41 protein-coding genes and 1 pseudogene (2 of these 42 only partly in view) are annotated in these 57,671 nt (G+C 72.3%); 20 read left to right on the top strand and 22 right to left on the bottom strand.

The genetic code is table 11. From position 1 onward, the window contains the following. Positions 1 to 107, top strand: partial view of an STAS domain-containing protein gene (locus NAEX_RS24805; protein ID WP_170135986.1) — the end only. The gene continues 811 nt to the left of window position 1, outside the view; 107 of the gene's 918 nt are visible here — the last part of the coding sequence; its start codon lies beyond the left edge, outside the window; it ends in the stop codon at positions 105 to 107. Positions 108 to 317: 210 nt separating this feature from the next. Here NAEX_RS24805 and NAEX_RS54620 read toward each other — a convergent pair. Then, positions 318 to 650 (bottom strand): annotated as a pseudogene (locus tag NAEX_RS54620) (serine hydrolase); the annotation flags it as partial. Between NAEX_RS54620 and NAEX_RS24800 the strand changes: the two are divergent. Continuing rightward, entirely contained in the window at positions 574 to 843 is a 270-nt protein-coding gene (locus NAEX_RS24800) for a hypothetical protein (protein ID WP_096329960.1), read from the top strand. The pseudogene NAEX_RS54620 and the gene NAEX_RS24800 sit on opposite strands and share 77 nt — an antisense overlap. A gap of 710 nt (positions 844 to 1,553) precedes the next feature. After that, complete coding sequence (locus tag NAEX_RS24795; RefSeq protein WP_143141348.1) at positions 1,554 to 2,420, top strand: hypothetical protein; 867 nt, start codon at positions 1,554 to 1,556, stop codon at positions 2,418 to 2,420. A 230-nt stretch (positions 2,421 to 2,650) separates the two neighbouring features. Here NAEX_RS24795 and NAEX_RS24790 read toward each other — a convergent pair whose 3' ends face one another. Further along, complete coding sequence (locus tag NAEX_RS24790; RefSeq protein ID WP_211302469.1) at positions 2,651 to 3,667, bottom strand: polysaccharide lyase family 7 protein; 1,017 nt, start codon at positions 3,665 to 3,667, stop codon at positions 2,651 to 2,653. A gap of 364 nt (positions 3,668 to 4,031) precedes the next feature. On the opposite strand from NAEX_RS24790, the gene NAEX_RS24780 reads away from it, so the two are divergent. After that, a complete protein-coding gene (locus NAEX_RS24780; RefSeq protein ID WP_096329957.1) occupies positions 4,032 to 4,859 on the top strand; it encodes a PfkB family carbohydrate kinase in 828 nt (275 codons plus the stop codon). Positions 4,860 to 5,480: 621 nt separating this feature from the next. Further along, positions 5,481 to 6,758: a tetratricopeptide repeat protein gene (locus tag NAEX_RS24770; protein WP_143141349.1), complete on the top strand. Its 1,278-nt coding sequence runs from the start codon at positions 5,481 to 5,483 to the stop codon at positions 6,756 to 6,758. A 111-nt stretch (positions 6,759 to 6,869) separates the two neighbouring features. On the opposite strand, the gene NAEX_RS24765 is transcribed toward NAEX_RS24770, so the two are convergent. From NAEX_RS24765 to NAEX_RS24730, 9 genes are all read right to left on the bottom strand, one after another. Further along, a complete protein-coding gene (locus NAEX_RS24765) occupies positions 6,870 to 8,075 on the bottom strand; it encodes a TlpA family protein disulfide reductase (protein ID WP_096329954.1) in 1,206 nt (401 codons plus the stop codon). Continuing rightward, on the bottom strand, positions 8,072 to 8,230 hold the full coding sequence (locus tag NAEX_RS50645; protein WP_170135985.1) for a hypothetical protein: 159 nt from the start codon (positions 8,228 to 8,230) through the stop codon (positions 8,072 to 8,074). Before NAEX_RS50645 ends, NAEX_RS24765 begins: the two co-directional genes overlap by 4 nt. After that, a complete protein-coding gene (locus NAEX_RS24760; protein ID WP_100793478.1) occupies positions 8,227 to 9,330 on the bottom strand; it encodes a hypothetical protein in 1,104 nt (367 codons plus the stop codon). The genes NAEX_RS50645 and NAEX_RS24760 overlap by 4 nt, the downstream gene beginning before the upstream one ends. Positions 9,331 to 9,337: 7 nt before the next feature. Continuing rightward, positions 9,338 to 10,651, bottom strand: coding sequence for a vitamin K epoxide reductase family protein (locus NAEX_RS24755; protein WP_096329952.1), 1,314 nt, complete (start codon positions 10,649 to 10,651; stop codon positions 9,338 to 9,340). Continuing rightward, positions 10,648 to 12,639 (bottom strand): serine/threonine-protein kinase, encoded by a 1,992-nt coding sequence (locus NAEX_RS24750; protein WP_096329951.1) that lies wholly within the window; start codon positions 12,637 to 12,639, stop codon positions 10,648 to 10,650. Before NAEX_RS24750 ends, NAEX_RS24755 begins: the two co-directional genes overlap by 4 nt. A 172-nt stretch (positions 12,640 to 12,811) precedes the next feature. Continuing rightward, a complete protein-coding gene (locus NAEX_RS24745) occupies positions 12,812 to 14,188 on the bottom strand; it encodes a DUF4215 domain-containing protein (RefSeq protein WP_096329950.1) in 1,377 nt (458 codons plus the stop codon). A gap of 16 nt (positions 14,189 to 14,204) precedes the next feature. Continuing rightward, entirely contained in the window at positions 14,205 to 15,563 is a 1,359-nt protein-coding gene (locus NAEX_RS24740; RefSeq protein WP_096329949.1) for a DUF4215 domain-containing protein, read from the bottom strand. A gap of 21 nt (positions 15,564 to 15,584) precedes the next feature. Then, the gene (locus NAEX_RS24735) at positions 15,585 to 16,946 is read right to left on the bottom strand and encodes a DUF4215 domain-containing protein (RefSeq protein WP_143825616.1); all 1,362 of its coding nucleotides are present in this window, start codon (positions 16,944 to 16,946) and stop codon (positions 15,585 to 15,587) included. A 936-nt stretch (positions 16,947 to 17,882) separates the two neighbouring features. Continuing rightward, positions 17,883 to 20,234 (bottom strand): DUF4215 domain-containing protein, encoded by a 2,352-nt coding sequence (locus tag NAEX_RS24730; RefSeq protein ID WP_170135984.1) that lies wholly within the window; start codon positions 20,232 to 20,234, stop codon positions 17,883 to 17,885. Between the two features lie 335 nt (positions 20,235 to 20,569). Between NAEX_RS24730 and NAEX_RS24725 the strand changes: the two genes are divergently transcribed. Further along, positions 20,570 to 21,832, top strand: a complete 1,263-nt coding sequence (locus tag NAEX_RS24725; RefSeq protein ID WP_096329946.1) for an alpha/beta hydrolase — start codon at positions 20,570 to 20,572, stop codon at positions 21,830 to 21,832. A gap of 280 nt (positions 21,833 to 22,112) precedes the next feature. On the opposite strand, the gene NAEX_RS24720 is transcribed toward NAEX_RS24725, so the two are convergent. The 4 genes from NAEX_RS24720 to NAEX_RS24705 form a co-directional block, all read right to left on the bottom strand. Next, on the bottom strand, positions 22,113 to 22,622 hold the full coding sequence (locus NAEX_RS24720) for a nucleotidyltransferase (protein ID WP_096329945.1): 510 nt from the start codon (positions 22,620 to 22,622) through the stop codon (positions 22,113 to 22,115). Further along, positions 22,612 to 22,818: a hypothetical protein gene (locus NAEX_RS24715; RefSeq protein WP_096329944.1), complete on the bottom strand. Its 207-nt coding sequence runs from the start codon at positions 22,816 to 22,818 to the stop codon at positions 22,612 to 22,614. Before NAEX_RS24715 ends, NAEX_RS24720 begins: the two co-directional genes overlap by 11 nt. A 21-nt stretch (positions 22,819 to 22,839) precedes the next feature. After that, entirely contained in the window at positions 22,840 to 23,439 is a 600-nt protein-coding gene (pdxH, locus tag NAEX_RS24710; RefSeq protein ID WP_096329943.1) for a pyridoxamine 5'-phosphate oxidase, read from the bottom strand. 63 nt (positions 23,440 to 23,502) lie between these two features. After that, entirely contained in the window at positions 23,503 to 24,780 is a 1,278-nt protein-coding gene (locus NAEX_RS24705; protein WP_170135983.1) for a trypsin-like serine protease, read from the bottom strand. 171 nt (positions 24,781 to 24,951) lie between these two features. On the opposite strand from NAEX_RS24705, the gene NAEX_RS24695 reads away from it, so the two are divergent. From NAEX_RS24695 to NAEX_RS24685, 3 genes are all read left to right on the top strand, one after another. Beyond that, entirely contained in the window at positions 24,952 to 26,562 is a 1,611-nt protein-coding gene (locus NAEX_RS24695) for a peptidase associated/transthyretin-like domain-containing protein (protein ID WP_170135982.1), read from the top strand. A 133-nt stretch (positions 26,563 to 26,695) separates the two neighbouring features. After that, a complete protein-coding gene (locus NAEX_RS24690; RefSeq protein ID WP_143140586.1) occupies positions 26,696 to 27,952 on the top strand; it encodes a pectin acetylesterase-family hydrolase in 1,257 nt (418 codons plus the stop codon). Between the two features lie 127 nt (positions 27,953 to 28,079). Further along, positions 28,080 to 28,322 carry a hypothetical protein gene (locus NAEX_RS24685; RefSeq protein WP_096329939.1) on the top strand — a complete coding sequence of 81 codons (243 nt, stop codon included), beginning with the start codon at positions 28,080 to 28,082 and terminating at the stop codon, positions 28,320 to 28,322. 7 nt (positions 28,323 to 28,329) lie between these two features. On the opposite strand, the gene NAEX_RS24680 is transcribed toward NAEX_RS24685, so the two are convergent. Beyond that, positions 28,330 to 28,794, bottom strand: a complete 465-nt coding sequence (locus tag NAEX_RS24680; protein WP_143140585.1) for a hypothetical protein — start codon at positions 28,792 to 28,794, stop codon at positions 28,330 to 28,332. 76 nt (positions 28,795 to 28,870) lie between these two features. Here NAEX_RS24680 and NAEX_RS24675 point away from each other — a divergent pair, with 76 nt between their 5' ends. Continuing rightward, positions 28,871 to 29,797, top strand: a complete 927-nt coding sequence (locus NAEX_RS24675; protein ID WP_170135981.1) for an alpha/beta fold hydrolase — start codon at positions 28,871 to 28,873, stop codon at positions 29,795 to 29,797. A 429-nt stretch (positions 29,798 to 30,226) separates the two neighbouring features. On the opposite strand, the gene NAEX_RS24670 is transcribed toward NAEX_RS24675, so the two are convergent. After that, positions 30,227 to 33,043 carry a serine/threonine-protein kinase gene (locus NAEX_RS24670; RefSeq protein ID WP_096329936.1) on the bottom strand — a complete coding sequence of 939 codons (2,817 nt, stop codon included), beginning with the start codon at positions 33,041 to 33,043 and terminating at the stop codon, positions 30,227 to 30,229. A 53-nt stretch (positions 33,044 to 33,096) separates the two neighbouring features. Between NAEX_RS24670 and NAEX_RS24665 the strand changes: the two genes are divergently transcribed. Together NAEX_RS24665 and NAEX_RS24660 are read left to right on the top strand one after the other, a co-directional pair. After that, entirely contained in the window at positions 33,097 to 33,981 is an 885-nt protein-coding gene (locus NAEX_RS24665; RefSeq protein WP_096329935.1) for a sigma-70 family RNA polymerase sigma factor, read from the top strand. A gap of 275 nt (positions 33,982 to 34,256) precedes the next feature. After that, positions 34,257 to 34,967, top strand: a complete 711-nt coding sequence (locus tag NAEX_RS24660; protein WP_096329934.1) for a hypothetical protein — start codon at positions 34,257 to 34,259, stop codon at positions 34,965 to 34,967. Positions 34,968 to 35,102: 135 nt separating this feature from the next. On the opposite strand, the gene NAEX_RS24655 is transcribed toward NAEX_RS24660, so the two are convergent. Further along, on the bottom strand, positions 35,103 to 36,251 hold the full coding sequence (locus NAEX_RS24655; protein WP_170135980.1) for a dienelactone hydrolase family protein: 1,149 nt from the start codon (positions 36,249 to 36,251) through the stop codon (positions 35,103 to 35,105). Positions 36,252 to 37,277: 1,026 nt separating this feature from the next. Here NAEX_RS24655 and NAEX_RS24650 point away from each other — a divergent pair. Beyond that, positions 37,278 to 38,930: an FG-GAP repeat domain-containing protein gene (locus NAEX_RS24650; protein ID WP_096329932.1), complete on the top strand. Its 1,653-nt coding sequence runs from the start codon at positions 37,278 to 37,280 to the stop codon at positions 38,928 to 38,930. A gap of 332 nt (positions 38,931 to 39,262) precedes the next feature. Here the strand turns inward: NAEX_RS24650 and NAEX_RS24645 are convergent, their stop codons facing one another. From NAEX_RS24645 to NAEX_RS24635, 3 genes are all read right to left on the bottom strand, one after another. Then, positions 39,263 to 40,600, bottom strand: coding sequence for a DUF1501 domain-containing protein (locus tag NAEX_RS24645; RefSeq protein WP_096329931.1), 1,338 nt, complete (start codon positions 40,598 to 40,600; stop codon positions 39,263 to 39,265). 31 nt (positions 40,601 to 40,631) lie between these two features. Further along, on the bottom strand, positions 40,632 to 43,019 hold the full coding sequence (locus NAEX_RS24640) for a DUF1588 domain-containing protein (RefSeq protein ID WP_096329930.1): 2,388 nt from the start codon (positions 43,017 to 43,019) through the stop codon (positions 40,632 to 40,634). Between the two features lie 723 nt (positions 43,020 to 43,742). Further along, on the bottom strand, positions 43,743 to 44,741 hold the full coding sequence (locus tag NAEX_RS24635) for an AraC family transcriptional regulator (RefSeq protein WP_096329929.1): 999 nt from the start codon (positions 44,739 to 44,741) through the stop codon (positions 43,743 to 43,745). A 48-nt stretch (positions 44,742 to 44,789) separates the two neighbouring features. Between NAEX_RS24635 and NAEX_RS24630 the strand changes: the two genes are divergently transcribed. The 3 genes from NAEX_RS24630 to NAEX_RS24620 all read left to right on the top strand — a co-directional run bounded on the left by NAEX_RS24630 (position 44,790) and on the right by NAEX_RS24620 (position 48,717). Continuing rightward, the gene (locus NAEX_RS24630) at positions 44,790 to 45,674 is read left to right on the top strand and encodes an NmrA/HSCARG family protein (RefSeq protein WP_096329928.1); all 885 of its coding nucleotides are present in this window, start codon (positions 44,790 to 44,792) and stop codon (positions 45,672 to 45,674) included. A gap of 288 nt (positions 45,675 to 45,962) precedes the next feature. Then, entirely contained in the window at positions 45,963 to 47,225 is a 1,263-nt protein-coding gene (locus NAEX_RS24625) for a hypothetical protein (RefSeq protein WP_177325919.1), read from the top strand. 382 nt (positions 47,226 to 47,607) lie between these two features. Then, positions 47,608 to 48,717, top strand: a complete 1,110-nt coding sequence (locus tag NAEX_RS24620; protein WP_170135979.1) for an outer membrane protein assembly factor BamB family protein — start codon at positions 47,608 to 47,610, stop codon at positions 48,715 to 48,717. Between the two features lie 99 nt (positions 48,718 to 48,816). On the opposite strand, the gene NAEX_RS24615 is transcribed toward NAEX_RS24620, so the two are convergent. After that, positions 48,817 to 49,659, bottom strand: a complete 843-nt coding sequence (locus tag NAEX_RS24615; protein WP_143140583.1) for a DNA alkylation repair protein — start codon at positions 49,657 to 49,659, stop codon at positions 48,817 to 48,819. Between the two features lie 56 nt (positions 49,660 to 49,715). Between NAEX_RS24615 and NAEX_RS48230 the strand changes: the two genes are divergently transcribed. The 4 genes from NAEX_RS48230 to NAEX_RS24600 all read left to right on the top strand — a co-directional run. Beyond that, positions 49,716 to 51,092: a hypothetical protein gene (locus tag NAEX_RS48230; protein ID WP_100792975.1), complete on the top strand. Its 1,377-nt coding sequence runs from the start codon at positions 49,716 to 49,718 to the stop codon at positions 51,090 to 51,092. 457 nt (positions 51,093 to 51,549) lie between these two features. Next, positions 51,550 to 52,767 (top strand): sigma-70 family RNA polymerase sigma factor, encoded by a 1,218-nt coding sequence (locus tag NAEX_RS24610; RefSeq protein ID WP_170135978.1) that lies wholly within the window; start codon positions 51,550 to 51,552, stop codon positions 52,765 to 52,767. Between the two features lie 245 nt (positions 52,768 to 53,012). Then, complete coding sequence (locus NAEX_RS24605; RefSeq protein WP_096329924.1) at positions 53,013 to 55,043, top strand: HAD-IC family P-type ATPase; 2,031 nt, start codon at positions 53,013 to 53,015, stop codon at positions 55,041 to 55,043. After that, positions 55,040 to 57,671, top strand: partial view of a sensor histidine kinase gene (locus NAEX_RS24600; protein WP_170135977.1) — the 5' portion only. The gene runs 113 nt beyond the window's last position; the window shows 2,632 of its 2,745 coding nt (coding positions 1-2,632); its start codon is at positions 55,040 to 55,042; its stop codon lies beyond the right edge, outside the window. Before NAEX_RS24605 ends, NAEX_RS24600 begins: the two co-directional genes overlap by 4 nt.

Below are 57,671 nucleotides of genomic sequence, written 5' to 3'. Positions count from 1 at the left end.
TCTCGCCGGTGGTGGCGACGCTGATCGTCAAGCTCGGCCTCGAGGCGCAGTCGCTGACGACGGTGGCGACGCTGCAGGACGCGCTCGAGCTGGCGCTCGGGTCCTGACGCCGATCGCCGGCCGTCCCGCGAGCGACCGCCGTCACCGGAGGTCGCTCCCCTGAAACTACGCGAGCGACCTCCGCTCCGCCCATCTCTCGCGCGCGCTCCAGCGCCGCCTCGACCGCGCGCCGCCTGCACCAGCGCCCACAGCCCTGCCTCCGCCGGCCGCTCGTCGTTCATCATCACCGCCACGAACGCCGGCTCGGCCGGCAGATACGCCACGATCGCCCGCGCTCCCGTCGCCCCGCCGCTGTGGCCGATCATCCGCCCCGGCCCGCCCGGCACGTCATAGAACATCATGCCTCGCCCGTAGCGCAGCGACGGCTCTTCGAACATCGGCGCCATGTCGCCGAGCATCCCCGCGGCCGTCCTCGCCGTCACCAACCGCCCCGACAGCACCGCGTGCAGCACTCGCACCAGATCGTCGGCCCCCGCGGCGATCGAGCCGGCCCCGTGCGGCGCCTCGTAGTGAGTGTCTGCGGGCACCGGCACCCGCTCTCGATGCCCGCGCACCAGCCCCGCGACCGTCCCCCCGGGCCGCTGCCCCACCAGCCCGCGCAGCCCGAGCGGCCCGGCGATCTCCGCCGCGATCACCTCCGCCAGCGCGCCCGACCTCGGGCGCCACGCCTCGCACCGCAAGTTCGGCCGCGGCCGGGTGCTCCTCCGCCGCGACGGCAAGACCGAGATCGAGTTCGCCGACGGCGTGCGCACCCTCGCCGACTCGTTCCTGACCTTCGAGTGAGCCCGGACGCCGGTGCTCCCAGCCGCGATGACGAGCACCGGGGTCGCGCGAGCTCCAGGCCGCACCTATGGCGGCGAATCACCGCACCGAGCATTCGAGCGAGCGTATCCACCCATGCGAGCACCGCGGTCGCGTGAACCGAGGCCGCACCTCCGGCGGCGAATCACCGCACCGAGCATTCGAGCGAGCGTATCCACCCATGCGAGCACCGCGGTCGCGTGAACCGAGGCCGCATTCGACGGCGCATCACCGCACCGAGCATTCGAGCCGCCTCTCGGGCCCGTACGACCTTCGCCGGCGGCGATTCACCGCGCCGCCCGCCCCGAGCGAGGCCCGTGCCTCCGAAGGCTCCGGCGCGCGAGCAGCCGCCCTCGTCTGCGGTTCGATCGAGCGCCACGCCCTCGGCATCGCGCGCCCCCGCATTCCCTGGCGCGCTCGCGCAGCCCCGTCTCCAGCGCCGTCCGACCCTCGACTCCGGTGAATTCACCACACCCTTTGCGACCCCCCGTGCGCGCCGCACGGAGTTTTCCTGTCTCTCGGAACATGTCACCGCCGACCCCCGCAGCCGCCGCCAGGCCACCACCTGCAGGCCGCCGGCCAGCGCGCTCGCCGCGACCTCACCTCGTTCCTGCCGCGCTCGCTGGGGCTGCGAATCGATCGCGCCGCCGCTGGACTCTCCCCGGACTCCGCGGCATGGTGCCCGTACTCACATGAAAACCACTCGCACTATTCATCGCCCCGGCGCCGCCCTCGCTCTCGGTTTCTCGCTCGTGATGTCCGCCTGCGGCGGCAACACCGGCGACACCACCGGCTCGACCTCGGACACCAGCGCCGCCACGACCGACGGCACCACCGCGCCCTCGACCGACGGCACCAGCACCACGGCGCCCGCCACCGGCACCTCGACCGACGCCACCACGGCCACGTCGACGCCCACCACCGGCACCGACGCCACCACGGCCGACGCCACCGGCACCTCGACCACTGGAGGACAGGTCGAGCCCTCGCTCAGCTTCTTCGTCTCGAGCACGGGCAGCCCCACCGGCAACCTCGGAGGTCTCGAGGGCGCCGACCAGCGCTGCCAGGACCTGGCCGACGCCGTCGGCGCGGGCGACAAGACGTGGCACGCCTACCTCAGCGTCGAGAACGGCCCCGACGACCAGCCCATCCACGCCAGGGACCGGATCGGTCAAGGCCCGTGGTACAACGCCGAGCTCGTCATGGTCGCCGCCGACCTGGCCGAGCTGCACACCAAGGACGGCGACCCCGCGCTGTTCCTCGACGAGAACGGCGAGATGGTCCCCGGCCAGTGGGACGGCTCCCCCGATCCCAACGAGCACGACATCCTCACCGGCTCGAACAAGGACGGCACCGTCACTCCCGGCCGGACCTGCGCCGACTGGACCTCGGAAGACCCGACCCTGTTCGCCCAGGTCGGCCACTCCGACGGCCTCGGGCCCATGGGCAGCGACGCCGAGGAGTACCGCTCGTGGAACTCGGTCCACGAGAGCGGCGGCTGCAACGACACCGCCCCGAAGGGCGGCGCCGGCCGCGTGTACTGCTTCGCCATCGATTGAGCGGCTCGCTCGGCGCTCGCACGCATCGAGCCCGCTGTCGGCGGCGGCTCCTCCGCCGCGACTCGCCCCTCGCCCCGAGTGAGCCCGGCAGGCTCACAGGCCCGGCCCCGACCGCGCCGCGGGGCGAGCGACCGCAGGGGACCGGCGCATCGTCACCGACGGGGCTCAGGCTCGTGAGGACATGTCTCGAAGGACATGTCTCGCGTACCAGGAGCGACGACGCCCACCGATCAGGTGTGCTCGACGCTCACGTCGTAGATCACGACCTCGCCGTAGGCGTCGCAGGACTCGCCGGGGACCTCCTTCTCGCCCTGGCAGGACGACTGCACGTAGGCGCCGGCCTTGAAGTACGCGCCGCTGAACGCCTGCGGGTGGCTGTAGATGAACGTGTCGTTATAATAGCAGTCGACGTGATCGTCGCTGACCTCGAAGGCGACCGTGAAGCGGTCGCCGAGCTGGTAGTCCTCGGTCAGCACCGGGCCGTCGTCGCCGTTGAGGTCGATGAACAGCTTGCTGCCCTCGAGGCGGAACACGATCACGTCGTCCTCGTCGTCGTGGATCTGGCCGACCACGATGTGCGGCTTCTCGACCGGCAGGTGCGTGATCGCCTGGTCGATGAACATCCGGTGCGTGCCCCGCGACGACGACCACGCCGCCTCCTCGGCGCCCTGGTCGGTCATCTCGCGCAGCTCCGAGCGCGGATAGCCGGAGTTGTCGGTCGTGTCCCCGCCCGCGTGCGCGCGGAACACCACGCCGTCGAGCGTGTCGTTCAGGTGGTAGTAGAGCGGGTCGACGAACGTCGCCAGCTCGGGTTGCTCGATCTCGTCGGGGCTGCCGGGATGATCGGTGTCGACCGGGAGCGTCAGCTTCCAGTTCGTCAGGTCGAGGAGGTCCCCCGGCAACATCGCCGGGTCGCCGGTGCTCGGGTCCGTGTCGGTCCCGTCGGTGCTCGCCGTGCCGGTGGTGTCGGTGGTGCCCGTGGTGCTGGTGCTGTCGGTGGTGGTGCCCGTGGTGGTGTCGAGCGGGCCGGTCGTCGGCGCGCTCGTGGTCCCCGGAGCGTCGGTCGTCTCGCCGGTGTCGGTCGCCGCGTCGGTCGTCCCCGTGGGCTCGCTCGTCCCGTCGGTCGCCGGCTCGGTCGTGGCCCCGCTGCTCGTCGTCGTGGGCGCGCCGTCCGTCTCGCCGTCGTCGCCGCCGGGGCAGGCGGCCAGCAGGAGGAGCGCGAACGAATGCACGTGGAAGGTACGCATCGGCGCCAGGGTAGCCCGGCGCCGCGGCCGAGAGCCACCCACGCGACCCCCGCACCTCGCGGCGTGCGCATGTGCAGTCGTGCGCCTCCCGGCGGGGGCGTCTCACCCCAAGCCCGATCGGACATGTCCTGAGAGACAGCATGGCTCGGACGAGCCGCGCGGGCGCCGAGGGTCAGTGGATCCGCGCGCCGTCGCTTCATGAAGATCCAGCGACGGTGACTCGCTGGACCGCTCGCGCGACGCGCTCCTTCCAGCCGGCCGCGTCCGGCGCGCAGACCTCGCCCGTCGCGCCCGTCCGCGCCTGCACCAAGGGACATGTCCGGGGCCGCTCGACGCCGCCGCGGCTCTGGTCCACGATCGCGCCATGCGCGTCGCCGTCGTCGGACACATCGAGTGGATCGAGTTCGTGCGAGTCGCCCGGGTGCCGGCCGCGGGGGACATCGTCCACGCCCTCGATTCGTGGGAGGGCCCGGGAGGCGGCGGCGCCGTCGCGGCCGTGCAGCTCGCCCGGCTCGCCAGCGAATGCATCTTCTTCACCGCGCTCGGCCACGACCTGCCGGGCACCCGCGCCCGCGCCGAGCTGACCGCCCTGGGCCTGCAGATCGAGGCGGCCGTCCGCCCGACCCGCCAGCGCCGCGGGTTCACCTACGTCGACGACGCCGGCGAGCGCACGATCACCGTCATCGGCGAGCGACTCGCGCCCGTCGCCGCCGATCCGCTGGCGTGGGACCTGCTGGCCGACGTCGACGCGGTCTACGTGACCGCCGGCGACGCCGACGCCCTGCGACTCGCCCGGCGCGCGCGCAAGCTGGTGGCGACCTCGCGGATCTTGCCGACCCTGCGAGCCGCCGGAATCGTGGTGGACGCGCTCGTCGGCAGCTCGCGCGACCCCGCGGAGCGCTACGAGGCGGGCGACCTCGACCCGCCGCCGCGCCTCGTCGTGCGCACCGCCGGCAGCACCGGCGGCAGCTACGAGGTCGACGGCGCCCGGCGAGCATACGCCGCCGCGCCGCTGCCGGGGCCGATCGTCGACGCCTACGGCTGCGGCGACTCCTTCGCCGCCGGCCTGACCTACGCCCTCGGGGCCGGCGCGGGCCCGGACGAAGCGGTGCGCCTCGCAGCCCGCTGCGGCGCCGCGGCCCTGACCGGCCGCGGCCCCCACGACGGTCAGCTGACCCGCGCGCAACTATAGCCATTCGCCCTGCCACCATTTCACCTGACCTCGGGCCTCACCGGCAGATCCACGATTTCCGCGGCCCCGTGGGGCGCCCGCGGGGCTGCCCCATGAGTCCGAGCGACGGCGCATCGCACCGGCTCGCGGAATTCCACGCCAGATTCGAGGCACGTCGCTTGCTGATGCCTACTCGTCGACTCGCGCATCGACGAGCGGCGACCGGGCTGAAGCTGCCCGAAGTTCAAGATCACGGTGACGATCCCCGGGCGCCCGAAGGGCGGCTGATCCACGACCGCCCGGGCCTCACGGGTCGACGACGCGCGCGCGCCGTGCCCTCGTGACATCCCCGGCTCGCACACGCCATCGCCCGGGCGTCGAAGCCACGCGCTCGTCGCAGGTGTATGGCCGGCGCCGGATCGCGTGAGCAGGTGCGTCGTCGAGGCGCGCACGCTGTCGACGAGCGATCGATCTGCGAGCACGAGGGGCACGCGGGCGGTGCGCGGAGACAGGATGTCGCCACCGGGCGCCCGATGCCATGCACGGCTTTTGTCCGCGTTGACCAATGTTTTTACGCATCCCTCGCGCCCTTCGACGGGCTGGCGTCGGGCGGTCCTTTCGGTTACGGTCGCGCTCGCCGGCATGTCGTCTCTCTGCGTCTCCCTGATGATGTTGCTGCTCGTGGCGCCAGCGAGCCCCACGACGGCGAACGCGGGCGCGCCCGCCGAGACGACCCGGCCGACCACGTCGAGCGACAAGGCCGAGCGGACCGCGCGGGCGGCCAAGTTCTTCGAGGGCGGGCGCTACGTCGAGGCCGCGCTCGAGTTCGAGGCGCTGCGACGCGACTACCCCGACGATCCGTCGATCCTGTTCAACGCCGCCGCGAGCCGCGACGCGGCCGGCCACTTCGCGCACGCGGTCGCCTACGTGCGCGAGTACCTGGCGCGCACGAACATCGGCCCCGAAGATCGCAAGCAGGGCGAGGAGCAGCTCGCGGAGTCGGTCCCCAAGGTGACGCCGGTGACGGTGACGGTCTCGTTGCCGCTCGAGGGCCCGCAGACCGCCACCGTGTTCGCGCGGCACGTCGCCGACAGCCCGGCGGACTTGCGCCCCGAGCTCGCGTTCCCGTTGACGAGCCCGCGCCAGCCGCTGAAGCTCGAGCTCGACCCGGGGGCGTGGATCGTGCGGGTGGAGGGTCCCAGCTATGAACCCGTGGAGCAGCAAATCGCGGTCGGCCCGGCGCCGCTGGCGATCTCGCTGCGACCGACGCTGACGCCCATCGTTCGAACCCCGCTGCCCGAGGTGCCGCCCGAGGTGCCGCCCGAGGTCGTCAAGACCACGGCGCGCGGGCTGTACATCGGCGGCGCCGCCGCGGCGGCGGTCGGGCTCGGGCTCATCGGCGGCGGGGCGGGGATGATCCACGGTCCACGGGTCAAGGCGTGCGAAGACCCGACGCTCGCGGATTGTCGGCGCCGATTCGCCAGCGCGTTCGTGGTCCGCAACATCGGCACGACGCTCCTCGGCGCGGGCGCAGGCCTGGCCGCGAGCGCGCTGGTGTGGCGCGCGAACGACCCGCGCCAGCGGATGATCGCGTGGAGCGCCCTCGCAGCGGTCGGCGGCGTCGGCCTCATCCTCGGCGAGGTGCTGGTCGTGCGCGGCACGATCCCGTTCAGCCGCGACAACTCGGACCCGAACGGCAGCCTCCCCGGCTGGTCCGATCATTGGGGCGAGCACCGCCACTCGGCCTTGCCGGCCCTCGCGGCGACCTTGCGCGGCCTCGGCGTCGGCCTGCTGGCGGGCGCGGCGACCGGCCTGATCGTCCAGCGCAAGCACCTCGGCCCCGGCGGCGCCCGGGCGCTCCGCGTCGACCCGAGCTTCGGTCCGGCGCAGACCGGCGTCGTGCTGTCGGGCAGGTTTTGATCGCCGGCGCCCCGACGGCGACGACCATGCGTTCGAATCACCGGTCGCCGTCGACGGGTGATTCGTCGCCCGGGTCCATGGATTGCAGGCGCGCCGCCCCTCGACGAAAGCTCAGGGTTGCAGGACCGCGCGGCACCGCGGCGGTTCGCCCGGGTGCAGGCTCTTGCATACGAAACGATCGGCGCACGGGCAATCCTGACAGCAGGTGCTCCGGCTCTCCTCGGGGTCGCAGACGCCGTTGCCGCAGGTCGACGACGACGCGGGCAGGGTCACCGTCAACTCGGGGATCTTCTGCAGCCGCGAGCACTTGCCGTGGAGCAGCCGGGTCTTCGGCGGGCACGTGAGCGGCACGACCTCGGGCGGCGGCGCGACGGCGACGGGCTCGGCGGCCTCGGTCAGGGCGGCTTCCGCGGCGCCCGGGAGGTCGCCGGTGCGCTTGCGCAGCGGCCCGCAGTCCTCGAAGCTGTGATGGGCGGCGGTGCGCTCGATCGCCTCGCAGCGGCCGTTGCCGGGCCACTCCTGGCTGCACCACGCCCCCGGGCGCGTGTCGGTCAGCTCGGCGCGGAGCTGGTCGAGCAGCGGCTCCAGCGCCGCGAAGTCGGCCTCGCCGAGCTGCTCGAACTTGGCCCAGCGGACCCGGCGGTTGCAGTCGAGCACCAGCGTGACCGGCAGGTTGCCGCGGTAGAGGCCGCCGCTGTCGCCCTCGGCCAGCGTCGACGCGAGGGCGTCGCTCATCGTGCGATCGGCGAGGCGGATCGGCGCCGGCGGCATGATGCCCGCGTAATCATGATAGGACCGCAGCGGGTCGGTGTGGTCCTTGATCTGGATCGGCACGAAGCGGACATTGTCCCATTCGCGGTGGCGGGCGAACATCGCCTTGAACTCGGGCAGCTCGGCGAGGCACGGGTCGCACCAGGTCGCCCACAGGTTGACGACGTGGATCGTCCGCGGGGGCAGCACCTGCGCCGAGCCGAGGCGGAGCGTCTCGAGCGGGAGCTTGCCCGCCTCGCCCGGCGGCAGCGCCTCGAGGTTGAGGCGCATCGCCGGCGAGATGTCCATGCCGGAGGCGCCGAGGTAACCGGACTTCGCTGGATCCTGGCGCGGCGGCGGCGCCTGCACGACTTCAGGGGCCGGCGACCGGGCGGCGGGGGCGACGGGAGCGCAAGCGTTCTGCCGCTCGGCCAGGAGTCGCACGAATTGCTGGTGCTGGTCGGCCCGTCGGCCCATCAGCCACACGGTGATGATGAGACCCAGCCCCGTGAAGACGAGGTTGATCGCGCTCCATCCGAGGAACAACCGGGTGCGATCGGCGCTCACCGAACAGGCTCCTGCTCGCACGCGCCCTCGAGCCTGCGCACGAAGGTGTCGCGTTCGTGACGCCAGCGCATGCCCACGACCGCGGCGGCGAGGATGCTGGCCAGGGCGAGCAGGCAGGTGATCTGGGCCAGCAGCCGCGCGCTTCGTTCGGTCACGGGGCGGCCTCCGCGAGGTCGACGGAGATCGGCGGCTTGTACTCGTCGCCGAGGCAGGGGATCGGGATCACGAAGACCACGCGGTTGACGGCCGAGAACAGCGCCTGCCAGGCCGGCGTGGTGCGATCGTGGAGGTCGATCGCACCGTCGAGCGCGGCGCGCAGCTCGCGGGCGCTGGCCGGATCGGCGGTGACGAGCGGATCGACGGCCGGCGGCCGTCCGCTCGGATCGGTCAAGTAAGTCTGGCGGTAGCGGGCCGGCTCGATGGTCCGCGTGGTGGGCAGACCGAACGAACGGATCCGCACCCGCCGCCGGTCGCGCTCCGTCTCGGGGATGCCCTCGTAGAGCACGAGGTCGAGCAGGTTCTCGACGAACTTGATCCGCGCCAGCGCGAGCCAGTGGTTGGCCTCGACGTCGCCGTCGGGGCTGGCGCGACCGATGACGAAGATCTGCTTGGCCGCGCGCAGCGGGCCGGCGAATCGTCGCACCTGATCGCGGTAGTGCTCGAGGACCTCGGGCGGCGGCCAGTCCTTGCGCTTCACCTGCGGCTGGCCGCTCGGGAAGTGGACGGCGAAGCGGTCCGGGAAGGCCGACAGGAGCAGGTCGAACTTCTCGTCCTCGAGCGCGAGCTGCTCCCACTCTGCGGTCGTGCAGGCGCCGGCGGAGACGATGTCGTCGACCGAGGTCTTGCGGGTGGCACACTTGAACGCGAGCGCCTTGACGGCGTCCGCGAGGGCCTCGTTCTCCTCGCAGACGAGCGGCGTGCGGTCGACGCTGGCCGGCGAGACGCAGCGCAGGTGGTGACAGACGAGGCCGTCCGCGCACTCGCAGTCGCGGCAGCTGTCGCCCTCGCCGCACAGGGCCTCGGGCGGCACGGGGACGCAGGTGTTCAGGCGACAGTACTGTTTCGGAGGACAGGTGGCGGTCGCGGGGCGCGAGAGGTCGCAGGTCGGAGCGACGGCCCGGACCTGCGGCTGGGCCTGCTCGAGCGAGAGGTCGGTGTCGTAGGTGACGAGGTAGACGACCGAGGCGACCGCGACCGCCATGGCGACGGTCAGCACGAGCATCATGAGGGTCGCGGGGTCGCGGGGCGCGGACATGGTCGGACTACCTGGCTGGAGCGGGCGGAGCGGCCTGCAGCTCGATGTACATGCCGAGGTCGTCGAACGGGGTGTTGCCGAAGATCCAGTAGGGCGGACGATTCGGGTCGACCTCGCCATCGCGGGCGGCATGCACGGCGATCGCGGGGACCGCGAGCGCCAGCGCCTCGGCGTGCCGCTGGTGGGCGGTGATCGTCGCCAGCACCCCGCGATCGTCGTCGATGCAACGAAACAGCGGGTTGTCGCGATCGTCGGGGTCGATCTCCATCCCGAGGTCGACCGCACGGTTGCCGACGCGCTCGGCGGTGAACAGCGGCTGACCGGGCTGGCGATCGTCTTGCAGCGCGAACAGGCCGCCGATCAGGCGGAAGCCGGCGCCGGCCTGGAGCTTCTCCATGCACTCGGCCGCGCGCGCGGCCAGGCAGGCGTTGTCGTCGCGGGCGCGATCGTCGGAGCGGGCGAACCCGGCCGGGAACGCCGCGGGATCGCAGGCGTGGCGCGGCGCGTGGTAGATCCACAGCTGGACCGGCCTGGAAAATTCATTGTTGCGCAGGGCGCCCGCGAGCTGCTTGAACTTGCGCTTGCACGCGCTGCACGACATGTCGAGATAGGCCGCGAGGATCACCGGCGCGTCCGCGTCGCCGACCCGGATCGGCGCGGGCGGCGAGGGCTCGGCCTGCTCGGGGCACCCGTCGCGCACGGTCACGGTGTGGCGCATGCCGTGATACGCGAGCGATTGCAGGCCGGCGGCGATCGTCAGCAGCATGCCGAGGCGGAAGGCGGCGTCGATGAACGAGGCCCGGCGATGGCGGAGCGCGGCGCGCAGGCCGAACTGTTCGCGCGGGTCGGCCGCGCGTCGCACGATCGCGGCGGACACCAGGAGCAGCGCCGCGACGACGTAGAGCGACAGGCAATACGGGCAGGGCGATCGCAGGATCGCAAACGCATAGACGGCGTAGGCCAGGCTCACGAGCGCCACCGCGAGCGAGAGGACCCCGAGCAGCGCGGCCGCGCAGCCGGCGAGGAAGCCGCGACGGACGAGCTGGCCGATCGCCAGCACCGCGACCGCGAGGTACGCGGCGGAGCCCCAGGCGCTGATCGGCAGGCCGCCGACGATCGACCAGGACGCGCTCAGGGCGTCCTCACAGCGCATCACGCCGACCTGACAGCCGCCGTTCGGGCCGAGGCACGGGGTGTAGACCATGCGGAACTTCAGGGCGGTCAGGGAGGCGCCGAGCGAGGCCCCGCAGAGCCCGAGCAGGGCGCAGGCGATCGATGCGCGCCGGTACAGGCCGGCGGCCGCGAGCTTGCCGGAGCTCATGGTTTGCCCGCCTTTCCGGCGTCGAGCGGCACGGGCACGAAGTCGGCGCTCGATTGCGTCAGCGTGTACACGAAGGCGCCGCCGCGCGGGCTCTTGCCGAACGGGAACGACAGGGCCTTGCGGAAGCACGCGCGGAGGTCCCGGTCGGCCGAGTAGACGCGAACGTCGGGCGTGCCGTTGGGGGCGACGTCGACGCGGAACTTGACCTGCGGGGTGACGAGGCCGCCCGACATCATACAAGTGGTGCGCAGGTACTTGAGCTGCTGGGCGATCTCCGACCTCGCGGCGGTGTACGGGAAGCCGGGCTCCGGCCGCGGCTTCGCCGGCGCGGGCTGGGCTTCGGGCGAGGGCGACGAGGGAGCCGGGGCAGGCGGCGGCGAGGGCGTCGAGGGAGGCGGGGCGGGCTGCTTCGTCTCGGTGGGTCTCGCGGCGGGCGGCGCGGCCTGCTTCGCGTCGGTCGACTCCGCGGTGACGGGCGGCGCGGCCTGCTTCGCGGCGGTGGACTCGGGGGCGACGGGTGGCTCGGACGGCGGGGCCGGCTTCGGTTCGGACGGCTCCGCGGCGACGGGCGGCTCGAGCCCCGCGGGTGCACCTCGGGCCTCGGTGCCGGACGGGGATGTCTCGAGGGGCATGTTCTTCAAGACATCCACCGGCGGGGCCACGGCGTGCGACGAGGATGTCTCGGGGGGCATGTTCTTCGGTACATCCCCCATCGGCGCCGCGGCCGGGCCTTTGCGCGGCTGCTCCGGCCGCGGCGATTCGGCAGCGAGCGACGCGGGAGTGGGCCCTGTGACGGGAGCCTCGCGCGATATCGGCGAGGCTGTGTTTGGCGAGGCGTCGTCCGGAATCACGAGTCGCGTGGCGACCACGAAGAATCCGATTGTCGATAATAACGTGACGACGCGACTGGCGACCGCGCGCGGCGCGACGGTCTCGGCGGTGGAGCCCAGGCCCGCGCCGGCGATCGGCCGGGGATCGGAGGTCGGCACGCCCGCTCGAGGCAGTACCGCGGTCACGGGCGTATTGAACGCGGCGCCGGAGACCCCGCTGCGACGGATCCCCAGAGTCGCGCAGATCGCCTGCGCCAGCTCGTCCGTGCTCGCGTAGCGGTCGCCGGGGTTCGGCGCGAGGGTGCGGAGGATGAGCGCGTCGACGGCCGCCGGAATCGCCATATGCGGCGCGGCGCGGCTCGGCGGGACCCGCTCGCCGTGGACGTGCTTGCCCATCACCTCGAAGGCGCTGTCGCCACGAAACGGCGAGACCCCGGTCGATAGCTTATACAGGGTGGCGCCGAGCGCGTAGATATCGGTGCGGACCCCGGCCCTGGCGTCGCCGGTGACGAGCTCCGGCGCGAGATACTCGGGGGTGCCTATCACGGTGCCCTTCTGCGTCGGCCCGGTGGGGGCGTCCATGTCGCGGGCGATGCCGAAGTCGATAATCTTGATATGATCGGGGTTGTCGTCGACCGTGAGCCGGACGCAATTGCTCGGCTTGATGTCGCGGTGGATGATGCCCTGGCGGTGAGCGCTGCCGAGGCCGCTGCACAGCTGCAGGGCGATCGGGCCCAGGCGCGACCACGGCAGCGGGCCCTCGCGCCGCAGGAGCGCCTCGAGATCCTCGCCGCGGAGGTACTCCATCACGAGGTAGAGCTCGCCGCGCGGCAGGACCCCCACGTCGATCGCGTGCGCGACGTGACTGCTGCGGACCTCCATCATCGCGCGCGCCTCGTTGAAGCACCGCGTCTGCAGCTCGGCGCTGCTGGCAGGATGCGACTCGACGACCTTGATCGCCAGCGCAGCGCCGGTCCGCAGGTGTTTGCCGAGATACACCCGCCCCATGCCGCCGGCGCCGAGCTTCCGCTCGATGCGGTAGCGACCCTCGATCTCGCGACCGATGTACGGATCGGCCGGCGGCCGCGGCAGGCTCGGCGCGGTGGCGGCGTCCTCGTCGAGGACCGGCGGCGGGTGGGGCTCGGGGGAGGACATCATCCGGGGCCTCTCGAGGTCATTCCGTCGCCGCGGGTGCCCGCGGTTGCCGTGCTCGCCGTGGTGCCGCACGCGGTTGCGCCGGGGCTGTCGGTGCTGCAGCCGGGGAGCCGGGCGGCGAGCAGCGCGAGCCGAAGAAGCGCTGGAGTTTGAGTGGGCATGGACGAGGTTCGGGTCAGGGGGTGTTCTGGAAGCAGTAGAGGTGGAAGCTCGCAATACAACTGAAGGAGCCTTCGTCGTTCAGATCGGTCCAGTCTGCGTTCATCGCCGTGACGTCACCCAGGCGGCCCTCCGGGTCTTTGTTCGCAGTCATCCAGCCGTTGCAGTGCTCGTCCCCGGCCTTCGCGCCGCTCGAGCCCGTGTTCGACCAGACGAGTAACGGCTCCGCCGGTGCCGTTCCGGCCTCTGTAAGGTTGATTGGGGCTGCGAGGGCGCCATCGGTGAGATCGGTCCATCCCTTGGCGATGGGCGTGCCGTCGACCAGACGGTACCAGCCGGTGAAGCTGGTGCCGAAGCGCGTCGACGGGGAGCCAGTGTCGTCGCTCAGCCACGCGCGCCAGGCGGTGGCGGGGAGGTCCGGGTCGGCGATCATGCCGGCCGCGGCGCACTTCATGTCGGCGCCCGCGAGGCCGCCGAGGTTGCCGACGAAGCCCGACGACGTGACGAAGACGAGGCGGGGAAGGATGCACTCGTTGCTGCACCCGTCGTCGTCGACCGTGTTGCCGTCGTCGCACTCCTCGCCCGGCTGCACGGTGCCGTTCCCGCAGGTCGTGCAGTCGTTGCGGCACTCGTCGTCATTCTCGTCGTTGCCGTCGTCACACTTCTCACCGGCGGCGAGGTTGGGATGACCGTCCCCGCACTCGATGGCGGTGCAATCGGCGTCGCACGTCGGCGTGTCCGTCTGCGTGCCGCCCATGCCGTCGTCGCAGGTCTCGGGCGCGCTCGTGATGCCGTCCCCGCACGTGCAGTCGGCGCAGCTCGCGTCCTCGTTCGCCTCTTGACAGACTCCGTCTCCACAATGAGGCGCCTTGCCCATGCACGTCGTGTTGCACGTGACCTCGTCCGGGCTGTCGTCGTACGCGTCCGCGTTCTCGGCCCCGTCGTCGCAGGCCTCACTGGCGGCTGGGTTGAGCAGGCCGTCTCCACACTCGACCGGCGTGCAGTCGGCGTCGCACGCCAGCGTGTTGCCGCCCTCGTCGCACGTCTCCGTCGCCTGCATCGCCTTGTCCCCGCACCAGCCGGGATACAGGCCGCTGCATGCGGCGTTGCAGTGCTTCTCGCCCGTGTACGCGTCCGAGTTGCACACCCCGTCGCTGCACTCCTCGCCGTCGTCGCACGTCTCCCCGGGGTCCACGACCCCGTTGCCGCACTGGTCCGGGCCCGTCGTCGAGACGTCCGTGCTCGGGTCCGTCGTCGGGTCCGTCGCGCTGCAGGCACCGCCGCACGCGGAGACGCCGGGACTGTCGGTGCTGCAGCCGGGGGGCAGCCAGGCGGCGAGCAGCGCCAGCAGCGACGCGTGCTGGAGAAGGCGTGTGGGAGCTTGGGCGAGCATGGGCAGGACTTGAGTGTTAAGGGACGTCCTGGAAACAGTAGAGGTGGAAGCTGTTGCTGCAGTTGGTGGGATTTAGGTGCGTCCAGTCCGAGTTCGTCGCAGTGGTGGCACCCAGACGGCCCTTGACATCCTCGTTGAAAGACGAGGATGTCCACTTCTCGCAGTGCGAGCCGTCCACCGTCGCGCCGGTGGGAGCCGTGTTGGACCAGGCGTTGAGCGGGTCGGCCGGGGCTGTCACGTTTTCGGTGAGGTTGATGGCCGCGAGGAGGTTACTATCCGTAAGGTCGGACCATCCCTTGGCGATGGGCGTGCCGTCGACCAGACGGTACCAGCCGGTGAAGTTGGTGTCGAAGCGCGTCGACGGGGAGCCAGTGTCGTCGCTCAGCCACGCGCGCCAGGCGGTGGCGGGGAGGTCCGGGTTCGCGCTCATGCCGGCCGCGGCGCACTTCATGTCGGCGCCCGCGAGGCCGCCGAGGTTGCCGACGAAGCCCGACGACGTGACGAAGACGAGGCGGGGAAGGATGCACTCGTTGCTGCACCCGTCGTCGTCGACCGTGTTGCCGTCGTCGCACTCCTCGCCCGGCTGCACGGTGCCGTTCCCGCAGGTCGTGCAGTCGTTGCGGCACTCGTCGTCATTCTCGTCGTTGCCGTCGTCACACTTCTCACCGGCGGCGAGGTTGGGATGACCGTCCCCGCACTCGATGGCGGTGCAATCGGCGTCGCACGTCGGCGTGTCCGTCTGCGTGCCGCCCATGCCGTCGTCGCAGGTCTCGGGCGCGCTCGTGATGCCGTCCCCGCACGTGCAGTCGGCGCAGCTCGCGTCCTCGTTCGCCTCTTGACAGACTCCGTCTCCACAATGAGGCGCCTTGCCCATGCACGTCGTGTTGCACGTGACCTCGTCCGGGCTGTCGTCGTACGCGTCCGCGTTCTCGGCCCCGTCGTCGCAGGCCTCACTGGCGGCTGGGTTGAGCAGGCCGTCTCCACACTCGACCGGCGTGCAGTCGGCGTCGCACGCCAGCGTGTTGCCGCCCTCGTCGCACGTCTCCGTCGCCTGCATCGCCTTGTCCCCGCACCAGCCGGGATACAGGCCGCTGCATGCGGCGTTGCAGTGCTTCTCGCCCGTATACGCGTCCGAGTTGCACACCCCGTCGCTGCACTCCTCGCCGTCGTCGCACGTCTCCCCAGGGTCCACGACCCCGTTGCCGCACTGGCCCGGACCCGTCGTCGAGACGTCCGTGCTCGGGTCCGTCGTCGGGTCCGTCGCGCTGCACGCCGCGGTGCCACACGCCGAGGCGCCGGGGCTGTCGGTGCTGCAGCCGGGGAACCAGGCGGCGAGCAACGCGAGCCGAAGAAGCGCTGGAGTTTGAGTGGGCATGGAAAGAAAGAAATTTGAGGGTCAGGGTATGTTCTGAAAGCAGTAGAGGTGGAGTTGAACGCCGCAACTGAAGGGGTTGAGCACGGCGTCGTTCAGGTCGGTCCAATCGGTGTTCGTGGCCGCAGGGTCACCGAGGCGACCTTTTGGCACCAGGTCGGGTATGCTCCAGTTGCTGCAGTGCTCCATGCCCGCCTTCGTGCCGGCAGCAGTCGTGTTGGACCAGACGTTTTTGGGGGACCCGGGCGCCGCATTGTTCTCGGTGAGATTGATGGCCGCGAGGAGGTTACTATCCGTAAGGTCGGACCATCCCTTGGCGATGGGCGTGCCGTCGACCAGACGGTACCAGCCGGTGAAGTTGGTGTCGAAGCGCGTCGACGGCGAGCCGGTGTCGTCGCTCAGCCACGCGCGCCAGGCGGTGGCGGGGAGGTCCGGGTCGGCGATCATGCCGGCCGCGGCGCACTTCATGTCGGCGCCCGCGAGGCCGCCGAGGTTGCCGACGAAGCCCGACGACGTGACGAAGACGAGGCGGGGAAGGATGCACTCGTTGCTGCACCCGTCGTCGTCGACCGTGTTGCCGTCGTCGCACTCCTCGCCCGGCTGCACGGTGCCGTTCCCGCAGGTCGTGCAGTCGTTGCGGCACTCGTCGTCATTCTCGTCGTTGCCGTCGTCACACTTCTCACCGGCGGCGAGGTTGGGATGACCGTCCCCGCACTCGATGGCGGTGCAATCGGCGTCGCACGTCGGCGTGTCCGTCTGCGTGCCGCCCATGCCGTCGTCGCAGGTCTCGGGCGCGCTCGTGATGCCGTCCCCGCACGTGCAGTCGGCGCAGCTCGCGTCCTCGTTCGCCTCTTGACAGACTCCGTCTCCACAATGAGGCGCCTTGCCCGTGCAGGCGCTGTTGCACGTGACCTCGTCCGGGCTGTCGTCGTACGCGTCCGCGTTCTCGGCCCCGTCGTCGCAGGCCTCACTGGCGGCTGGGTTGAGCAGGCCGTCTCCACACTCGACCGGCGTGCAGTCGGCGTCGCACGCCAGCGTGTTGCCGCCCTCGTCGCACATCTCCGTCGCCTGCATCGCCTTGTCCCCGCACCAGCCGGGATACAGGCCGCTGCATGCGGCGTTGCAGTGCTTCTCGCCCGTGTACGCGTCCGAGTTGCACACCCCGTCGCTGCACTCCTCGCCGTCGTCGCACGTCTCCCCGGGGTCCACGACCCCGTTGCCGCACTGGTCCGGGCCCGTCGTCGAGACGTCCGTGCTCGGGTCCGTCGTCGGGTCCGTCGTCGTGCTGGTGGTCGAGTCGACGGCGGCCCAGCACGGGGCGGTAATGCATCGGCCCGGGATGTCGGCGCAACTCAGCGAGCCCGGGAGAACGGCAGAGAGAACCACGACCGGGAGCGCGGCACGTCGGGAGGCGAACACAGCGCCCGACCCTAGCTTGCGCGAGGCTGCGGTGCAAGGACTCGCTCGGCACGGAACATCGTTCCTTGGTGCCTCTCAGGCCCTCGGGTCTCGGACGGACCCGGTCGAGCGGTGTCCTGCGGCAGGTCGGCGCGTCGCCTACCTGGCGCGTTCGTTCCGCGCATGCCCGCGCTCCCGCTGGGTCCGAGACACGGGGCAAGCATGGTGGACACTGTGCCGAGGAAACCATACGCCGCTCTCGAAACTGCTGGTCACGTCGGCCGCCACGAGATGCACCGACGTGGCCGTCGCCGCCGAAATCCACGAGCCCGAGCTCGACCCAGAGGCTCAGGCCCACCTCATTAGCACGTCCCCGCGCGCGTACAACAGGCGATCGACGAATGGACCAACCTCGCGCAGGCGCAGCGCCAGGTCAACGAGGGGCTACAGCACCAGAAAGAAGCCAGGAGCGACCCTCCGTTGCTCCACCAACCCGGTGGCCTCGTGTTCGACAAGCTGCCCGCCAAGTTCAACAAGTTCACCGCGGCCGCAGCCTCCGCGACGTCCGGCACGCGGCCTGCCAGGTCGACGGCTACGGCGTCCCTTTGCGCCTTTACCAGCTTGCGGTGCTGGTTTTGCGGCGGCGCGACGAGGGGCTCCACCAGGGATATCGCGACGATCGAGAAGCGGCTGGTGAGCTCACCAGCCGCCTGCGACGTGCCCGACGGGGCCCGAGTGGCGCACACACTGCCCTCCCGGTGGCCGGGCGGCCGATGCCAGCCACCTCCGCCACAGCGAGCTTCACCCCGAGCGATCACGTCGATCGTCGCCGCGACGGCTCCAGCGCGATCCATGCGCTGGAGCCGTCGAGGAGAGGGACCTCCGAGCACGCGTGCGTGCTCGAAGTTCAGAACGATTCTCGGCTCACTGCTCGAAACAATACAGCCGCTGCATCGTCGAGCAATTCGACGCGAAGACCACCGACCGCGCGCTCCAGTTGAAGTCGATGGCGTTGTTGCGGCCTTCGTAGCCGATCACGCCGAAGCCGCCGCTGGCGGTCCAGCCGCTGCAGTCTTCGAGGAGCGAGGTGCCGTCTTCCGCGGTGCCGGTCCAGATGTCGGCCTGCGGGGACATGTCGCCGAACTCGTTGATGTTGATCGGCACGTCGAGGGTGCCGTCGACGAGGTCGGCCCAGGTCTGGGCGATTTCCTGGCCGTCGAGGCGGGCGTAGCGGGTGGTCGACTTGACGAAGCGGCTGGCCGGGTTGCTGGTGTTGTTGCTGATCCACGCGTCCCAGGTGCCGCCGAGGCCGGCCGCGTTGGCGCGGGCCTGGCACTTGGCCTTGGCGCCGCCGATGCCGCCGAGGTTGCCGTTCCAGCTGACGCTGGTGTTGAACACGCGCTTCGGCTTGGTGCAGTTGGCGTTGCAGAGGTCGCCGTTCTGGGTGTTGCCGTCGTCGCACTGCTCGGCCGGGGCGGAGGTCTTGAGGAAGCCGTCGCCGCAGGCCGCGGTCTTGCAGGTGTTGAGGCAGGCGTCGGCGTTGGAGCCGTTGCCGTCGTCGCACTGCTCGGTGCCCTGCTTGAAGCCGTCGCCGCACTTCGGCAGGAGGCAGGCCAGGGTGCAGGCGCCGGTGTTGCTGTTGTTCGCGCCGAGATCGCACTGCTCGGTGCCCTGCTTGATGCCGTCGCCGCAGGTCGCCAGCTTGCAGGCGTTGGTGCAGGTGTCGTTGTTGATCGCGTTGCCGTCGTCGCAGGCCTCGCCGGGGCCGACGAAGCCGTCGCCGCACACCTGCTTGGTGCAGTTGGCCTTGCACGCCTTGGTGTTGCCGTTGTTGACGCCGTCGTCGCACTGCTCGACGCCGGTGCGGATGAAGCCGTCGCCGCACACCGCGTTCTTGCAGACGAGGGTGCAGGCGCCGGTGTTGCTGTTGTTGTTCCCGAGGTCGCACTGCTCGCCCTTGCTGACCTGGGTGAAGCCGTCGCCGCAGACCGGCAGCAGGCACTGGTCGGTGCAGCCGTCGTCCTGGTTGCCGTTCTTGCCGTCGTCGCACTGCTCGGCGCCGTCCTCGATGCTGTTGCCGCAGATCTCCAGGACGCAGGTGGCGCTGCAGCCGTCGTCGTCGACGTTGTTGCCGTCGTCGCACTGCTCGCCCGGGCCGGGGTCGCCGTCGCCGCACACGTTGGTCTCGCAATTGGCGTTGCACGCCTTGCCGGGGCCGTTGCCCTCGCCGAGGTCGCACTGCTCGGGGGTCATGCCGAGGGTATTGACGAGGCCGTCGCCGCACACGTTCTCCTTGCACGACGAGGTGCAGTCGCTCTGGTCGGAGTTCTGGTCGCCGTCGTCGCAGGCCTCGTTGTTGACCATCTGCGTGAAGCCGTCGCCGCAGGCGGCCGCGGTGCACGAGGCGGTGCAGGCGTCGGTGTCGACCATGTTGCCGTCGTCGCACTGCTCGGTGGCGGCGACGATGCTGTCGCCGCAGGTGGCGAGGGCGCAGGCGTTGGTACACTCATCCATGTCGTCGTCGTTGCCGTCGTCGCAGGCCTCGCCGGGGCCGACCTTGCCGTCGCCGCAGACGTTCGGCTCGCAGTCGCTGGTGCACGGCTTGTCGTCGCCGTTGTTGGCGCCGTCGTCGCAGGTCTCGCCGGGGCCGAGGATGCCGTCGCCGCAGACGTTGGCCTTGCACTCGGCGGTGCAGGTGCTGTCCGGGCTGCCGTTGTCCGCGCCTTCGTCGCACGCCTCGGTCGGGCCCTTGTCGCCGTCGCCGCACACGTTCGGGGTGCAGTCGGCCTTGCACGCCTTGCCCGGGCCGTTGTCCGCGCCGTCGTCGCAGCCCTCGCCGCCCTCGACGACGCCGTCGCCGCAGACCGCGTTGATGCCGGTGGTGTTGGTGTCGGTCTCGGTCTCGGTGCCGCCGTCGGTCTCGGTGCCGGTGTTCGTGTCGGTGCCGGTGTTCGTGTCGGTGCCGGTGTTCGTCGTCGAGTCGGTGCTCGTGTTCGTCGTCGAGTCGGTGCCGGGGTTCGTGGTGCTCGTATTGGTGTCCGTCCCCGGGCCCGCCGTCGTGTCGGTGTCGGTGCCGGGACCGATGCTGGTCGTCGGCACGTTGGTGGTGGTGCCGGTGCCCGACTCGGTGACCGACGGCGAGGTCGTGGTCGGCGAGGTCTCGGTCGACGGCGTCCCGGTCGACCCCAGAGTCCCGCTGCTCTCGGAGTCGCTGTCAGAATCGGTCGACGCGGTGGCCGAGTCGTCGTTGTTGCACGCGAACGTGAACAGATTCACGCACAACAGGGCCGTGGAGGTGGACAGACTATGTTTTTTGAGCCGCATGCGGCGATGGTTACGCGGGGGCCCCCCAACCATCAACCGCAAAGCTGATTCATGCATCAGTTCGATTGTGCGCATGTGCCTGCTGCGCGGCCGATCGACGCGCTCGTACGCGCTGCGACGCGTTCATCACGCGACCACGCGGTCCGCTTGCGGAGACCCTCGCCGCAATTCTCCTGCGATCGAAGCGTGAATCGCAGCTGTCCGCAGAGACAGGTTGTCGCCTGGATGCCACGTTGACAGCGGAGGCGCTCCGTGGTGCCGTGACGCGCAGTTCCAGGAGTCCCCCGATGCGTCGCCTTCTCGCGCTGACCCTCTTCATGGCCGCCTGCAACGGCTCCGGCGGCGCCACCACCGGGACCGAGGCGAGCACCACCACCACCGGCGAGACCGCCGCCACCGCGGACACCGCCGCGACGGCGTCGACCGGCGCGCCCACCACCACGGCGCCGACGACCACCGCACCCGACACGTCGACCGGCGACGACACGACCGGGACCGGCGCGGAGGTGCCCGGGTGCGCCGGCGGCTCGTTCCTACCTGTCCCGAAAGACACATCACTGCCGGGCCCGTGGCCGGTCGGCGCGCGCACGGTGGCGATCGCCGACTTGACGGTCGAGGTGTGGTATCCGGCCGAGCCCGGGAGCGAGGCGGGGCAAGAGAAGATCCGCTACGACATCCGCACCGGCCTGCCGGACGCCGAGCAGGGCAAGGTGTCCGACGCCGACAACCCGTGGCAGGACTGCGAATGCTGGCAGGGCCTCCCGCTCGACGCCGACCACGGGCCCTACCCGGCGGTGATCTTCATCCACGGCACCGCGGGGTTCCGCTCGCAGTCGCTCGAGCACATGGTCCACTGGGCCAGCCGCGGCTTCATTGTCCTCGCCGCCGACCACCCGGGCCTGTGGCTCAAGGACCTGCTCGGGTCGCTGTGCGGGGTGCCGATGGTGCCGCAGAACCTTGCCGACGACATCGGCCAGATGGTCGCGGCGCTCGCCGCTCCGGCCGGCGACCTGGCGTTCATCGCCGGCCACGTCGACGCCGCGCGGATCGCCATGTCCGGCCACAGCGCCGGCGGCGGGGCGATCGCCGGCGCCGGCGACTCGGCGCGCGTGCTGATCCCGATGGCCGCGGGCGGGGTCGAGGCCGGGGCGGCGCTCGAGTCGACGCTGATCCTCGGCGCGCTGTCCGACCAGGTGGTCGAGTACTCGGGCCAGCAGTCGGGCTTCGCCAGCTCACCCGCGCCCAAGCGGCTGGTCGGCATCGACGGCGCCGGCCACCTCGCCTTCTCGAGCCTGTGCTCGCTGAAGAACACGCAGGGCCAGGACTTTTTACAGATCGCCCAGGCCAACGACGTCTGCGGGGCGCAGTTCGCCAGCTTCCTGTTCGACTGCAGCCCCGACTACACGCCCGACGCGACGAGCTGGGAGATCACGCAATACGCGTCGTCGGCGGTGCTCGAGTCGGTGCTCCGCTGCACCGACGCGGCCGACAATTTCGCCGAGTTGCAGGCGAAGTTCCCCGAGGTCGCGGAATTTCAGGAAGCGCTGTGAGGCGAGCGGCAAAGGGTGTTGCTGCAGCTCGTCGGACTTCGCCGAGCCTCCGAGGCCGAGTTCCCCGCCGGTGCCGACCGGCAGCTTTGCAGGCGGTGCAGTCCGCGGGACAGGCGACGAGCACGCTCAGCTTCGCCCGGACCCGACGCACGACGAGCGAGGTGACCGACCCCTGCCCATCAGGGGGAGCTCCGCGGCGAGAGATGCTCGCGGCTCGTCGGCGCGACGGGCGGTCGCGTAAGCGACCAGCACGAAGTGACATGCCTCTTCGGACATATCATCAGTGCTCGCCGCGGGGCGGTCGCGGCTCGTTGCGCAGGCGGTCGCGGATCGCCCTGAGCTCGGCGGCCACGAGCAGGTCCTTGGGGCGACCGACCGACTCCTTGATCGTGATCAGAGGATCGAGCGAGATGACCTTGCAGGTCGCGCCGAGGAACTCGGCGGAGGTGGCTTCGGCTGCGACCTCGGGGTAGCCGCTGAGCGGCGGGATCTCCCCGAGCACGTCGAGCCGGCCGATGTCTGTCCCGAGGTACAGGTTGCGGTAGCGCGCCAGCTCCTCGGGGGGGCTGCGGAGCTCGCCCAGGTCGGGGCGCGCCGAGTCGTACGGATGGAGGTCGCGCAGCGCGGCGAGCAGGCGGGCCATGTTCTCGGGGGTCAACACGGCGAGGATGTCGAGGTCCCGCGTCAGTTGGTCGGAGCCGTGCATCGCCGCTGCGACGCCTCCCACCAGCACGAACTCGACCTCGGCGGCGATCAGGCGCTTCAGCAGTTCGATGATGTCATCGGTCACGCTTCATCCCCGCGCGCAACTGCTGGAGCGCCTGGCGAGCGCTCTGGTGATTGAGCAGCCGCTGCTCGGGCGTCAGCGCCAGGTTGCGCTCGAGCTGGGCCACGTCGATCCCCAGCTCGATCGCGCGGTCCCAGTCCGGCCCGTAGCTGGGCCAGTGCGCGCGGAAGACCGGACGGAGGTCGATCGGGGCGTCCACGGCGCCAGCGTAGCACGGCGCTCAGGGCGCCAGCAGGGTGAAGCTCCAGCCCGCCTCGGTGCGGCGGTAGACGAAGCGCTCGTGCAGGCGGCCGTCGTGACCGATCCAGAACTCCCACGCGTCGGGCTCGACGGCGTAGCCGCCCCAGTGGGCGGGGCGCGGCACGGGGGCGTCGCCGAGCTCGTGGGCCAGGTGCGACACCCCGTCGAGCACCGACTGGAAGTCTTCGATCGGCCGGCTCTGCGGCGAGATGATCGCGCCGAGCTGGCTGAGGCGCGGGCGCGTGGCGAAGTAGGCGTCGGACTCCGCGGCGGACAGGCGGGACACCGCGCCCTCGACCCGGACCTGCACGTAGAGCGTCGGCCACCAGAACAGCAGCGCCGCCCGCGGGTTGCGGTCGAGCTCGCCGGCCTTGCGGCTGTCGTAGTTGGTGAAGAAGCGCAGGCGCCCGGCCGGGTCGAAGCCCTTGAGCAGGACCATGCGGGCCGAGGGCCGGCCGGCTTCGTCGGCGGTCGCCAGCGTCATCGCCTCCGGCATCGTCATGCTCTTGGCCGCCGCGGCGAACCACTCCTGGAACAGGTCGAGGGGCTGGAGCTGGGGCTCGGGCTTGCGCACGGACATCGCGCGAGGTGTAGCGCGAAACGCCGGGCCCGGCGCCCGCCCCGGCGGTGAGTCAGCGCTCGTTCAGCCGCGTGTTCGTCTTGCTCTTCGGACATGGCTCATCCACCATGTCCAGAGGACCAGCCACCAGGGCCCGCCGCCGCCGCCGCCGCTGCGACAGCCGCAGCCCTCGCCGCCGCCCTCGCCCTCGCCCTCGACCTCGAGCACCACCGGCTCGGAGCGGGTGACGTGCCCGGCCGCGTCCTCGGCGATCGCCACCAGCGTGTGGCTGCCCGCCGGGAACTCGGCGGCGCCGAAGCGCCACGGCGGCTCGTCGTCGCGGGCCTGGACCTCGCCGTCGATCTCGAGCGCGACCTCGGCGACGCCCCAGCCGACGTCCTCGGCCTCGGCCACCACCTCGACGACCGCCTGCGGGCCCGGCTGCGGGCCGGCGGCGGGGCTCGTGATCGCCACCGTCGGCGGGGTGTCGTCGGGGCTGGCGTCGAAGGCGGGGCCGCAGCTGGTGCCGGCGGGCCCGGCCGGGGCGGCGGCGCAGAAGTCGGTCCAGGCGCCGGCGCCGGCGCTGCTCGCCGGCGCGAAATCGCTGCAGCGGAAGTCGGGCCGCCAGGCGCCGTCGCTCGCGTGACACGGGGTGAGGTCGAGCTCCGCCTGTTCTTCGAGCCACCCGATCGCCCGCTCGGCGTAGGCGTAGTGGCCGATCCCGCCGCAGCCGGCCGCGTGCACCGAGGCGACGCCGAACACCCGCCAGGTGTCGTCGGCGGCCCGGAGCAGCGCCGGACCGCCGGAGTCGCCGGCGCACACGCCCGCCTCGCCGAGGCCGCCGACCTCGAAGTAATCGGCGAGCACGAGCCGCACCGGCGCGGGGGCCCAGCGCTTGGGGCCGTCGCCGCTGCCCGAGTCGGACTCGCCGTAGCCGACGATCGTCGCCTCGGCCTGGGGCTCCAGCAGCGCGAGCTCGCAGCCGGACGCGATCGGCAGCACCGGCACCGGCGCGGGCTCGGCGAGGCGACAGAAGGCGAAGTCGACGGCCTCGCTGCCGAGCCCGCCGTAGTCGGGGTGGACGCGGCAGAGTTCGGGCTCGACGACCTGCGCCGGGGCCAGGGCCGACTCGCCGAAGCCGACCTTCATGCCGGTCGCGCCGCAGTGCGCGGCGTACAGCACGAGGCGCGGATGCACGAGCGCGCCGGTGCAGCGGGTGCTGCCGTCGCTCAGCGAGACCACCCCGGGGAAGGCGCAGATCTCGGCCTCCGCGCCGCCGAAGATCGGTGTCGGGGGCGTCGGTGCGGCCGTCCGCGCGCCCCCCGCTCGCGCCTCGCCGGCGAGCACCACGGCCACGCTCACCGCCCCCGAGCACACAAGGCCCCGCCACCGTCGCTGCATCGCGCGCGAGGATGACACATGAGCTTACCAGGGGGCAGCGGCGGCGCGACAATTGCTGCCGCTGCGCGACGAGCGAGCGTATCATCGCGCGGCCGGCCGCGGCCGGACGACCCCCGCCGCTCGGAGATGTCGATGCCCGTCAGCCTCTCGTGGCTCCTCCTGACCCTCGCGACCGCCGCGGCCGCCGAGCCCGCGGCCACGCCCCCGACCTCCGAACCCGCGCCCGGGACCCCCTCGGCGCCCGCGTCCACCTCGGCGCCCGCGTCCACGCCCGAGCCCGCGCCCGCACCCGTGAGCGACGCCGACGCGCGCGCCGAGCAGGCCGCCGCGCTGTACGGGCAGAAGAAGTACCTCGAAGCCGCGCAGATCCTCGAGGACCTGTGGGCGACCGTGCACGAGCCGCGCGACCTGTTCAACGCCGGCCTGGCCCGCCTCGCCCTGGGTCACCGCGCGCACGCGATCCGCTACTGGGAGCTCTACCTCCAGCAGCAAGGGATCCCCGAGGACGGCCGCGAGCAGGCCCAAAGCCGCAGCAAGAAGGCCCAGGCGGCGGCGACCGGCGTGATCGTCCGCGTCGCCCCGTCGTCGGTGGCCGAGCTCGGCGCCACGCTGACGCTGACCCGCGTCGACGAGGACAAGGACAAGCGCCCGCCGCTGGTCTTCGAGCTGCCGCCGCGCGCCCCCGAGTTCACCTCCGGCGGCAAGACGATTTACGTCGACCCCGGCAAGTGGCAGCTCAAGATCGGCGCGCCGACCTACGCCGCTTCGACCCGCGACCTGACCATCAAGCCAGGTGCGCCGGGCTTCGTGCTCGACGTGGCGCTGGCCAGCGATCCGGCGTTCCGCTCGGCGACGTTCCAGATCGGGCCGGGCGAGGCGGTGGCGGCCGGGGCGACGGTGACGCTGCAGAAGATGCAGCTGAACGCCGAGCCGGTGCCCTGCCCGCTCGACGGCCACGGCAAGTGTGCGGTCCGCATCGAGCCCGGCGACTGGGAGGTCACGGTGCAGGCGCCGGGCTATCAGCGCCACGTCGAGAAGGTCACCCTCGGCGCCCAGCCGACGGCGACCTTCGCGGTCGCGCTGGCGCCCTCGCTGACGCCCGCGCCGACGCCCCCGCCCGCCGACGCCGCGACGCCGACGTCCCCGCCCGCCGACGCCACGCCTGCGCCGCCGCCGGTGCCCGAGCGCGTGCCGAAGAAGACGCGCATGCGCCTGTCGACCGGCCTCATCGTCTCGGGCGTGCCGGTGTTCATCACCGGCCTCGCGCTCGCGGTCCACGGCAGCAACGTCTACGACGAGAAGAAGCTGACGAAGGTCGCCAACGGCGAGCTGCTGCCGGCGATCCGCCTGCGCTCGGCGGGCTCGGGGCTCATGGGTGTGGCCGTGGGCCTGTGGGCCACCGGCCTGACCGCCGAGTACGACGTGAAGCCGTGGGTGTGGTGGACCGAGCTGGGGGTCGGCGCGGCCGCGCTGCTCACCGGCGGCGTGTGGGGCGGCGTCACGACCAGCCGCTGGAACAACAACAGCACCGCCTCGCTGGTCTGCACCAACAACGAGGGCGTCGACTGCTTCACCGCCCATCGCCTCGCCAGCGGCTTCTTCCTCGGCCTCGGCGCCGGCACGATCGTCGGCGCGACCACGGGTCTGCTCGTGCAGCGATTCCACCTGAAGAAGCGCCGCGTCAGCTTCGCGCCGACGTTCGGCGCCGGGCAGACCGGCTTCCTCGTCCAGGGGCGGTTTTGAGCGCTCGCGGCGTGTGAGTCTAGGCCGGCGCGAGCAGGCGATGGTGAGGGCCCGCCGCTGCGTCGCGCTCGGTTAGCATGGCAACGTGCTGACTCCTGTTCGTCCCCTCGTTGTCGCGCCTCTCTGTGTCTGCGTGCTCCTGCCGGCCTGCGGCGACGACGGCGGGGCCGCCGGGACCGACGGCGAGACCGCGGGCACCAGCGAGGGCACGACCGACGGCAGCGCCGGCACCGACGGCACGGCGACGGGCGACCCGACCACCAGCGCCGGCCCGACCACCGACGACGGGCCGAACCCGACCACCGGCGACCCGACCACCAGCACCGACCCGACCGCCGGCACCACCGACGGCACCACCGACGGCACCACCGGCGACCCGCCGCCGCCCTCGCCGTGGGACGGCGAGCCGCTGCCCGACGCGCCGCCCGGCGAGTGGAACTGGATCGACTTCCCCGAGGCGCTGTGTCGTGACGGCAGCAGCACCGGCATCGGCGTCCGCTACGGCACCGGCGACGGCCTCGTCATCTACTTCATGGGCGGCGGCGCCTGCTTCAACGCCCTCACCTGCGCCCAAAACCCGTCCAGCTTCGACGGCGGCGACTTCGACGGCAGCAGCGACGGCATCTTCGACCCCGGTCCGCAGAACCCGGTCGGCGACTGGACCCACATCTTCGTGCCGTACTGCACCGGCGACGTCCACGCCGGCGACCGCCCCGACCAGGACTCCGAGGCCGGCGTGCAGCAGTTCGTCGGCTACCGCAACGTCGCCGCCTACCTCGAGCGGATCGTCCCGACCTTCGCCGGCGTCGGCCACGTGCTCGTCACCGGCGAGAGCGCCGGCGGCTTCGGGGCCGCCTTCAACTACGACCGGATCGCCGACGCCTTCCCCGACGCGCGCGTCACCCTGCTCGACGACTCCGGCCCGCCGCTCGGCTTCGAGGTCGCGGCGCTGTGCCTGCAGCAGAAGTGGAGCGACCTGTGGGGCTTCGACGACACGATCCCCGCCGCCTGCGAGGGCTGCTTCCCCAGCCAGGGCGGCGGCATCATCAACATCGGCGCCTACATCGCCCAGAAGCACCCCGACCAGCGCCTCGCCCTCATCTCGTCGACCGGCGACTCGGTCATCCGCTTCTTCTTCGGCTTCGGCGGCAACGACTGCACCGCCCTGCTGCCCAACACCCCGCAAGCGGCGTTCGAGGCGGCCCTCATCGACGCCCGCGACAACCACTTCAACGAGCCCGCCGGCGTGTGGGGCAGCTACTTCGTCGACAACAGCGAGCAGCACACCTTCCTCAGCAGCAGCCTGTACACGACCAAGGTCGGCGACACGCCGCTCGTCGACTGGGTCGCCGACCTCATCGCCGGCCAGGCCGTCCACGTCGGGCCGTGAGCGCCTGATGTACGTCAGGACATGCCCTTCAGGACATGTCCTGATGCGCCGGTCGAGGCAGCTCCGCCGTGCGGGGGCGGGCCTGCGCTGCCGATGACTCGAACCCGCGCGACCCGGCGGCTGGCTGGTGCCCTCGTGGGAGGCCGGCGCGGTCTACCACGCCGGCGCCGACCTGCAGGCCGCCGAGGTCGCCGTCGCGGACATCCCCTCGCCGGCCGACATCGGCGTCGACCTCGGCCGCGAGCGCGTGCTGATCCTCGTGTTCACCGAGGACCGCGCCGAGCTCATCACCTCGGGCAGTGACCGGCGAGCGCGGGAGGACGGACATACTGCGAGGGACATGTCCGTCAGGACATGTTGTATCATTTGAAAGAACATCAGCTCGGCAGCCGGCAGACGCCGTAGTCGGCCCACATCGGCGGCACGTCTTCGCCCGCGAACACCGGGGCGCAGACCTCGGACGAGCTGCCGCACTGGGCCCCGGTGTCGCTGACCTCGCACAGCGCGCTGCAGCACGACGAGGCCTCGCAATCGCCGAGCACGACCGCGGACAGGCACACGAGGCCCGGGCCGCACTCGCCGGCGGCCTGGCACGCGTCGCCGGGCGCGCCGTCGACGAACACCTCGATGCACACGAAGTCGTCGCCGGCCAGCGAGCACGCCTGCCCGTCCGGGCAGTCCTGGCTGAGCGGGTCGCAGTCCACGGTCGGCGGCGGCTCATCGTCTTCGCCGGTGGTGGTGCCGGGCTCGCCCGGGCCGTCGGTGGTCGGCCCGTGCTCGAACTGAATGCAGCCGCCGGCGACGAACAACGTGAAAGCGGCGAGGAGGCGCGGTTTGGCCATGGCCGCGAGGGTAACCCGGGGCCGGCCCGCCGCGGGCAGACGGCGATCCGACCTCCGGGCGTGGTACTGTGCGCGCGTGAAGCACGAGACCCTCGGCCTCCCCGGCGACGGCGCGACCACCCACGTCCACGTCTGGACCCCCGACGACGGCCAGCCGGTGCGCGGGCTGGTCCAGGTGCTGCACGGCCTCGCCGAGCACGCCGGCCGCTACGAGGGCCTCGCCGCCGGCCTGTGCGACGCCGGCCTGGCGGTCGTGGCCCACGACCACCGCGGCCACGGCCGCACCGCCAGCGGCCCCGACGACCTCGGGTTCTTCGGCGACGGCGACGGCTGGAGCGCCGTGCTCGCCGACTCCGCGCGCGTGCGCGGCCACGCCCGCGAGCGCTTCGGCGAGCTCCCGTGGGCGCTGCTCGGCCACAGCATGGGCTCGGTGATCGCGCTGCACGACCTCGCCGTCAGCGGCGCACGGCCGGCCGCGGTGGTGCTGTCGGGCGCGACCGGCAAGGTCGGCGCGCTGCTGCGGATCGGCCAGGGCCTCATCCAGGTCGAGCTGCGCCGGATCGGCGTCCGCGGCCGCAGCAAGCTGCTCAACGCCACCGCCTTCGGCACCTACAACCGCGCCTTCCGCCCCAACCGCACCCAGTTCGACTGGCTGTCGGGCGACGCGGCCCAGGTCGACGCCTACGTCCGCGACCCGCTGTGCGGCTTCTTGCCGACCACCTCGCTGTGGCGCGACCTCGTCGGCAACCAGGCCCGGCTGCAGACCGCCGAATTCCTGGCCCGCCTGCCGCGCGTGCCCTACGCGGTGGTCGGCGGCGACCTCGACCCGGTCGGCGGCAAGGGCCGCCAGGTCCAGGCGCTGGTGGCGATGATGCGCAAGCTCGGCCACCAGGTCGACCTGCGCCTGTGGCCGGGCGGCCGCCACGAGATGTTCAACGAGACCAACCGCGCCGACGTGGTCGCCCACACGACGCGGTGGCTGTCCGAGCGGCTCGCGCCCTGACGGCGGGCGCGGCCGGGGCCGGCGGGGAGATGTCCTTCGAGACGGGTTCTCGGCGACGAGGCCGTCGGCGGCGGGCGTCCACGGTCCGGCGGCGCCAGGCAGCGGCGTCGATTCACGCGACCGGTCTCGAGGGACAGGATGTCCATCGACCAGGCGCGACAGGCCCCGGGCGAGCGCCCTCGGCTCGTTCTGCAGAGGGCGGCTGCCGTTCGCGCGGCCTGTCCCGAAGGGCATGTCTTGCCCTCGACCAGGCGCGACAGGGCCCCTCGCGGACACCCGCGACCCTGCGCCGTCGCGCCCGCCGGCCGCATCGATCCGCGCGGCATGGCGCGAGGGACATGTCCGTCACTCGGCCCGGCTCGCGCGCGCCGGAACTCGTCCTTGAAAACCCATCCATAGGACATGTCTGATGGAACATGTCCTCCAGAACTAGCCCCGCGGCGGCAGCGGGTGGGCGGCCAGCCAGGTCTCGACCTCGCGGAGCATGCGTTCGGACTCGGTCGTCTCGCGGAAGGTCGCCGCCGCCTGCTCGGCCAGGCTGCGGGCGCGCGCCTTGTCGCCGCCGCCGTCCCACAGCGCGCGGGCCAGCTCGTTGCGCGCGGCGGCCAGGTAGCGGGCGTCCCGCGGGCGGCGCTCGAACAGCGCCACCGCCTGCTCGAGCGGCGCGACCGCCTCGGCCGGGCGACCGAGCTCGGTGTACGCGATGCCGATGCCGGTGAGGTAGGCGCCGGTGTCGGGGTGGTCGTCGCCGAGGGTCTCGCGCTGGACCTGCAGCGCCCACTGCAGTTGGGTCAGCGCCTCGGCGGCGCGCTGGCTGTTGATCAGCAGCATCGAGAAGTTGTAGGCGACCTTGGCGGCGTCGGGGTGCGGCTGCGGCTGGCGGGTGTAGATCTGCAGGGTCGCGCGGTAGGCCTGCTCGGCCCGCGCGAAGTCGCCGCGGACCAGCTCGAAGTTGGCGAGGTTGGCGAACGCCGCCGCGGTGCTGAGGTGGAGCGGGCCGTGGACGCGCAGATCGATCGCCAGCGCGCGCCGCAGCTCGGCCTCGGCGCCGGCGACGTCGCGCAGGTCGAGCAGCGTGGTGCCGAGGTTGTTGGCGAGGTCGGCCACCGCCGGGTGGTCGGTGCCGAGGTGCTGCTCGGCCAGCGCCAGGGCGCGGCGGTACTCGACGACCGCGGCCTCGTGCTGGCCGAGGTCGAAGAAGCTGCGGCCGTACTGACGCAGCGCGGTGAGCAGGCGCGGGTCGGCGGGCTCGGCGTGGCGCGTCAGGGCGGCCACGGCCTCGCGCAGGCGGGCGTTGGCGCCGTGGAAGTCGCCGGAGCTGCGGTCGGCGAGCGCCGCCGCCAGCTCGAGCTCGGCGCCGAGCAGCGGGTCGTCGCCCGCGCGGGCGGCCGCGGCGCGGGCGTGGGCGACGGCGCGGCGGGCCTCGTCGGGCCGGGCCAGGTCGTCGGCCAGCAGCGCGGCCACGCCGATCCACGCGCGCGTGGCCGCCCGGTCGTCGCGCGCCGCCTCGGCCGCCCACAGCGACTGGTACCAGGCCTCCTCGGCCCGGGCGGCGTCGGCCAGGCCCTGGCGCGCCTCGCCGACCACCCGCTGGGCCGCGGCCGCCAGCCCGGGCCAGCCGCGGACGCGCGCGGTCGCGCCGGCGGCCTCGGCCCCGGCCTCGGCGGCGGCGAACCGGCCGGCCTGCACGAGCGCGGCCGCGCGGTCGACCTCGGCGCGGCCGCGGCGGGCGTCGTCGTCGTCGCCCTCGCCGGCCGGCGCCAGCGCGGTCGGGTCGCGGCAGGCCGCCGGCTCGGGCAGGTCGTGGGCGATGGCGACCGCCGCCTCGACCACGTCGCGCTCGCCCGTCTGCAAGAGGCGCACGCGCTCGCGCAGGGCCGCGCGCCGCTCGTCGAGGCAGGCGGTCCGCCGCGCCAACTCGGCCTCGGTCTGGTGGCCGTAGACGCGGGTCGCCTCGCAGGCCGCCCGCCGCTCGCCGTGCCAGCGCCCGGCCCAGGCGTCGAGGGCGGCCACGGTGGTGGCGGCCACGGTGGCCGCGAACGGCAGGTTGCTGGCGTGGAAGCCCTGCCGCAGCGCCCGCGCGGCCTCGCCGTCCCACACGCCCGCGAGCCGCGAGGGGTCGTCGCGGCACAGCTGCGGCGGCGCCGGGTCGCCGCGGGTCCAAAAGATCGCCAGCACGACCGCCAGCACAGCACCGAGGCCCGCCAGCAGGGTGCCGCGGCGGCGGTGGAGGCCGCGCTCGCAGGCGTCGATCAGCGCCGCCATGGTGGGGAAGCGCGCCGCCGGCTCGTCGGCCAGGCCGCGCAGCAACACCTGCCGCAGCCAGCGCGGAAACGCCCGCCCGCCGCCCGCCGCCGGCGCGGGCTCGGGCGCCGGCGGGCCGCGCCAGGTGGTGTCGGGCAGGCGGTACGGCGCGCCGGCGAGCGCCTCCCACAGCGCGGCGCAGAAGCTGTACTGGTCGGAGCGGGCGTCGACCGCGGCGCCGCGCCACTGCTCCGGGGCCATGTACGCCGGCGTGCCGACCAGCGCCCCGGTGGCGGTCAGCGAGGCCGAGGCGGCCCGCCCCGGCGGCTCGACGGGGCCGGCCTCGCCCGCGACCGCGAGCCCGAAGTCGACCACGCGCACCCGCCCGTCGGGCCCGACCAGCGCGTTGCCGGGCTTGAAGTCGCGGTGCACGACCCCGGCCGCGTGGGCGTGCGCCAGCCCGCGCGCGGCCTGCAGGTACATGTCGACGATCGCCCGCCACGGCCGCGGCTGTTCGGTCTGCCAGCGCGCCAGCGTCGGCCCGGGCACCAGCTCCATGGCGATGAACACCTCGCCGTCGGCCTCGCCGACGTCGTAGATCGGCACGACGTTGGGGTGGGAGATCCGCGCCAGCACCCGCGCCTCGCGGGTCAGCCGCTCGCGCAGGTGCGCGGCCCCGCCGAACGCCTGCGGCCGCACCAGCTTGAGCGCGACCTTGCGATCGAGCTCGGGATCGTACGCGGTGTGCACGACGCCCATGCCGCCGGCGCCGCGGACGTCGAGCACGAGGTAGCGCCCGCAGGTGCTGCCGCGCGCGCGCAGCCGCGGGGCCGCGCTCTCGGGCTCGTCCGGGCCGGGCGGGACGGCCACGCGAGCCAGGGCCGCCAGCGCCTCGCGGCAGGCGTCGCAGCCGTCGAGGTGGGCCTCGAACCCGGCCACCGCGGTTCCGGTCAGCGCGCCCTCGAGGTAGGCGGCGAACGTGCTGTCGTCGGGGCAATCCACGCCGGCGGGCGCTTATACCCCGGCGCCCCGACGGCGTGTAGCATCCGCCTCCCATGTCCCGGGCCCTCGACCTGCTGGTCGCCCGCTGGCGCGAAGTGCCGCCGCCGCTGCGCGAGCGGACCGACGCGGCCGCGTTGGCGAGCGCGTGGCAGGCGGTCGAGGCCGCCTGGCCCGAGTTCGCCGACGACCCGCCCGGCTTCTTCGCCCGCGTGGCCCCCCGCCTGGCGCCCGAGGTCGACGTCGCCGCGGTCGCCTGGGCCGACCTGGCCCTCGCCGACGCCTGCCTGCGCGCGCTGCCGGGCGCCCTCGCGGCCTTCGAGGCGGCCCACGGCGAGGCCCTCGACGCCGCGCTGCAGGCCGTGAACATCGGCGCCGACGAGCGGGCCGAGGCCCGCCAGCGGCTGCGTCTGCGCCTCCTGGTCCGCGAGACCGCCGACCCGCCGCGCCTGGCCGGCTACTCCGGCCGCGGCCCGCTGCGCGCGTGGCTGCGGGTGGCGACCGTGCGCGAGGCGCTGATGCTGGTCCGCTCGGCCCGCCGCCGCGCCGCCCACGAGGTCGAGGACGACGGCGAGCTGCTCGAGCAGGCCGCCGTCGCCGACGACCCGGAGATCGTGCTGCTGCGCGAGCGCTGCCAGGACGAGCTGCGGGCGGCCCTGCGCGCCGCCCTGGCCGCGCTCGACGGCCGCGAGCGCACCCTGCTGCGCCTGTCGCTGCGCGACCGCCTGACCGTCGACCAGCTCGGCGCGCTGTTCCACGTCCACCGCTCGACCGCGGCCCGCTGGCTCAAGGCGCTGCAGACCAAGCTGCACGCGACCACCCGCGCCGAGCTGGCCCGCACCCTCCGCCTCGAAGGCGCCGAGCTCGAGTCGCTGATCCGCGCGATCGGCAGCCGCATCGACATGAGCCTGGCCGGCTCGCTCGAGCCGACCCGGCAGTGAGCTCGTCTTCCGGTCATGTCCATGAAGACATGTCCTGAAAGACCAATCATGGCACCGACGAGACGGCGCTCCGGCGGCTCGGCGCCATGAAGACGTCGTCGAGGGGTCCTGCGCCTTCTGCCCGGACACGGAGGCGAGCTCGCGGACCGCGACGGCGCCCGCTCGGTGACGTCGGCCTCCCGGCCGTACCCCGAGCTCGGCCGAATCTTCTCGTCACCATGTCGACAGGCTCGCGGCTCATCGACAACGCGTCCGCGAGCTCCTAGGCTGCGGGCATGGCCTTCGCTTATTCCGCGCGTACCTCCGTCCTCGCCCTCGCCCTCGCCGCCTGCACCCCCGGCCCCATGGGCGGCGACACCGACACCACCACGACCTCCGGCGCCACCTCCGAGCCGGCGCCGGGCACCGAGGGCATGTCGTCGACCGACACGCCGACCGGCACCACCGCGGTCCCGGGCACCACCGCCACCGACGGCACGACCGGCACCACCGGCGAGCCGATCACCACCACCCTCGATCCCGGCACCACCGACGAGCCCAACACCACCACCCTCGGGCCCGGCACCACCACCGATACGACCACCGGCGTGTTCGTGTGCGACCTGGTCCAGATCACCACCGAGCAGGCCCACGAGCTCGGCGGCGTGGTCGAGGACTGCGGGGTCGTCGACCCGTGGAACAACAGCGCCGCGGAGTGGCAGGCCGCCCGCGACTGCGCCCTCGCGGCCGCCGGCGCCCAGCAGCAATTCCAGCTGGTGACCTGGCGCCAGGGGATCGACAGCAGCATCGGCCGCGGTTACACGGGGGTGGCCGCCCGCTCGTTCGCGCTCGCGGAGATCCACTTCGACTCGTTGGGCTCGCCGATCGCGTTCTCGCAGCCGTGCGCGGGCCTCGTCGCCGTCGACGGCTGCACCGTCGCTCCCGGCGAGGCGTGCCTCGCATGCGCGGAGCCCGGCGTCGCCGTGACCGTCTGCGACGTCCCGTGAGCCCCGGCGCGTCCGCGACGCACGAAGGACGGCACCCGTTCGCCGGCACGACCCGGCCGTCGAACAGGCGCCATCGACCTGTCCCTCAGGACATCTGCCATCCATGCCGGCGCCGCCGCGCCGCCCGTCGCCGCTTCAACCGCCGAGCGCCAGCTCGATCTGCTCGAGCGCGACCTGCAGCGCGGCCTCCTTGGCGGCCAGGTTGCCCTCCGGGGTGCCGCCGTCGGCCTTGGCGCCGGCGCTGTCGAACGAGTGGCCGGCGTCGGGGTAGACGATGATGTCGTAGAGGTTCTCGACGTTCATCTTCGCGGCGACCTGGCCGGCCTGGATCTCGCGCGAGCCGGCCCCGTACTCGGTGCTGCAGTGCTCGACCAGCGGGTCGTCGCTGGCGTGGAGGATGAACAGCGGCGCGGTCGCCAGGTACTTGTTCTCGACGGCGGCGTTGTTGCTGGTCGACAGCGGCACCGCGCCGTCGAAGCCGCAGCCGGGGTAGTAGGCGATCCCGACCTTGAACTCCGGCCGCCCGGGCGCCACGTCGGGCACCTCGATGTCGACGGTGTCGCCCTTGTTCTCGCGGAAGTACTGGAGGGCGTGATCGATCTGCCAGTGGAGCCCGATCATCGTCATCGTCCCGCCCTGCGAGAACCCGAGCAGGCCCATGCGGTCACAGTCGACCTCGGGGCGGTCGCACAGGTAACGGGACGCGGCGTCGAGGTCGTAGATCCGGCCGAGGATCTGCTCGGTGTTGGCGTCGAAGGTCTTGGGCATCTTGTCGGCCTGGGTGTGCTTGTCGCAGAACCCGCGGGCCGAATAGCTCGACGGCAGCAGCACCGTGTAGCCCAGCTCGGCCAGTCGCTGCGACCAGGTGCTGAACTGCGACTCCATTTGATCGCTGCACGGGCCGCTCTCGCTCTTGCCGTCCTTCAAGAGGCCGCCGGAGCCGTGCAGCACCATCATCGCCGGCCGCTTGCCGACCGCCTTCGACCACTTCGGCCGCACCAGCTTGGCCGGGATCGCCAGCCCCTGGGCGTGCAGCGAATCGGGGATCGTGACATCGAGGGTCTCGACCCCCACGATCGACGCCCCGCCCGGATCGGCCTCTCCTCCCCCCTCGTCACCGCCGCTGTCGCCGCCGCTGTCGCCGCCCCCCGGCCGCGCAGAGAGGTTCAGGTGATGCCATTCGTGGGACTCCTCCTCGTCCGGCCCATATGTTTCGTTGACACAGCCGACAGCGAGCACAGCCACGCACACCGTCGTCTTCGCCAGGGTCCTTGCGAGAATCATCGAGACACCTCCTCGGCCGACCATCTCGCCGGCTCAAGAAAGCGTCAATGATGCGTGCCCTCCGCGCTCGCAGTTGCGCGCGCGGCGGTGATTGCACATATGCCTTCAAGGACATGAACTTACAGGCAGGTCGTAAAAGGCCCACGAGCCGTGAGACATGTCTCCAGGTGCTCGCGCGACGGCGGTCGCCGCGCGAGCTGCCTCGCAGTCTGCCTCGGAAGGCTCACGACTCCGTTCCCATCAGTGAGTAAACACAACCAAGGGACACCCGCCGCCAGCGGTCCGATCCTGGACGCGCGCCAAAGGCGCCGAGGTGCGGGCCCGCTTTTCGGGTCCTCCAAAGTGTTCTGCGTGCCCTTCGGCGTTTGTCGCGCGATTTTCGTCGTCCAGGGCCGCGGAAACCGCCTGAACGCTGGCTGTCTCTTTGGACCCAGGAATGCGCAGGCTCCCCTTGACATCTCTCGTGGCGCCGTCGACCGGGCTCACGCGTCGTTGGTGCTCCCGGAGCACCCCGCCCCACCCGGCGCGCCGATGTCGACCCGCACGCGAGCCGGCCGGGGTGCCCACATTCGTCGGCGCGCGCTCGACCGACCGGCGCCGGCGTCGGTGCCGAGCTTCGCGGCCGTCGCGGCCCTCGTGCGCAGCTGCGCGACGTCCTGGCGCTCGGGGCATGGCCATCGCCGGGGCGACGGAGCGGCGTCGGCCCAGCGGTCCGTCCTCGACCGCCTGCATCGAGCGAGGCTCCCCGCGGGGGCCCGCTGAATGATTGCTCCAAGGCAGGTCCCCGGTGGAGCCGTGGCGCGGGTCAGGCGACGCGCGAAAATATTCGCCTCCCGCCTCCAATTTTTCCCGCGGCGCCGGCAACTTCACCTGTGGATGTCGAGTGCGAGCAGCGCGAGAGGAAATGGTGAAGCGATGAGGAGCAACAGATCGTTCATCGAGCGCTGCCCGTCCCGAAGCGGATGGGTGCGCAGTCGCTTCGCGGGTGGCCGCGCGCCTCGCATCCTCGGCGCTTTCCAAGCATCCGTGGTGATCGTCGCTGCGATCGTCGGCCCCGGACTCTTCGTGGTCGCCGCGCTCGGGTGCAATGACTCCGTCGCTTGCAAGGAGGGCTCGTTCGACCCGCCGTCCCCGGAGTGGGAATGGACGGAGCGCGAGGTGCTGTCGCTGCCGCTCGTCGCCGATGTCGACGGCGACGGGCTCACCGACGTGGTGGTCAACGCCGGCCCGTGGGGCGGTGAGGCCGGCGAGATCGTGCTGCTCGACGGAACGACGGGGGCGGAAAAGTGGCACATCACGCACGATCCGGCCCAGGGCCGATTCGGCTCGAATCCTCGCGCCACTGTCGCGCTCGCCGACGTGTCGGGCGACCAGGTGCCCGACATCGTGTACGTCGGGGGGATCGAGGGGCCCGGCTCGCTCGCGCCGATTCACGCGGTCGACGGCGCGGGCAAGCCGCTGTGGACGGCGCGCCTCCCCGACGGCGAGGTCGCGCGGTTCCGATTCGACAACGGCGCGCCGGCGGTGGCGAACCTCGACGACGATCCGGAGGCGGAGATCGTGCTGGGCGCGGCGATCCTCGATCACGACGGGCTGGTGGTGTGGAACGAGCCGGGATTCGGCACGGACGCCGGGGTGCCGAAGACCGATGGTGCGTTGATTTACCCCGGGGGCCTGGCGACGGTCGCGGACCTCGACGGCGACGGCGAGCCCGAGATCGTGAGCGGACGCGAGGCATGGCGCGTGACGTGGGTCGCCGACGACCCGCCGCAGGTGACGGTGTCGCTGCTGTGGCAGAACACGAGCGGTCGGGGCAACGACGGTTATCCGGCGGTGGCGGACCTCGACGGCAACGGCACGCCGGAGGTGGTGCTGACGGCGTGGCCGGAGATCCGCGTGATCGACGGCGCGACCGGCAAGCTGTGGTGCGGGGTCGATCCGTCAGGCGAAGCGTGCGCGGAGGACGACAGCAAGCGCACGCAGCCGATTCCGATCAAGGGCGGGAGCCTCGGCGGCCCGGCCACGATCGCCGACTTCGACGGCGACGGCCGGCTCGAGGTCGGCGTCAGCGGCGGCACGGCCTACGCGGTCTACGACTTCGCGCGGCCCGACGAGGAGCTCGTGAAGTCGGACGCCTTCGAGCCCGCGCCGGGGGCGATGTACGCCCGCTGGGTGCTGAAGACGCAGGACGTGTCGTCGGCCAGCAACGCCGCGTCGGTGTTCGACTTCGACGGCGACGGCCGGCTCGAGCTGGCGCACCAGGACGAGTGCGCGTTCCGCCTGATCGACGGGGCCGACGGGACGGTGCGCACGGCGATCCACAACTCGAGCGGGACGATCCACGAATACCCCGTGATCGCCGACATCGACGGCGACGCGTCGGCGGAGGTGCTGGTGATCGCCAACCTGAGCGAGGAAAAGTCCAATACCAGCTGCGTCGCGGCCGACCCGAGCTTCGTGCCGCGCAAGGGCGTGTACGTGTACCGGCCCGGGCAGGGCGCGGCCTCGCCGGGGGCGCGCGCGGTGTGGACGCAACACACGCACCACGGCACGGACGTCGACGACGCCGGCAACGTGCCGCTGCAAGAGGTGCCGGCGTGGAAGACCGCAGAGCCCGGGAGCTTCCGTCAGAGCATCGCACAGGCGCGGTCCGGCGAGCCCGAAGAGACCTGTCCGTAGAGACAGGGCGGTACTCGCGACCTGGCCCACGAGCCGGGTCGCCGGACTGCCTGGCGGAAGCTCGCGAGCGGCCGCTTCGAGCCGCTGGCACGCCGCCGCTCGCGACGACGGCGGCACGGGGTGTCGCCGCGTCAGCTCTTCGAAGGCGCTGTCCGTAGAGACAGGGGGTGGTGCCGCTCGCCCTGCCCCGAAACCCAGGTCGCCGGATCGCCCGGCCGAAGCCCCGCGAGCGGCCCCTTCGAGCCGCTGGCACGCCGCCGCTCGCGACGACGGCGGCACCGGGGTGCCGCGGTCGCGTTCATCCGTCCCTTCGGACAGCCACCAGCCGGTGCTCAGCCGAACAGCGGCAGCATGTCGGTGACGATGCCGAACTTCTTGGCGGCCGGGCTCTCGGCCACGCCGGCCAGCTCGCGCAGGGCGAGGTGGACGTGCGGAGCGGTGAGGATGATGCCGTCCTCGGACTCGTCGAGCTCGAGCGTGTCGGGGTTGATGCCGATCGGCAGCTGCTCGGCCTCGGTGGTCGCGCCGATGACCCGGCCGCCGCCGCCGAGCAGGCCGGGGTTGCCGCTGAGGAACAGGGCCGAAGAGACGGGCCAGTGGTCCTTGCCGGACCCCTGGTCCATGCCGTTATAGCCCTTGCCGCGGCCGAAGTCGGAGCCGACCATGACGATCAGGTTGGAGTCGATGCCGGCGAGGGCCGCCTGCGACATCACGTAGTCGATGCCCCACAGCAGCTTGGCGAGCTGGCGCACCTGCACGGTGTCGTGGTTGGCGTGGGTGTCGAAGCCGCCGAGCTCGAGGTTGACGCCGACGGCCAGGCCGGCGGTGAACGCCGCCATCGCGAGCTGCGTCTGCTGGGCCATGCGCTCGAGGTCGCCCATCTCGTTGGGCATGTCGATGAGCGTGTCCGGCAGGGCCACCGACGACAGCAGGTCGAGGTTGCCGCGCGCGAGGTAGAGCTGCCCGGCGGCCGCCTCGATCTTCGGCAGGTTCTGCTTGGCCTTGAACGCGGCCAGGCGCTCCTGCTGCGCCTGGGCGATGCGGGCGAACGTGTCCTCGTGGAGGTACGTGGTCGTGTTGTTCGGGTCGGCCGGGTTGACGCGGTTGGGCTCGGCCAGCTTGCGGAACGAGGTAACCGAATTGAGGCGGGTGACGGGGATCAGGTTGCCCGTGCCCGAGTAGCCGCCGCCGGAGATGAACGCGAGCGGATGCTCGGGCGCCCGCGTGGCGGCCACCAGCGCGGCGAAGTTGGGGTAGCCGCCGTCGCCGCGGCCCGACCAGATCGTCACCACCCCGCGGTCGTGGTTGTTGGTCGCCATGTTGAGGCCGTTGATCACGACCATCTTGCTGGCGTACTTGGCGAAGAAGTCGGCGTTCTTCATCAAGTACGGCAGCGACATCGGGTCGGTCACCAGGTTGGCGGGGACCGGGATGTCGGCGTAATGAATGTCGCCGATGGCCGTCGGGTCGGCCGGGTCGTAGTCGTAGTGGCGGTTGAACGTGCCCTTGGGCTTGGGGTCGCACAGGTACACGGGGTCCCAGCCGCCGCGGGCGCTGATCATGACGTAGAACGGGCCCTTGTAGGGCGGCAGCGCGGCGCGGGCGTGACGCGGCAGGGCGACGGCGAGTCCGGTCCCGGCGGCGATCTTGAGGAAGCTGCGGCGATCCATGGTCGTAACTCTCCGATCTCGCTGGTTTGACTCACTCGTACAGGAAGGCGAAGTCCGACAGCAGGTAGGCGATCACGGCCTGCCAGGCGCGGACGGTGTAGAACTCGTCGTTGGTGAGCTTCTGCTCGTCGGGCAGGGCCATGCCGGTGTTGGGGTCCTTGGTCGCGCCGCACGGGCCGAGGCCCTTGCCCTCGAGCTCGTCGGCGATGTTCTGCGCGCCGGCCAGCCAGGTCTCGCGGTAGAGGTTGTAGGTCCGCTCGAGCTCGGGGTCGTCGAGCGCGAGGTCCTCGCCGAGCAGGCGGGCGTGCAGGTACTGGATGTTGGCCTTGATCGCCGCCTCCTGGAAGTCGGGCGAGTCGGTCGCCTCGACCAGCGGGAACAGCAGGCGCTGCTCGATCGGCTTGCTGAAGTCGAACGCGGTCGCGCTGCACGACACCTCGACCGCCATCCGCTGGGCCACGCTCGCCATCAGCTGGTTGATGCTGGTCAGCCGCTGGGTGATCGCGTTGGAGTCGATGCCGCCGTAGAGCAGCTTGAACTCGCCGTTCAGCAGGTCGCCGGTGCCGCCCCAGCGCACGCCGGTGGTCGCCATGACCTTCCGCGCCAGCAGCTCCGGCGTCGACAGCCGGCCGGTGCCGACGTGCGCGAGCTCGGCCTTGTGCTCCTCGCTCGGCTTGTTCGCCACCTGCACGCCGCGGTAGTACGGGCTGAGGATCAGCTTGACGATGATCGTCTTGAGGTTGTGGTCGTCGGCCACGAACTCGGCCGCGACCGCGCGCATGAAGGTGTCCTGGGTCTCCCACGCGGCCAGCTGCTGCTGGTAGTCGGGGGCGGCGGCGTTGGTCGGGTAGCGCGCCGGCTCCTCGCCGGTCAGCGCCTGGTACATCTTGTAGGTCGCCGACAGGCTGAAGCGCGGGTCATTGGCGACCTTCTGCGCCAGCCACTGCACGCCGGTGGCCGCCTGGTCGGTCGGCATCAGCTCGAACTGATAGCCGGGCGCGAACATCTCGGGGTACCAGGTCGGCTTCTCGAGCAGGAACTCCTGGTTGTTCTTGTCGAACATCTGGAACGCGCCGGCGATCGGGTCGATCGTGATGTGACACTGGGCGCAGGTCGGGTCGTCGCGCGTCGGGTTGGCGAACGCGGCCCCGGCGTCGGGGTCGATCGCCTGGCTGGCCAGCGCCAGCACGTCGGTGGCCAGGAACTGGTCGTAGACCTTGCGCGCGCGGTGGCGGTTGCGGTTCGTCGGCGTGGTCGGGAACCGGTTCAGCCACATCGGCGAGGTCAGGATGCCGGCGTGCGGGAAGGTCATCTCCTTGCCGTTGCGGGTGACCTTGAGGACGCCGGGCTTCAGCTCGTTGGGGTCGGCCGGGTCCTCGAAGCGCGCCGCGACGCCGTAGATGAAGGCCGAGTCGGGCGTGAAGACGGTGTAGTCGGCCGTGAGGATCTCGGTGAACGGCCGGTCGTTGCGGACGATGTAGTTGATCAGGTCGAGCGGCTCGCGGGCGACGGCGCGGTGGATCCGCTGCTTCTGGTCGTCCGGCATCGGGGTCATCTTGTCGAAGTACTTGGCGACGTTCGGCCAGTCGGGCGTGCCGGCGTTGATGTTGTTCAGCGAGCCGCCGCCGTAGTACATGTCCGTCAGGAACGTGTCGTTGAAGATCTCGGTGAGGCGGGCGTAGAACGCGTCCTCCGTCATCATGTCCTCGAGGACAGCCACGAGCCCGGGCTCGCCGTCGGCCTCGACCGCCGCGATCTCGTCCTCCAGCGGCAGGCGGCCGACGAGGTGCAGCGACGCCTTGCGCAGCGTCTGCACCGGGTCGAGCAGGATCACGTCCGGGAAGCTCTCGCCGGCGCTCGGCGGCGGGCACTCGATCGGGTCCTGGAGCTGCTCGAGCAGCGCCTCGATGTTCTTGTACAGCTCACTGTCGGCCGGCAGCACCGCGCCGCCGCCGTGCTCGACGATGCCGCTCGGCTTGGCGAGGATCAGCGGGGTGTCCTCGAACTCGTAGCCGGCCAGGCCCTGGATGTTGGCCAGGTTGGCCTCGATGAAGCCGGGGTACACCGGCGTGAGCAGGCGGAACTTGGCCCCCTTCGCCGCCGCCGAGCCGGTCGGCTCGTGACACTGCACGCACAGCGTGCCCATGCCCTTCGCCCACACCTTGTCGGCGAAGAAGTCGCGCGTCGAGTAGCAGTCGCCGTTCGGCTCGCCGGTGGTGCCGCCGCCCTCGGTGGTCGTCGGCGCGCCGGTGGTCGGCGTCGTCTCGCCGCCGGTGGTGCTCGACGTGCCCTCGGACCCGGTCGTCTGGGGCCCTTCGGTGTCGACCTGGGCGTCGGGGGCGTAACACCCGAACGAGAAGAGAGCTGCCCCAAGAGGCAGGTAGATGATTCGTCGACTCAGCCGCGTGTTCTCGACCATCGCGCTCGCGCCTCCACCCGTGCGCCGCAAGGTAGACCGCGATGGCCGCGGCGAACAAGCCGCGTGACCCCGACCGGACCTCGGGAGCCGCCACGGCCGCGGATGCAGGTCTGCATGCGATCGCGCGCTCGCGCCTCGGCGTCCCGCCGCTCGAGCGGGCGCCGACGGCCGATTCGGCGGTCGCCCCGGGCCTGTGCGGGCCCGGGGCGACCCGCGAGGTTCGGCGACCCCGAGGAATCGCCGCACGAGCCGATCGCTCCGATCTCCGTGACCGCTCCTCCTCGCGCCGCGCCGCGCGATGGTCGTCCGCGTCACACTCTCGCCATTGACCGGCGACAATCGGGGCAGGGACGATTGCGCGGATTCGTGGCCGAAAACCGGCGAATTCAGCGGCTGCGACCCCGTCCGGGCCGGAGGAGGGCAATGCAGGCCGGCGGGCCGGCGCCGCCGTCGAGGGGACGGCCTCAGCCGGCTTCGTCGAACCCGCCGTGAGTGCCGCCAGCGTCGCCGGCCTCGCGGGTCGAGCCGCTCGTCGTGGTCGGGGCGTCTCCGGAGCCGCGGCTCTCGCTGTCGGTCGACGGCCCGGGAGCGGTCGAGGTCGCGGCGTCGGCGGCTCGCCCACGAGCCCGATCTCGCGCGGACCGACGGCGAGCCGCCGCGCCTGTCGGCCGCCGTGCGCGGCGAAACCGGCGACGCGCGGACCCCGGCGGAGCACCGCCGCGGCTACGCGCGGCGAGACCGGCGAGTCGTGGGCGAGTCGGCCGCGGCCGCGCGGCGGAACGCTGCCGGCGTGACGCCGTGGATCCGCTGGAACGCGCGGTTCAGGGCGCCGACCGACTCGTAGCCGACGAGGGCGGCCACGTCGGCGACGCTGGCGGTCCCGCTGCGCAGCTCGCAGCCCACCTTGTACATCCGCCAGCGCGTCAGGTATTCGAGCGGCGGCGTCCCGACCAGCTCCTTGAAGCGGAGGGAGAAGGCCGAGCGCGACATGCCAGCCACGCCCGCCAGCGCCTCGACCGACCACGGGTGGGCGACGTCGCGGTGCATCGCCCGCAGGGCCGCGCCGATCTGCGGGTTCTTGATCGCCGACAGCCAGCCGACCGCGGCGGACGCCCCCGACGCATGGTACGCGCGGATCGTCTGTACCAGCAGGATGTCGGCGAGGCGGCTGACGACGATCGGCGAGCCGATCGCGGACGCGCTGGTCTCGGTCGCCAACAGGTCGAGCGTGGCCTGCAGCGCGGCCGCCTGGGCGTCGTCGGTCTGCACGTACAGGAGGCGCGGCAGCAGATCGATGAGCGGCGCGCTGCTCCACGCGTCGAAGGTGAACCACCCGCAGATCACGACGGTGGGCGCCCCGCCGCCGCCGTGGCGGACGATGCCGGCCTCCATCGACTCCGCGAGCTCCCGGCACAGCACGGTGCTGCTGCGCAGGTTGTCCCGCAGCAAGAACTCCGAGCCGTCGGACACGACGAAGCAGTCGCCCGCGCGCAGGGCGATCGGTCCCGGCTCCCCCTTGACCGTCAACCAGCAGCTCCCCCGCGCGACCATCGCGAACTTGGCTTGCGACACCGGAGCGAACCGCACGCCCCACGGCGCCGTCGCCTCGAGCCGAAAGTAGAGCGCGCTGCGGACGTGCATCGCCGCGAGCACGTCCGTCAGGGGGTCCGAGGCGACGCCGAATTCTGGACGAACGGATCGATTTCTCGGCGAAATAGACATTGGTAGTCCTGGGAGCGAGATCTATGACATCGCCGCGAGGAGGTGTCCATGACCGACAGGAACAAGATCATCGTCGTGCTCGGCGCGACCGGCCAGCAGGGCGGGGCGGCGGCGAAGCACCTGGTCGCCGACGGCTGGCGCGTGCGAGCGCCGGTCCGCGAGCCGCACGGCGCGAAGGCGCGGGCCCTGGCCGAGGCAGGGCTCGAGGTCGTCGGCGGCGACTTGAACGACCGAGCGTCGCTCGACGCGGCGCTGCGCGGGGCTCACGGGGTGTTCAGCGTCCAGCCGAGCGCGGGGCAGCCGCAGTACGGCGTGACGCCGGAGGACGAGGTCCGGCAGGGCAAGAGCGTGGCGGACGCGGCCAGGGCGGCCGGCGTCGAGCACCTCGTCTACACCTCGGTGGACGGCGCGGACGATGCGGGCGACGTCCCTCACCTCGCCAGCAAGTGGCAGATCGAGGAGCACATCCGGGCCATCGGCGCGCGCGCGACGATCCTGCGGCCGGCGTCCTTCATGGAGAACTTCGTGACCGAGGGCCTCGGGTTCGCCCGCGGCCAGGTCGTGTACTTCGGCCGGCCGACCGATCCGGTCCCGCTGATCGCCGCCGACGACATCGGCAAGTTCGCGGCGCTCGCCTTCGCCGATCCCTCGACCTTCGCGGGGACGGTGCTGCCGCTGGTCGGCGACGTGCGAACCGGCGCCGACATTGCCGCCGCGCTCGGCCGCGCCGCGAACCGGACGATCGCGTACCAGCCCTACCCGCCCGAGGCCGCCCAGCACGACCCTACCCTCGGGCGGCTGATGGCGTTCGTCCAGCGCTACCGCACCAAAGCCGACATCCCGGCGCTGCGCCGCCTGCACCCGGGCCTGCTCGACTTCGCGTGCTGGTTGCGGGCGAACGCGTCGAAGCTCGCGTCGCTGTCGCGCGCGTGACCCGAGGCCCCGAGCGCAGCCGCGCTCGCGGGGGCTCGCGTCCTCGCCGGTGGGTGCATCCGCCGGCGAGACCGACGAATGTATAGATGACTCAAAAGACATGTTCTTCGGTTCTGCCGCGGATCCCGAGCGGCGATCGCGGACGTCGTGCCGAGGTTGCGCAGCGCCGGGCACCTTGGCTACCGTCGCCGCATGCATCGCGCCTTCGCTTCCAGTCGCCCCTTGCAGCTCGCGTTCGGTCTCACGCTCACCGCTGCGCTCTCCGCCTGTCCGGACGGTGGCTCCGGCGTGACCACGGAGTCGACCGGGGGCCCCACGGGCGGCGACCCGACCGGCAGCAGCGAGGCCACCGACGGCACGAGCTCGGGCGGGCCGACCGCGCCGACCACGGGCGACGAGCCCACGGGCACCGCGACGACCAGCGTCGATCCGACCGCCGGCGATCCGACAGGCACCACCGCGAACACCACCGGCCCCGACGAGACCACCGGCCCCGACGAGACCACCGGCGATCCGCCGGTCGATCCGGGCTGGAGCGAGCGCGACTACGCCCGCGTGTTCCTCTCGGGGCACAGCCTCACCGACAACCCGCTCGCCGACTTCATGCTCGAGATCGCGGCCGGCGTCGGCGTCGACCTCAACTACAACCAGCAGATCGGCATCGGCTCGCCGATCCGCGTGCGCACGCTCGGCGGCAGCTGGGACAACCTCGACTGGCCCGGCTACAAGACCGGCAAGAACCGCGAGGGCAGCGACATGGACGTCATCGCCGAGCTCAAGGCGCCGCAGACCCTCGGCCCCGGCGAGCTGTACGACACTCTGGTGATTACCGAGCGGCACGACATCCTCGGCACGATCCAGTGGGAGGACACCACCGGCCTTCTGCGCCACTACCACGACCGCCTGATCGACGGCAATCCCGCCGGCCAGACGCTGCTCTATCACAGCTGGCTGGGAATGGACAAAGCCGCGCCGGAGGCGTGGATCACCCACGAGAAGAACGCGCTGTTCGCCTGGGAGTGCGTGGCGGCGAAGGTCAACCACACGCTCGAGGCGGAGGGCCGGCCGGACCGGGTGACGACGCTGCCGGTCGGCGCGGCGCTGGTCCACCTGGTCGAGGCGGTGCTCGCCGACGAGGTCGCGGGCATCGAGGGTGCGGTGAATCAAAAGCTGGACCAGCTCTTCAGCGACGACGTCCACCTGACGCCGCTCGGGGCCTATTACGCGGCGCTGGTCACCCACGCCGCGGTGTTCCGCAGCTCGCCGGTCGGCGCCCCGGTGCCGCAGGGCGTGCCCTCCGAGCCCGCCGCCGACCTGCAGCAGCTCGCGTGGGAGTTCGTGCGCGACTATTATACGAATGCCGCGAGCGGCCAGCACACGATGGAGGAGTGCCGGGCGTTCATCGCCGATCAGGTGTGCGCGTCGTTCTGGACGCTGCTGAACGAGCCCGGCAGCATCAGCGGCTGCAGCGACCATTTTTCGAACGCGGACGCGGAGGGCAACCCGTTCCGCTGGCCCGACCCGCAGTTGATGGTCTGGCCGGCGCCCTGAGCGTCGGGCCCGACGCGGCTTGCGAGTCGCGGGCGTGGTACGTTCGCGCGCGATGCCGAACAAACCTTCGAGCCTCCACGCCGTCGCCAGGTTGGATTGCGCGCTCCACACGCCCCGTCATGTCGATGCGGGCGCGCTCTACTGGTCGAGCGATGACTTCCGGTTCGCGGCGGCGTCGCTCGCGGGCGAGCGGCTGTGGGACGTCGAGGTCGAGGACGGGAGCCGGCTCGTCGGCATCTTCGACCGTCAGCCGGTCGTCCTGACCAGCCGGCTCGCCCCGCCGTTCGCGCTCGCGCTGGTGTTCCTCGACCCGGCCAGCGGCCGCGAGGCCCGCCGCGTCGCCGCCCCCAAAGACACGGCGGAGGCGGCGTATTGCGACGGGGTGTTCGCGTTCCTGACGGCCTCGAAGCGGCTCGGACCGACCAACCGACTGGTGCTGGCCGACGCGGCGACCGGAAAATTCAGGACCGTCGTCGAGGGCGGGCTCGCCACCGGGTTGACGGCGATCGCGGGCGGCTTTTTGTGCTCGCTCGATCACGCGGTGCGAGCATATGACCCGAAGGGCAGGTTGCTGTGGACGACCGACAAGGTGGTGTCGGTGTCCTGGGACACGGTGCTGGCGACCGATCTCGGCGGCAAGCTGGCGCGGCTGCGGCCGGAGGACGGGGCGCCGCTGTGGAGCTTCACGTTCAAGGGGGCGGAGGCGCGGAGCCTGGTGCAGGTCCACGCGGGCGCGGACGCGGTCGCGGTGCTCGAGCCGCGGCTCGGCGAGCTGGCGCTGCTCGACCTCGCGACCGGCGCGCTGCGCTGGCGGACCCGGCGCGTCGCCGCATCGACGCACGCGCCGCCGCTCGTCACCCCCGACGCCGTGGTCGCGCTGTCGGCGAAGCAGGCCCGCGAGGGGTGGCCAGCGCTCGCCGCGTTCGCGCTGATCGACGGCTCGCCGCGCGGTGAGCTGCCGAATCGCCACGGCTTCAACCTGAGCGGCGGGCTGGTCGCGGGCGAGGTGTGCGTGCTCGGCCAGGAGGACGGCACAGCGCTGCATATCGTGCGCGTGCCGGCGCAGGTCGGCGTGGAGGCGACGCGCGCAGGCGTGAGCGCGACCGCGGAGGAACCTCGCCCGGCGCCGGAGCGCGTCGCGGGGAAGCAAGGCGGAACCTCCGGCCGCGCACCTGCGGGGAACGTCGCGCGCGCGACCGAGAGGCGCGCTGCTGCGGCGAAAACGCCCGCGGCGAAGAAGCCTCCGGCGCGCGCTGCTGCGACGAAAACGCCCGCGGCGCAGAAGCCTCCGGCGCGCGCTGCTGCGGCGAAAACGCCCGCGGCGCAGAAGCCTCCGGAGCGCGCTGCCGCGGCGAACAAGCCCGCGGCGCAGAAGCCTCCGGCGCGCGCTGCTGCGGCGAAAAAATCCGCGGCGAAGAAGACTCCGGCGCGCGCTGCTTCGACGAAAAAGACTCCGGCGAGCGCTCGGCCCATTTCGGGTCGGCCTGCTTGACCCGCGGCCCCGCTGGCAGACGATCGGTAGACCCGCTCGGACCAGCCTGGACCGCCGCGTGGCGAGCTCCGCCTGCGAGCCGCTTCTCTCTGTCCACGCTCACCCGGTCGCGCGAGCGCTCCGGGCCTTCGAGGCCGCGCGCTTCGCCGTCGCCTTCTCGGCGGTCGCCTTCTTCGCCGTCGCCTTCTTCGCGACGGCGCTCTTCGCCGGCGTCGCCTTCGCGGCCGTCTTCTTCGCCGCCGCCTTTCCACCGCCCTTCGCCTCCTGCTTCGCGCGGTGCTCGCGGGCCTTGGCGATGTAAGACACCGCGTCGGGCGTCTTGCAGTCGGTGTCGCCGTGGTCGACCTCGACCGGGCCGATCTTGCGGGCCGCGGCGGTGGCGCGGCGGGCCAGCGCGTCGCTGCGGGCGCCGATGGCGATCAGGGCCCGGTTCATCGCCTCGCGGGTGCGGTTGGGGGCGCCGTGGATCTCGCGCTCGATGCGGGGCAGCAAGTCGGAGAAAAAGCTGTCCTCGAGGTCAGGTGACTCTTGGGTCAGGTGCGCCACCAGCACCCAGCCGGCGCGCCGCTGCGACTCGCCGGTCGCGTCGATCCAGGCCGCGGCGGCGGCCGCCGCGGCCGGCAGGCGCGCGCCGACGTGGGCGATCAGGGCGTCCGACTGCATGTTGCAAGTCGCCTCGGCCTGCCAGCGGCCGAGGCTCTCGAGGTCGAAGGCGGCGGGGTCGGCGATCATCGCCGCGAGCACGCGGGCGTCGTGGTTTTTGCTCTGCCACAGCGCCCGCGCCAGCGCCTGGTCGCGGCCGAGGCGCTTGCGCAGCTTGTCGAGGTCGCCGAACTTGACCCCGAACATCGGCTCGGTTACGCGGTGCCGGCGGTAGGTCTTGCGGGTCTGCTCGCTGCCGAGGGCCTCGAGCTCGCGGAGGACGTCTTGGGCTGCAGTCACTCGCGTCACAGCGTCGCAACGGCGTGGGACCGGCGTCAAGTCGGTATACTCGCGGCATGCCGACCGCCCCCTCGGCCCACGCCGCCCGCGCCGGCGTCTGGGCGCTGCTCGTCGTCCTGGCCACCGACCTCGTGATCGAGCTGACGCGCCGCCTCGTCCCGCTGCTCGGCTACGATCCCGCCGCGGGATCGGGTTCGGGGCTCCAGTGGCTCCAATGGTTCGGATGGATCGACCGCGCCGAGCCGCCGCTGCGCGCGCTGCTGACGGGGCTCGCCGTGGTCGCGCTGCTGCGCCTGCGCCGGGCCACCGCCGATGCTGGCGCGAGGGCCATGTTCCTCGGGTCAGGTCTGCTCATGGCGCTCGCGGTCGGCTCGCTGCTGCCGTTTCAGTGGATGACGGTGCGCGGAGCCGCGACGGTCGTGGAGGCGGGCGGGCTCTTGCGGCTGGCCCTGGTGTTCGACCGGCTGGCCGTTGCGCTGCTGCTGGCGGCGCTGTGGCGGGCGCGGCGGGCCGCGGGCCACGGGGTAGGCATGGCGTGGTCGTTCGCGGCGCTGCTCTACGGGCTGCGGCTGGCGCTGATCGTCGGCGTCAATGTCATCGGTGCGCCTCACGGCGACCACGCGGCCTATGTCCGCCGCGCGTGGATGCTCCTCGCGTTCTACGTCACCGACGCCGGCGCGTTGATGGCGACGCTGATCGCGTTCGCCCGCCTCGCCCCGCGCGAGCCCGACGCCGAGCGCTGCGCCGCGGCGGCCTCGGGGCTCGACCTCTACTTCCGCGCGCTGGTCACCCGCGTCACGCTGCTGGTGGTCGGCGTCGTCGTCACGCTGGCGTTCGGGCTGACCTCGCCCCAGACCCGCGGCAAGCTGCTGTTCGCGGTGCTGGCGGTGCCGCTGCCGGCGGTGGTCGCCCAGCTCGCGGGGCTCACCCGCTACGCCGACGCGCCGCTGAAGCTCGGCCGCGGCGCGCTGGGCGTCGCGCTGGTCGGGATGAGCGTCGGGCTGGCGGTCGAGGTGCTGACGCTGGTGCTGTTCGCCGAGCTGCTGTGGTCCGAGGCCTCGCCGGTCGGGTTCGGCTCGCGCGCCGCGAGCCTCGTGTACGTGGATGCGCTGCAGTACACCGGCGCTGGCAGTCAGCTGGTGGCGCTGGTCGCCGCCGTGGCCCTGCTGCTGTCGCTGCGCCGCGCGGCGCTCGGCCTCGACGCGCCGGCGCTGGCGAGGCGCGCGACGGCATTGGCGACCGCGCTCCTCGCCGTGTTCGCCGGGAGCTTCGCCCTGCTGCGAGGGTTGGGGGAAGCGCTGGCCCGCACCCCGATCGCGCTGTTCGGCCTCGGCCTCGCGGCGCTGGTGCTCGGGGTGACGGTGTTTGTGCGGTGGTTGCGGCTCGTCGAGGGCGTCGCGCAGGAGCTGCGCGCGCGGGCGAAGATCGAGTGAAAGTATTTCGGGACTGGTGCGATAGGACCCGAGACGCGCGCCGATGCGGATGCGCTGCGCGTAAAGACGGCGCGCGCGATGTCGCTGCGCCGCCGTGGTAGCGATCACCGTGGAATGTGCATCACGGGCTCGCAGGCGGCGTTCTGCGAGCATAACGCCGATATTGATAGGTTCTTGAGGTCAGGTCTCGAAGTCCTGATACCCACTTGATCATCGGTGCCCTTAGGCTTGAAGGCGTCGAGTTCGCCGTCGGCCGATTGATCTTCGGCCGGCACTTCGGGTCCCAACCGCGACATCGCAAGTGTGGCCCGGACCACCCTCTCTTTCAAGGAAATGCTGCGCCATGAATCGACACGCTTCGACCGTCGCATTTGCCCGACCCACCGCCACTCGCCGGCGCCGCGGCGCGGCTGCCGCCGAGGAGCCGACGCGTCCGACCGAGCTGGATGATGCCGTCTTGCCGGCGATCCCCGTCGACGTGAGCGACGCTCAGGGTCTGCTCGCCGCTTATTTCCGCGGCCTATCGGCAGTCGAGGTGATGAACAAGGACGAGGAGCTGGCCGCCGCGGTGCGGATCGCCAGCCTGCGCGCCACGTTTTGGCGCTCGATCCTGAATTATCCGCCCTTCATCGACGGTATCTGCGACCTCGCCCGGGAGGTGCTCCCGGCCGAGGTATGTCCGGTCGAGGCGCTCGATACGATGAAGCGCACCTCGAGGGCGCTGCGCGACCGCGACCTGCTCAGCCACCAAAAGGCGTTCGAGGCCGCCCGTGAGGCGCTCTCGGAGAAGATGGGCCTCGCCGACGTCGACAGCCTGGTGTCCGACCGCATCCTCGCCGACCTCGCCAACGTCGAGCAGGGCGTCAACGACTGCCTGAGCATGCGCGTCAAGCTGCCGCGCAAGGGCAGCGTGCCCTTCCTTCAATACCTCACGACGGTCCGCGCCAACCACGTCGCGCTGGTCGCCGCCAAGAACGCGTTCGTCAAGGCCAACCTGCGCCTGGTGGTGACGATCGCCCGCCGCTTCAATCACGGCTCGATGCCGCTGCAGGACCTCATCCAGGAGGGCAACATCGGCCTGATGAAGGCGGTCGACCGCTTCGACCACCGCAAGGGCTTCCGCTTCTCGACCTACGGGTCGTGGTGGATCCGCCACGCGATCAGCCGCTCGATCACCGACAAGGCCCGCAGCGTGCGCCTGCCGGTCCACATGACCGACGCGTACAACAAGGTCAAGCGGGCCCGCCGCGAGTTCGAGGCGCTGCACGGCCGCCGCCCGACCGACGAGGAGATCGCATCGCTCACCGGCGTCAGCGTCGAGCGGATCCGCCGCATGCGCTGGGCGCTGGTGGAGGCGCCGATCAGCCTCGACCAACCGCTGTCCGACGAGTCGGGCCTGACGATCCTCGACACCATCGAAGACGACAATCAGGTGCTGCCGTCGGAGCAGATCGACAGCGCCCTGCTGATGGAAGGCCTGCAGGAGGCGTTCGCGACCCTGGCGCCGATCGAGGCCGACATCCTGCGCAAGCGCGTCGGCATGGACGACGAGCCGGAGATGACGCTGAAGGAGATCGGCGAGCGCTACTCGCTGTCGCGCGAGCGGATCCGTCAGCTGCAGGAGCAAGCGCTGAGCAAGTTGCGCAGCGAGTTCGAGAAGCGTGCGCTGCTCTGAATCGACGGGCCGCGGGTGAGCGAGTTGCGCAGGCCTTCGGCCGCGAGTCGGAACATTGATCCACTCGCATCCACGCGCGCCACGGCCGGCGCGCCGCCGCATATGCGGGGCGGCTCGCCGGCTCCGGGCGGGTGTGGACCCCCCTGGCCCCGTCCCCCGAGCCTGCGGCAAGATCGGACGACTTCGCGTATTCCTGAACTGCGCCGTCGCTCGCGTCCGGCGATGGGCGTCGTGTCCGAGGACCCGTGACCACCCGCAACCATTCTCCCGCGCGCCGTCCCTTCGTCCGCCAGGCGATGGTCGACGCCTTGCGCGAGCTCGACCCGCGCCTCGCCGTGCGCCGACCGCTGCTGCTCGGAGTGGCGCTCGCGGCCGCGCTGGCGACGGTGCTGGCGATCCTCCGCCCCGACGGCTTCTCGGTGGCGACGGCGGTGTCGATCTGGCTGATGGTGCTGGTGCTCGCGCTCGCCGGCGTGCTCGTACGAATGGGGGCGAACACCCTCACGATTCGCCTGCAACACGAGGGCGACCTGATGGCGCGTCGCCTGCGAGAGCTGCGGCGCGACGCGCAGGCCGAGGTGATTCCGGCGTCGCGCCTGCGCCGCGGCGATCTGGTGCTCGTGCCCGCGGGCGACAACATCCCCGCCGACGGGGTGGTGGTCGCCGGCAGCGCGGTGATTCGCAGCACCCTGAGCGGGCGCTCGGTGCCGCTGGTGCGCGAGAGCGGGGCCGACCGCCGCGCGCTGGTGGCCGGCTCGGCGGTCCTCACCGGCTGGCTGATCGTCGACGTTTGGAGCAACCCCGGCGAGGACTTCCGCCAGCGACTGTTGGCGCTGGCCGAGCGGGCCCGCCTGGTCGCGCGCCAGGAGCCGCACGGCCTCGGCGTATTGCTGCTGGCGCTGACGGCGGTGGGCCTCGCGGCGGGCGCGGCGCTGCAGCCGTGGGCGGCGCTGGCGATGTCCGGCGATCCGGCGCCGCTGGTCGACCTGCTGGCGCTGCTGGCCTGCGCGGTGCCGGCGAGCTTCGCCGGCCTGCAGGCGGCGCTCGACGTCGCGAGCTTCCGCCGGCTGCTGAAGCACAACGTGGTGACCGGCGCCGCCGCGGTGGTGCGCGCGCTCGGCCAGGTCGACGTGCTCCTGCTCGAGCGCGCGAGCGTGGCGAACCGCGGCAACTGCGAGGCCGACGAGCTGATCCCGATGCCCGGGGTCGCGGTCGAGGAGCTCGCGGGCGCGGCGTTCCTCGCCAGCCTGGCCGATGAGACACCCGAGGGCCGCAGCATCGTCGCGCTGACCGAGCGCCGCTACGGCCTGGTGCCGGCGGGGCTGCAGCACGCGCGGTTTTTGCCCGGCTCGGGGCCGGGGCGGCTGACCGGCGTCGACCTGCCGGGCCGGCACCTGCGCAAGGGCGACGCCGACGCGATCCGCCAGTTCGTGCGCGAGCACAGCAGCGTCGAGCCGCCGGACGAGTTCCGCGCGGCGGTGCAGGCGGTCGCCGGCGAGGGCGGCGTGGCGATCGGCGTCGCCGACGGGCCGCGCATCCTCGGGGTGGTGCAGCTGCGCTGCCGCGTGCGCGAGGCGCTGGCGCGGCTGCGGCGCTGCGGGGTGTTCACGGTGGTGTCGACGGCGGACACGCCGGCGGCCGCGGCGGCGCTGGCGGCCGAGGCGGGCGTCGACGACTTCCTCGCCGAGGCGACGCCGGAGGGCAAGCTGGCGCTCATCCGCCGCCACCAGGCCGCGGGCAAGCGGGTGGCGATGGTCGGCGACGGCAACCACGACGGCCCGGCGATGGCCCAGGCCGACGTCGCGGTGGCGATCAACGCCGGGCCGCTGGCGGCGCGCGAGGCCGGCGGCCTGGTCGACCTCGACGGCGACCCGACCAAGCTGGTCGAGGCCGTCGAGCTCGGCCGGCAGCAGCGCGCCGTCGGCCGCATGCTCGCCGCCTGGTGCCTCGCCAGCGACCTCGCGCTGGCGCTCGTGCTGGTCCCGCTCGTGATCTCCGAGGCGCTGGTCCGCGGCGCCGATCGCATGTCCTTTGCGACATGTTCCGAGGGACTGTCGCTGCTCGACCCGCTGGCGCTGCACTCGCCGCGCAGCGCGGTGCTCGCCGGCCTCGTCGTCCACACGCTCACCCTGGCCTGCGTGGCGCCGCTGGCGCTGCGCTGGCGAGGCCCCGCGCGCAGCCGCCTGGGCGCCGCGGTGGTCGGCGTCGTGGTAACTCTGGCGGCCGTCAAGTTGCTCGATCTGTTGCTGTTCGCCGCGTTCGCGCCAGACCTATGAGCCTGATCCACCCCATCGAGGAAAGGAGCGTCTCCGACTCGCGGCGCGGGCGGCTGACGCTGTACTTCGGGGCGGCGCCCGGGGTCGGCAAGACCTACGCCATGCTCGAGGCGGCCCAGCGCCTGCGGCGGCAGGGCGTCGACGTGGTGGTCGGCGCGGTCGACACCCACGGGCGGCCGGAGGTCGCCGAGCTGCTGGTCGGGCTCGAGCGCCTGCCGCCGCGCACCGTCGAGGTCCGCGGCAAGCTGATCGAGGAGTTTCACCTCGACGCGGCGCTGGTGCGCCGGCCGAGCCTCGTGATCGTCGACGACCTCGGGCACGTCAACGCGGCCGGCTCGCGCCACAGCCAGCGCTGGCACGACGTCGTCGACCTGCTGGCGGCCGGCGTCGACGTGATGACGACGCTGTGCGTGCAGCAGCTCGAGAGCCAGCACGACGTGGTCCAGCAGATCACCTCGATGCGGGTCCGCGACCCGGTGCCCGACGCGATGTTCGAGCGCGCCGACCACGTCGAGTTCATCGACCCGCCGGCCAAGGAGGTGCTGGCGCGCCTGCAGGACGGCAAGGTCTACATCCCCGAGCAGGACGCCCGCGCGGCGGCGGCGATGTACCGCAAGAACAGCCTGCTGGCGCTGCGCGAGCTGGCGCTGCGGCGCATGTCCCAGCGGGCAGGTCGCGAGAACCTGATCTACCGCAGCGCGCCGCGGCTCGGCGCCGGGCCGACGTCGGAGCGGATCCTGGTGTGCGTCGACCCGAGCCCGCTGGGGCCGCGGCTGATCCGCGCGGCCTTCCGCATGGCCACCGGGCTGCGCGCCGAGTGGCTGGCGCTGTACGTCGAGACGCCGCGGCTGGCGCTGGCCGGCGAGTCGGTGCGGGCCCAGGTCGGCGAGACGCTGCGGCTGGCCGAGCAGCTCGGGGCCGAGGTCGTCCACATCAGCGGCGCCCGCATCGACCGCGAGATCCTCGGCTTCGCCCGCGCCCGCGGCGCGACCCGCCTTATCATCGGCAAGCCGATGCAGCACCGCTGGCGCGACCTGCTGCGCGGCTCGCTGGTCGACGCCCTCGTGCGCGGCTCGGGCGACCTCGACGTCCACGTGATCGCCGGCGACGTCGCCCCGCACGAGGTCTCGCCGGTGCCCGCGCTGCGCTCGCCGCTCCGCATCGCCGCCTACTTCTGGGCGGCGCTGACGGTCGCCGGCATCGCCGCGACGCGGCTCGTGCACCTGCCGCTGTTCTACGTGATCGTGCTGCTGCTCGTCGGCATCTCGCTGGTCGGCTCGCGCCTCGGCCGCGGGCCGGCGCTCGGGGCGGCGCTGCTCAGCATCCTCGCGGTCGAGACGTCCCTGCGGCTCGACCCCGACGTGAACCACATCGACGACCTGCAGCGGGCGGCGATCTACCTCGGCATGCTGCTGCTGGCGCTGTGGGTCTCGGGCCTGACCGAGCTCAGCCGGCGCCAGGCCGAGGCGGCCCGCATCGACGAGCGGCGGCTGACCGCGCTGTACCTGCTGAGCCGCGAGCTGTCGCAATTGCGCAGCGAGGTCGACATCGCCGAGTGCGCGATTCGACATGTCAAAAAGACCATGTCCGCGCGGACAGTCATCCTCCTGCCCGGGCACGACGGCGAGCTGGCGCCGGTGGCCGGGACCGACGTCGAGCTGACCACCGACGCGCGCGAGGAGGGCGTGGCGCGCTGGGCGTTCGAGCACGGGCCGGCCGGGCGCGGGACCGAGACGCTGAAGGCCGCGCAGGCGCTGTACCTGCCGCTGACGGCGGCGGGGCGCACGATCGGGGTCCTCGGCGTCGCCCCCGACGACCCCGACAAGCTGGCCAGCCCGGCCGAGCGCCAGCTGCTCGACGCCATGACCGGCCCGGTGGCGCTCGCGCTGCAGCGGGTTCGGCTGGCCGAGGAGGCCCAGATCGCCGAGGTCCGGGCGCGCGAGGAGGAGCTGCGGGGCTCGCTGCTGTCGTCCGTCAGCCACGACCTGCGCACGCCGCTGGCGTCGATCACCGGGGCCGCCAGCGCGATGATGGACAGCGGCGACGCGATCGCCCCGGAGACCCGGCGCGACCTGCTGCAGACGATCTACGAGGAGGCCGAGCGGCTCGGGCGGCTGGTCGGCAACCTGCTCGACATGACCCGGCTCGAGGCCGGCGCGGTGGCCCTGCGGACCGACTGGGTCTCGCTCGAGGACCCGATCGGCTCGGCCCTGTCGCGCCTCGACCGCCGGCTGGCGGGGCGCGAGGTGCAGGTCACGCTGCCGCCGGAGCTGCCGCTGTTGCCGCTCGACGAGGTGCTGTTCGAGCAGCTCATCCTCAACCTGCTCGAGAACGCGTGCAAGCACACGCCCGCGGGCAGCCCCGTGCGGGTGGTGGCGCGGGTGCAGGCCGGGCGGGTGGTGATCGAGGTCGCCGACCGCGGGCCGGGGCTGCCGGCCGGCGAGGAGGAGACGATCTTCGAGAAGTTCGTGCGCGGCAGCAAGGCCAACACCCAGGGCTTCGGGCTCGGCCTGGCGATCTGCCGGGCGATCGCCGCGGCCCACGGCGGCGAGATCACGGCCGAGAACCGCGCCGGCGGCGGCGCGGTGTTCCGGATCAGCCTGCCCATCGGCGCCCCCCCGCCGGAAC

This window comes from Nannocystis exedens (assembly GCF_002343915.1).
GTDB classification, from domain to species: Bacteria; Myxococcota_A; Polyangia; order Nannocystales; family Nannocystaceae; genus Nannocystis; species Nannocystis exedens.
Note: the sequence above shows the minus strand (reverse complement) of the source record. Positions and strands in the feature narration are given on the sequence as shown.

Excerpts from the sequence above, each read along its gene's own strand:
- NAEX_RS24790 (WP_211302469.1), bottom strand. The coding sequence starts at position 3,667 with ATGCGTACCTTCCACGTGCATTCGTTCGCGCTCCTCCTGCTGGCCGCC.
- NAEX_RS24665 (WP_096329935.1), top strand. The coding sequence starts at position 33,097 with ATGTCCCGGGCCCTCGACCTGCTGGTCGCCCGCTGGCGCGAAGTGCCG.
- NAEX_RS24645 (WP_096329931.1), bottom strand. The coding sequence starts at position 40,600 with ATGGATCGCCGCAGCTTCCTCAAGATCGCCGCCGGGACCGGACTCGCC.
- NAEX_RS24745 (WP_096329950.1), bottom strand. The coding sequence starts at position 14,188 with ATGCTCGCCCAAGCTCCCACACGCCTTCTCCAGCACGCGTCGCTGCTG.
- NAEX_RS24630 (WP_096329928.1), top strand. The coding sequence starts at position 44,790 with ATGACCGACAGGAACAAGATCATCGTCGTGCTCGGCGCGACCGGCCAG.
- NAEX_RS24795 (WP_143141348.1), top strand. The coding sequence starts at position 1,554 with ATGAAAACCACTCGCACTATTCATCGCCCCGGCGCCGCCCTCGCTCTC.
- NAEX_RS24770 (WP_143141349.1), top strand. The coding sequence starts at position 5,481 with ATGTCGTCTCTCTGCGTCTCCCTGATGATGTTGCTGCTCGTGGCGCCA.
- NAEX_RS24740 (WP_096329949.1), bottom strand. The coding sequence starts at position 15,563 with ATGCCCACTCAAACTCCAGCGCTTCTTCGGCTCGCGTTGCTCGCCGCC.
- NAEX_RS24655 (WP_170135980.1), bottom strand. The coding sequence starts at position 36,251 with ATGATTCTCGCAAGGACCCTGGCGAAGACGACGGTGTGCGTGGCTGTG.
- NAEX_RS24680 (WP_143140585.1), bottom strand. The coding sequence starts at position 28,794 with ATGGCCAAACCGCGCCTCCTCGCCGCTTTCACGTTGTTCGTCGCCGGC.
- NAEX_RS24725 (WP_096329946.1), top strand. The coding sequence starts at position 20,570 with ATGCGTCGCCTTCTCGCGCTGACCCTCTTCATGGCCGCCTGCAACGGC.
- NAEX_RS24660 (WP_096329934.1), top strand. The coding sequence starts at position 34,257 with ATGGCCTTCGCTTATTCCGCGCGTACCTCCGTCCTCGCCCTCGCCCTC.
- NAEX_RS24695 (WP_170135982.1), top strand. The coding sequence starts at position 24,952 with ATGCCCGTCAGCCTCTCGTGGCTCCTCCTGACCCTCGCGACCGCCGCG.
- pdxH (WP_096329943.1), bottom strand. The coding sequence starts at position 23,439 with ATGTCCGTGCGCAAGCCCGAGCCCCAGCTCCAGCCCCTCGACCTGTTC.
- NAEX_RS24780 (WP_096329957.1), top strand. The coding sequence starts at position 4,032 with ATGCGCGTCGCCGTCGTCGGACACATCGAGTGGATCGAGTTCGTGCGA.
- NAEX_RS24760 (WP_100793478.1), bottom strand. The coding sequence starts at position 9,330 with ATGTCCGCGCCCCGCGACCCCGCGACCCTCATGATGCTCGTGCTGACC.
- NAEX_RS24755 (WP_096329952.1), bottom strand. The coding sequence starts at position 10,651 with ATGAGCTCCGGCAAGCTCGCGGCCGCCGGCCTGTACCGGCGCGCATCG.
- NAEX_RS48230 (WP_100792975.1), top strand. The coding sequence starts at position 49,716 with ATGCCGACCGCCCCCTCGGCCCACGCCGCCCGCGCCGGCGTCTGGGCG.
- NAEX_RS24640 (WP_096329930.1), bottom strand. The coding sequence starts at position 43,019 with ATGGTCGAGAACACGCGGCTGAGTCGACGAATCATCTACCTGCCTCTT.
- NAEX_RS24635 (WP_096329929.1), bottom strand. The coding sequence starts at position 44,741 with ATGTCTATTTCGCCGAGAAATCGATCCGTTCGTCCAGAATTCGGCGTC.
- NAEX_RS24750 (WP_096329951.1), bottom strand. The coding sequence starts at position 12,639 with ATGATGTCCTCCCCCGAGCCCCACCCGCCGCCGGTCCTCGACGAGGAC.